A 57,671-nucleotide genomic window follows, 5' to 3' on the forward strand; every position below is an offset into this window, starting at 1 on the left:
TAAGCCACTTTCCATATTGGCGAAGGGAAAGCGATATGATGGAGAAAGCTTTGAACAGGAAAGGGTTCGCCTGGAGTCACTTTTGAAAAATAGTGGCTACTTCGATTTCTCACGCCAGTATATTAATTTCTTAATTAATGATACCCTTACCAATCCACTGACCGACAGTCTTTATCAGCTGGTAGATGTTCAGGTCCGGGTAGATCTGCCTGCCAAGTCTGCAAACATGCAACCCTACACCATTCGTTCGGTTCATTTTGAAGTCCTCCCTCCATCGGGAGTACCGGATTCTCTTTTTAAAAAAGATACCATCTTATATAATGGCGTTGAATATATATTTACAGACAAATATTTTTCTCCAAAAATCCTATCTAATAAAATTTTAGTAAGGCCAAACGAACCTTACAGCCAGTATAAAGAACGGGTATCGCAGCAACAGCTGTCGCTCACCGATCAGTTTCGCTTCGTTAATTACAGTTATCAATTCGATTCTACCGCTCACGGACTACATAGTTACTTCAAAGCTATTCCGCTTGAAAAATATCAGATTTCTACCGATGTCGGTCTCAATGTAATTCAGCTCCAGGGGGCACCGGGCCCCTTTGCCAACCTATCCTATAAAATCAGAAATGTATTTAACGGACTCGAAAATTTCGAATCCAATATTCGAGGAGGTATCGAACTCGTACCGGGCTTTCTGGGTAATAAACAAATCTATCGCAGTGAAGAAATTGGTGTGAACGCTGCCCTAAATTTCCCTCGAATATTATTTCCCATCTCCAAAATTCAAAAAAAACTAAGCCTATATAACCCCCGAACACAGGTAGGTATAGGGTTCAATTATGTTAATCGGCCGGAATATACCCGCTCCATTGTCAAATCGTCTATGACCTACTCTTGGCAACCCTCCCCCACCACTCTTTTCAATGTGACATTGCTGGACCTGAATATCTTAAACACCCAAAGATTACGCCCCGATTTCAAGAATTTGCTCCTGGAGTTACAAAATGAAGGGAACAACTTGGTCAACAGTTTTCAAAAATCCTTCGTCTCTGATCTGAGTTTTAACTTTGTTTATAATACTAACCCGTTCAATGGCCCTCCCAAAAATGCCCGTTATTTACGTCTAGCCCTCGAGTCGGGTGGCACATCGCTTAATATTTTCCCAAAACAAAAAGATTTGATTCAAAATGTTTTTGGGGAGTTACAATTTTATAAGTATCTGCGGGGAATTGTTGATTATAGGCGATATTGGCCTACAGGGAAAAAATCAGTTTTAGTAGCCAGGATTAATACCGGCGGAATATGGAGCTATGGTAGTGGCCAGGTGCCTCCCTATGAAAAGTACTTTTTCGCGGGCGGTTCCAACAGTGTACGAGCATGGCTTCCCCGTCGATTAGGGCCGGGTTCGGCTACCCCTAGGCTAACGGCCGATAACTTAACGATTGAGGCGCCAGGAGAGTTTTTATTGGAAGGAAACCTGGAATACAGGGGTTTTCTCACCAATTTTTTTGGGGATATCAATTACGCCCTGTTTCTGGATGCCGGGAATGTGTGGAATCTTAACCAAAACGCAGAAGCAGAACAGAAATTGGATTTCAAAAATTTCACCAGACAAATTGCCCTCGGAACCGGATTTGGTATTCGCTACGACCTGTCCTACTTTGTTTTACGCTTCGATTTTGGAATTAAAGTCTATGATCCGTCAGTTCAGCGTTTTGTGCTCGACGAGCTGGATATGGCCCGCCTCTTTAAACGAACCCAAAATAATTTTCTAAATATTAATCTTGGAGTAGGCTATCCATTCTAAGCCCTCATCCTTCTGCACAGCCTAACGAGGCAATAGAATTCCGTAACTTAAAAAACCTGCCAGATTGTCAGTTCTTAGCTTTTCTTTGTACTTTTGTAAATCTGCCAGAACCCCTGCGGGAGTTTAGCGCCTATACTGGAATACCATTCAAGACAACAAACGAAAATGACGCATATAATCACGGATACCCTAAAAATATTACAAGAAGCTGACAAGGAAGCCTGTGAAACTTCCCGGGTAAGTGAAAACGAACCCATTTCTTCTAAGAAGCGCCTTTTTATAGAAAGTTACGGTTGTCAGATGAATTTTTCGGATAGTGAAATTGTAGCCTCTGTTATGCGTGATGCCGGGTTTGCTACTACCTCAGATGCCAATGACGCCGATTTAATATTTTTGAATACCTGCGCCATCCGCGACAATGCAGAGCAAAAGGTGCGAATCCGTCTCCAACATTTAAATGCCATCAAACGTCGTAAACCTGGCCTGCTGATTGGCGTATTAGGCTGCATGGCCGAACGCCTCAAAACCAAGCTCCTGGAAGAAGAAAAAATGGTAGATATCGTTACGGGCCCGGATGCTTATCGCGATCTGCCCCGGCTCGTGGAAGAAGCTGAGACTGGCCAAAAGGCCGTTAATGTCTTTCTTTCCCGTGAAGAAACCTATGCCGACATCGCTCCTGTGAGACTCAACTCTAACGGAATCACTGCCATGATTTCCATTATGCGAGGCTGTGATAATATGTGCAGCTTCTGCGTAGTACCTTATACCCGGGGTAGGGAAAGAAGTCGAGATCCGAAAAGCATTCTTGCTGAGGCTCAGGATCTTTTTGAGAAAGGCTATAAAGAGGTCACCTTGTTAGGTCAAAACGTAGACAGTTATAAATGGAGCATCAACCAGGAAAATGGGGAAGGTAGTCAGGTAAATTTTGCTCAACTACTGGAAATGGTCGCATCGATTCATCCTGACCTGAGGGTTCGTTTTAGTACTTCCCATCCCAAAGATATTACGGACGAGGTGCTTTACACGATAAAAAAATACGAGAATATCTGTAATTATATTCACCTTCCTGCTCAAAGCGGTAACAGCCGGGTGCTGGAAATCATGAACAGAACCTACACCAGGGAGTGGTATATGAATCGAATCGATAGGATCAGAGATATTTTAGGAGAGGACTGTGGAATATCCAGTGACATGATAGCAGGATTTTGTTCCGAAACCGAGGAAGAACATAGAGACTCCCTAAGTCTTATGGAATATGCTCAGTTTGATTTTGGATATATGTTCATTTACTCTGAAAGGCCTGGGACTCCCGCAGCTAAAAAATATGCAGATGACATCAGCCCCGAAGTAAAGCAACGTCGTCTTACTGAAATAATAGCCGTTCAGAGACGTTTGTCTCTCGAAAGGAATCAGCGGGCAATTGGTAAGGTTCATAAAGTATTAATAGAAGGAACGTCCAAGAAGTCTGCGGAACACCTTTCAGGCCGCAATGACCAAAACAAGGTCATAGTCTTCCCTAGGGAACACTATAAACCTGGGACCTATGTTGATGTTCTAGTGACAGAATGCACCTCAGCTACTTTAAAAGGGCATGCTGTGTCTACGGTCACTGTTTAATCAGCAGGCAATTTATCATTATTCTCAAAAAGGACTGAGCTCCTCTGGAACTCAGTCTTAATAAATATAAATGTATCAGTCCATATGAACCCTTCGGAAATACAAGCTATAAAAAACCGGTTTGGGATTATCGGAGGATCACCAGTTCTCAACCATGCCATTCATGTTGCCGTTCAGGTAGCTGCTACCGATCTCACCGTACTTATTACCGGAGAGTCTGGAAGTGGTAAGGAGTCTTTTTCCAAAATCATTCATAACCTGAGTGCCCGTAAACATGGCGCCTTTATAGCAATCAACTGCGGAGCCATTCCGGAAGGGACGATAGACTCCGAATTGTTTGGTCATGAAAAAGGCGCCTTTACCGGTGCCCAGGACTCCCGAAAAGGCTATTTTGAAACTACCAATGGTGGAACCATTTTTTTAGATGAAGTAGGAGAAATGCCCCTTGGAACCCAAGCGAGGCTGCTACGGGTTCTCGAAAATGGTGAATATATTAAAGTTGGTTCTTCGAAGGTTTTAAAAACCAATGTTCGGGTTGTGGCAGCTACTAATGTCAATCTGCTAGATGCTGTTAATAAAGGTAAATTCAGAGAAGATCTGTATTACCGACTGAATACCGTACCGATCTATGTGCCAGCCCTCCGCGACCGGGGTGAAGATGTCCTTTTATTATTTCGTAAGTTTACCAACGATTTCTCAGAAAGATACCGTAGTAAACCGGTACGCTTGAGTCCAGATGCAGCTGATTTACTCCTGGAGTATCCCTTTCCCGGCAATATCAGGCAACTGAAAAACATAGCAGAGCAGATCACTATTCTGGAAACAGACAAGGAACACCCCATATCAGGGTCTACGCTGAATGGATACCTTAACCCGGTGCAACCTGCCGGACGCAGAGCACTGGTTCCTGTAAAGTCTGACGATGACGCAGGCACCTCATTTTCTGAGCGGGAGCTCCTCTACAAAGTTCTTTTTGATATGCGAAAAGATGTAACAGAGCTAAAAAAACTGGTAAGAGGTGTCCTGGAAAATGAAAAATACGGTAGAGAAATATTAGACGATCACGAAGAGCTGTTTCAATCGATTAATAATATGGAAGGGGCGGCTACTACAGAGCCAACCCGGCTGCTCACTCCGCCTGCACCTTCGCATCAGGTGGCGTTTGACCGTTACGATCGCTACAGCAATGAGGACGAAGACATCGAGGATGTCGTTCATGTCTCTGCCGAAGAGGAATCGCTTTCCTTAGAAGACAAGGAAAAGGAAATGATTATCAAGGCGCTTCGAAAAAATAATAATAAACGAAAATATGCCGCTCAGGCATTGGGAATATCGGAACGAACCTTATACAGAAAAATTAAACAATATGATATTGAAGAATAAGATATGAATCAGAAACAAAGGAAAAGTCTGCTCCCTTCCTTGAGAATTATTGGTTTGCTAATTTTGGCCTGGCTCCCCCTGTCCTGCGGAGTCTATTCCTTTACAGGCACTAGTCTTTCTCCAGATATCAAAACTTTTACGATCATTAATTTCACCATGGGTACGGCCGGAGGACCGGCCGATCTGCCTCTGCGTCTCACAGAACAGCTCAAAGAATATTACCAGAAAAATACAAGTCTTACTCAGCTCCCTACAGGTGGGGACTTGATTATAGAAGGTAGCATAATCAGCTACGACGTGGTGCCTGCCGCGCCTACGGCTAACGACCAGGCAGGATTGAACCGACTAAATGTAACCGCACAGGTTCGATTCACAAATGCTTTGGATGAAACAAAAAATTTCGACCAGTCATTTACCTATTATGCAGATTTCCCTCAGGATCAGACCCTTAACCAAAACGAAGCGAGGCTTCTACCAACTATTCTGGAAAACTTGGTTCAACAAATCTTCAATAAATCGGCAGCTGATTGGTAAGTAGAATATCGTAAAGTCAAACTTAGTATACATTCATCACCAAATGATAGATAGGCATATGTCCATCCTAGATAAAGAACTTTTTAGCGAACTGGTACGGGATCCTTCCAAACTTAACCCTGAAATAATACCACAATTGGAGGGAACCATCAGCAAATTTCCGTTCTGCCAGATTAGTTATGCCCTATTGGCTAAGGCATCTGCATTGCAAGGCCCCGAAGTCTTGGATATTTATCGCCCCAAAGCAGCAGCGTATGCCCTGAGCAGGACGGCTCTTCAACGATTCGTAGAAAGTCCGACCGAACGCCTACCCGAACCACCAGCACAACAGGCACTAGCTTTCGAGAAGACACCGACAGATTCCGCTTCTTTCTCAACTGACTATCCGCTTACCGAGACACTGGTGGAGGAAGAAAGCCCAGAATGGCAAAAATCGGAGGAGCAAAAAAAGCAGAAGTTAATAATAGAAGGGTTTATGAAAAAAAATCCTCGCATGCCCCGGCAGGAAAACGACGTAAAACCCCTCTCGATAGACCTTAAAGGACGATTGGCCACCTCGGGAGCTGGCGGGATTGACACTGAGGCCTATGCACAAATCCTGACCCGGCAGGGCAAAATAGACAAGGCAAAGGACGTTTATCAAAAATTGATCTTGAAAAATCCGGAAAAAAGAAATTACTTTGCGAAAAAATTAGGTGAATTAAATCGTCTGACTTAATGCGAATTCACTCATTCTATCATATATAATTCTTAACACATGTATTTGGGTCTGATTATTCTAGTTGCAATTATTGCAGTTCTACTGATTCTGGTAGTTTTGGTACAAAATTCTAAAGGAGGAGGGCTATCCAGTGAATTCAGTGGTTCGGGATCTGCTCAAATGTTTGGTGTGAAAAAGACCACCGATCTTCTGGAACAAATTACCTGGGGATTGGCTGGAGCCATTATCGTCATTTCATTGGTATCTTATATCATGGTTGGTAATAGCACCGATGGCGGAACTATTAATAGTGTCAACATTGAAAAAGCACAAAAAACGGCCGTGCCAGCGGGTCCGGTAGCACCGGCAGTAGCCCCTACTGAAGCACTTCCGGCCGCTGGAGATAGCGCTCAGTAATTTAAAAGAAATCAGAAAAAAGCCTGTTCCTCAATGGAACAGGCTTTTTTCATATCAGGACACGCTCAAATGACGAAGTAGCAAACGCTGCGCTACCGGCAAAAGCGTCTCTGCAATAGGGTAATCTACTGGTGACTCGATAATATAGGTAGCAGGATTCGGTAGGTGACTAAATCTTCGGGTCAGGGACACCTTAAGCTGATTTACCGTCTTGCCGATACTGACATTAGCCTGGTCCACATAATTCAATTTAACATAGCGTTCCTGCTCGGTATTAAATAAGGCCAGCTGGTACTGATATACATAAATAGACCTATTACGATTCCGTTGAAGGAAAAGATATCCTTCTTCGGTTCGCATGGGCTCTATCCCCACTGGAGAAAGCTTCATTCTTACTCCTACCTCCTCCAGTACAGCATTCCCTCTATGCAGCGAACCACTTAGCTGAGGAATGGCATAATCCAGCAATTCGGTGATGTCGACAATATCGGCGTGTTCTGCAACCAGATCTTCATACACAATTTCAACATTCCTCAAATCCAGCTTCTTAACTCGTTTCGGGAAATGCGACCGGATAGCCTCCTTATTTCCTTTTACGAGCTGGCAGGTTGCCAGGTGCGTCCGAAGATCGTGGAGATAAGGAAATAGGCGAACTTGCTGAAACTGTTGCTCAACGCCCTGTAGATAGGCTAGAAGCTTGTATTTTTTATACTCAAAGTCGATAAGGTCATCTGTCAACCAATTCTCATGTAATTTTTTCATAAGCAATATCAGGCTTGATCTCATTAAAATTTACACATTCCATCTTACAAATGCAATTTTGGCAAAGCGCTGTCAGTGTATACATCTGTAAATTGCAAGACATTCCCGACAGGATACCATTGTGTCAGAGTGCCTGTGAAAAAATGTCAGAGTCATCAGGCTGGCACGAATTGTTTATGGGAGGAAGCAGTCATCTTTAATAACTGACAAATCAAAATATAAACGTTAAATATCTTATGTCAACTTTAGCAGAAATACAAGTGAGCGTACAACCTCTGGCTGACCGTGTTCTTGTAGAACCAGCCCAAGCAGAAGAAAAAACAGCATTTGGTATCATAATTCCTGATACTGCAAAGGAGAAACCACAACGCGGTACCGTATTGGCAGTTGGTCCTGGCAAAAAAGATGAGCCCCTAACTGTAAAAGTAGGCGATACCGTATTGTACGGTAAGTACTCTGGAACTGAACTCTCGCACGATGGCAAAGATGTATTGATCATGCGTGAATCAGATATCTATGCAATCCTAGGATAATATCCATTGGAAACCCCTTACATTTTTTCTATTAAAGTCTAAATTAATTTAAATTCATATGTCTAAGAAAATATTTTTTGACACAGATGCACGCGACAGAATTAAGCGTGGAGTAGATATCCTTGCTGACGCCGTAAAGGTAACCTTAGGACCTCGTGGCCGTAACGTGGTAATCGACAAAAAGTTTGGTTCTCCAAGCATCACCAAAGATGGTGTAACTGTTGCCAAAGAAATTGATCTTAAAGATCCCATCGAAAACATGGGTGCTCAATTGGTAAAAGAAGTGGCTTCCAAAACGGCTGATTCAGCTGGAGATGGAACAACGACTGCTACCGTATTGGCACAGGCTATCTATTCGATCGGTGTAAAAAACGTAGCTGCTGGAGCTAACCCTATGGATTTGAAGCGTGGTATCGACAAGGCCGTTCAAGCCATCGTTGCCAATCTAGAGACCCAGAAAAAAGTAATCTCTACTTCTAAGGAAATAGCTCAGGTAGCGACCATCTCTGCCAACCATGATGAGGAAATCGGTAATATGATTGCTCAAGCGATGGAAAAAGTTGGTAAAGAAGGTGTTATCACCGTTGAAGAAGCCCGTGGTACTGAGACCGAAGTAAAAACGGTTGAAGGTATGCAGTTCGATCGCGGATACCTATCTCCATACTTTGTAACGAATACAGAGAAAATGGAAGTAGAAATGGAACGTCCTTATATTTTGATTTCTGAGAAGAAAGTTTCTTCTATGAAAGAACTTCTTCCAGTTTTGGAAGCAGTAGCTCAGACTGGACGTCCTTTGTTGATCCTAGCTGAAGATGTTGATGGAGAAGCGTTAGCGACCTTGGTAGTTAACAAGATTCGTGGCGCCTTGAAAGTAGCGGCAGTAAAAGCTCCTGGATTTGGTGATCGTCGTAAGGCCATGCTAGAAGACATCGCTATCATCACTGGAGGTACTGTTATCAGTGAAGAGCGTGGCTTCAAGTTGGAAAATGCCACTTTGGACTACCTTGGATCTTGCGAAAAAGCAATTATCGACAAAGACAACACTACCTTAGTTAACGGAGACGGTAAGTCTGAAGATATTCAGGGCCGCGTTAACCAGATTAAGGCTCAGATCGAGAACACAACTTCTGACTACGATCGTGAGAAACTACAAGAGCGTCTTGCGAAACTTTCAGGTGGCGTAGCGATCCTATATATCGGAGCAGCTACAGAGGTTGAAATGAAAGAGAAGAAAGACCGTGTTGATGATGCCCTTCACGCTACCCGTGCTGCCGTTGAAGAAGGCATTGTATCAGGTGGAGGTGTAGCCTTCATCCGTGCATCTTCGGTTCTGAACGACCTTAAAGGAAGCAACGAAGACGAAACAACGGGTATTAACATCATCCGTGTGGCTCTTGAAGCACCTCTTAGAACGATTGTATCTAACTCCGGACAAGAGCCTTCAGTGGTAATTCAGAAAGTGAAAGAAGGAGTTGGTTCTTACGGTTATAACGCCAAGGACAATATCTATACTGATCTTCTTGAGGCCGGTATTATCGATCCTAAGAAAGTATCTCGTTTGGCCCTTGAAAACGCCGCATCAATCGCTGGTCTACTATTGACTACCGAATGTGTGATCGCTGATGAGCCAGAAGAAAATGCAGCACCAGCAGGTGGCCATGGCCACCCAGGTGGAATGGGTGGAATGATGTAATATCCTCCCGCTTATAAATTACTAAGAAAGGCCCCCGCAGTTTCGCACTGCGGGGGCCTTTCTGCGCTAGCATCCAGCCCATTACAGGAGACCAATATAAATCTCCTGTAACAATTCATTATCATAGTAATACCTGCATGATGATAGCCCCTACTCTTACGGGAATCCACGCATTTCAGCAGAAAGACTGTATTTCCTACTAAAATAAGTCCACAAAAATAGCCGTCCGAAAAACTTCAGACGGCTATTCACTTTACTCAACGTTATGAAAAACTTCCCCCTTGATACGTAGATCAATGAGGTAAGTCACATCAAGCTAAAAAAAAATGTAAAAAAAATTATCTGGATCGCTTCAGCTTCTTTCGGATCAACTCATTCGTCCATCCTGCATCTCCAGACGCCTATCAGCCATTGTGGCAAGCTCTTCATTATGAGTAACTATAATAAAACTATGTCCAAATTCGTCGCGAAGTCGAAAGAACAACTTATGAAGTTCCAGAGCATTATGAGTGTCGAGATTACCACTCGGCTCATCGGCAAAAATGATGGCTGGCTTATTTAATAAGGCACGGGCGACGGCCACCCGCTGCTGTTCACCACCCGACAACTGAGATGGGAGATTGCCCATGCGCTGGGACAATCCTAATAAGGAGAGCAGCTCCTGGCCTCTTTCCCTAATTTCGGCTTCCGTTTTTTTCCCCTGAATAAATCCAGGCATACACACATTTTCCAGCGCAGTAAATTCCGCCATCAAATTGTGAAACTGGAAGATAAATCCTATCTGCTCATTACGAAAACGGGCCAAATCGTGGTCTTTCAGATCAAAGACAGAGGTTTCCTGTATTCTGACCAGTCCGTCATCGGGTCGATCCAATGTGCCCAATATCTGCAGAAGCGTACTTTTGCCAGCTCCCGACGGCCCTACGATTGCAACCACCTCAGCCATACCCACTTCCAGATCTATCCCCTTCAAAACCTCCAAGGTTCCATAGTTCCTTTTAATACCCCTTGCCTGTAGTAATTTCATAAATCGAAAAGATAATTGGGCTAAAACCTACCCCCGTTTTGATTAATTCCTTAATTTGCCGTGAAAATACCAATTTACTTTTATACTCATGAATATTCACGAATATCAAGGCAAAAGCGTTCTTAAGAAATATGGTGTACGGATACAGGAAGGGATGGTAGCCGATACCCCCGATAAAGCTGTAGAAGTAGCACGTGAACTAAGCCAACAAACTGGTACCAAATGGTATGTAGTTAAATCCCAGATTCACGCCGGTGGCCGTGGAAAGGGAAAAATTGTAGGCACAGAACAACGTGGCGTAGCCCTAGCCAAATCCGTTGAGGATGTACGCAGCATTTCTAAAAACATACTTGGCAAAGTGCTCGTTACCCATCAGACTGGAGATGCCGGAAAACGTGTCAACAAGGTGCTCATCGCTGAAGATGTATACTATCCCGGCCCCACCGAACCAAAAGAATATTATATCTCCATCCTTTTGGACCGTGCCATGAACCAAAACGTGATCATGGCCAGTACTGAAGGTGGTATGGATATAGAAGAAGTGGCCGAGCATACGCCGGAGAAAATCATGAAAGAGTGGATCGACAATCGTGTTGGTTTGCAACCTTTCCAGGCGCGTAAGATAGCTTTTGCCCTAGGACTTGAAGGCGATGCTTTCAAAGAAATGGTGAAATTCATCGGCTCTCTTTACAAAGCCTATATAGAGTCCGACTCGTCTATGTTCGAGATTAATCCCGTACTCAAGACATCTGATAATAAAATTCTAGCTGTTGATGCTAAAGTCGACCTAGACGACAACGCCCTTTATCGCCATCCTGAATTGGCTGATATGCGCGATACCAATGAGGAAGACCCTCTTGAGGTAGAAGCAGGAGCTAATAATCTGAACTATGTAAAACTGGACGGAAACGTTGGCTGTATGGTTAATGGGGCTGGACTAGCTATGGCTACGATGGACCTTATCAAACTTTCAGGGGGAGATCCTGCCAACTTCCTTGATGTTGGGGGTGGTGCTAACGCTCGTACTGTTGAAGCTGGGTTCCGTATTATATTAAAAGACCCGAACGTAAAGGCAATCTTGATTAATATATTTGGTGGAATCGTTCGCTGCGACCGTGTTGCTGCCGGTGTAGTGGAAGCCTATAAAGCTATCGGAGAAATCCCGGTGCCCATCATCGTACGTCTTCAAGGAACCAACGCAGAAGAAGGGGCTCGCATTATCAATGAATCTGGCCTGAAAGTGTCATCAGCCATCGAATTTAAAGAAGCGGCTGCCAAAGTATCTGAAGTGCTTGCTGAGCTAGGCGTATAAAGATCGTATTTTTTTGAAGAATGGAGTGATGGTCTTAATGGATTATCACTCCATTTTTTTTAGACCAAAATCAGATAAAGCAGGAAAGTAAAAAATAAGCTGACCAATCCCTGTATGCCGGTTAGTAAGGTATGTGTTCGGTAAGTGGAGTTAGGTGTAATTCCAGTAAATTGCGAAAATACCCAAAACCAAGCATCATTGCTGTGCGAAACCGTCATGGCTCCGCTCCCTACAGCCATTACCAGCAGGGCGATCTGTATTGGGGAAACAAAACCCATAGAAATTAATAAAGGGGCAAGAATACTAGTGGTCAGAACCATGGAGGTTGTCGTAGATCCTTGTGCAGTTTTGAAGAAAGCAGCTATCAAAAAAGCAATGAGTAACATCGCTACCCCAGACATTTCATTGAGGGCCAACCAGTTGCTAACCAAATCTTTTAGTTCGGTTTCTTTAAGTACAGCCCCAAACGATCCGCCTGCCCCCACCAGTACTAATGTGGTACCACAATGACTAATTCCCTCTTTGAAGCACAAGATCATTCGTTGGGCTGCGTCCAAGGGAAATAAGCTATAGCTAAAGAATATGGCTATTAAAAAAGATACCAAAGGACTCCCAAAAAAATTTAGCCATTTCGTCGTCTCTAAAGGCAGTTCCATAAGGTTTCCAATAGAAGCCAAGGTGATGAGTATAATGGGCAATAGAATAGGCATAAAGGCTTTCCATGCAGGTAACAGGTTCGTTTGCTTCGGCTCTTCGGCCTGTAGTTCTCCTTCTTCCTGAATCTCTACCACCCGTCCACCAAATTTTTCGGCAAACCAGGCAGAAACAAATAAATTTGGAATTGAAATAATGAGTCCGAGTAAGATAACCATGCCTATGGAGTGAGGTATACCCAAATTCCCGGCTGCAGAAATAGGTCCTGGGGTGGGCGGCACCAGCGTATGCGTGGCAAATAACCCACCTGACAAAGCAAGTGCAACGGTTCCTAAGGACTTGCCTGTACGGAGTGCTACAATTCGATTGAGCTTATGTAATATAATGAACCCTGAGTCACAGAATACTGGAATACCTACGAATGCGCCTATTATGGCCATGGCTAAAGTAGGACTTCGTTTGCCAAAACGTTGTAAAATCACATCCGCTACCTTGACGGCTGCTCCCGACCTATCGAGAATAGCCCCTATTACGCAACCTAATATGACCATCATCCCTATCTTGGACATTAGGTCACCAAAACCTTTCCCTATGGTTTCGGCAATTTTGTCCACTGGCAAACCTGCTGCTATCCCCACCCCTAATGCAGCCAGTAATAACCCTGCCAAGGGATGAAGCTTGAGAACTGTGGAGCTCAAAACAATAAACAGGATGGCCGCAAATACAATGAGTATGATCATAGCAAGCTGATATTCAAATCACTTATAAAACCTCTAGCACGGCATCGTCTCCTTGTCGCGCGTTCCCGGGTTGAGGAAATTGGTCGTTATAGACACTTAATTCTTTGGGAGATAAAACAGGGATATTGCTTTCATCTATTTTTCCTTTACTATTCAGTATAGCTTTCAGATCTAGGCGCAATTCTTTAGCCATAAAGCGGTACATGGCCTCCCGCTTATTGGGGCCATAGTCATGCTTCTCGTCAGGTAAATGCACGTTACTTACCTGCCCTGGCTGGTTATAGAGAGAATAGATTTGTCGGATATAAGGATACTCTAAACGAGCTGTATGCCTGGTCCAATCGCCTCCATCGGATATTAGTAACATTGGCCTGGGAGCCGCCAGGGCGGCTATCTGTACATTATTGGTTTGATATTCCCCTTTTTTATGAATAGGCATACCACTTTCACAAGCACATCCTCCAAAAAAATAGGAAGAAACCATCACACAGGGAACCGAAACCCTAATACGTGGATCGATGGCGGTCAATATAAATGTTTGGGTGCCACCACCCGACTCTCCGGTAATAGCTAACCGGGTGCGATCTACATATGGTAATGAGGACAAAAAGTCCAAGGCTCTGATACTGTTAATGGTTTGCAGTTTGGCCACTTTAGCTATTTTGTGGTCACATTGCTGAGAATCCCCATGGCCAACCATATCCCAAGCAAATACGATAGCACCCATCCGAGCTAAGGCAGCACAGCGTTTTTGAGTCTGCTCCATAAATCGGCCCGTAGGATTTTGCCCGTGTCCATGTGGAGCCAATACAGCTGCATAGCTCTTACTCTGTTTTAATGGCCTATACAAATTCCCCGTCATATAAATGCCCGGAAGGGTTTGAATAAAAACCTTTTCTATAGAATAACCCTCCATGACACGTTTGCCATGAATAACAGGAGGAGAAAGAGGAGCCGGAGGTAAATCCTTCAACTCCAGACCCTCTAATATTCTTTCTTTAATAAGTGACGCTCGCATTTCCCATTCACCTCGTGTGGAATAGCTATAAGATTTTAGAAAGTCTTCTCCTTCCTGTTCGGTAAAGTAAGCCCCTTGGCATAACTCGTTAACCTGAGCTAAAGAAGGTAAAGGCAGTATACAAATCGTACAAAAAACTAAAGTCAGAATTGTTCTCATCAGTCAGTTTGGGTAAGGGTAGTTAGATAATAGAAATAAAAGCGTAGATTACCTTACTCCTTACTGATGCTATCCGGATTATTTAAAATCTCAAGAAACAGAGGCTGGAACTGCCATTTTCACAAACTTCTCCAGTATTTCTACTCTTACCTGGTTAATTTTACCCTTATACTCCCCATCAATCTGAAAATGTGCACCGTCCGAAGGGCATTCTATCAGGGCAGTTTTGGTAGAAATAATTTGCAAAATATCGGGATTATAATCCGTGTTCCCCGTCAAAATTTTTGCTGACTCAATAAAATCTAATTTTCTGGCAATGATCAATTCGAAATAACCATCTGAAATACTTCCCTTGGGATTAATATTGACCCCTGTACCATACTTGGCCCCGTTCGCAATGATTACAATTAGTGCCTCAGTGGTGATTTCGCCCTCTGGATAGGATATTTTCACTTCAAAATTATTATGTTCACTCAGGGTTTTGATCATTTCCCTTGCATAGCCAATCTTCCCCCTGCTATCATTTAATTCATAATTTTTAATCAAAAGCGCATTCAGTCCTACATCACTGAGGTGTAGACATATTTCATCATTTATGGAAATAGCATCCATCCGCACGAAATGATTCCCCAGGGCTACGTCAAAGGCTTCTTCCAGGGATGAAGATAGTCCAAAATCGACCGATAGACCATTGGCCGATCCGGCGGGAATGATGCCCAATAACACATCTACCTGCTGTACAGCCCTGGCAACCAACCCTATAGTCCCATCTCCACCCGCTACCAGTATACGCTCCGGTTTAATCTCCTTTACCATCGCTTCGATCTGCCCCAAATCGTCTTTTCCCGTTGTTTGATAGATCCTTAGGTCAAATGGCTCGATTTTAGACCGCTGTATAGCAATATCAAATATTTCATCCTTGGCTCTTCCCCCAGATACCGGGTTGACAACCAATAAAACCTTTCGTTCCGTGCGCATATTTTATAAATTGAAACAATTCGTGTACTTTTTAGATTATAATCAATAAAATGGATATAAAATTATACCGGGGCTATGGCAATAATGCAGATTTGGTGGTATTCGGACATGTAGTCAATAAATATCCTCATGGAGATAATCAATATACGAATAAAGGTTTCAGATATGCCCGAACAATATTAAAACTTTTTTCAATAAAAACGATTCCATTCGTTACCGTCTGTCTGAAGGTAGAAAATCAAGAATATACAACCCAGACGCAAGCCGATGGATACTTCAGATTCCATGTAAAGTTGCCTAAGCCCCTACCCCATGGATGGAATCGATATGAAATTTTATTAAAAGATCCTGCTCAGCCCGAACTGCCTCCTGTTCGTCGACAGGAAGAATTCTTTATACCTTACCCCAGCTCCTATGGAATTATTTCGGACATTGACGATACTTTCCTGATTTCCCATAGCAGAAAGTCTTTTAAAAAACTATTTCTACTCCTTTCCAAAAACGTGCAAGCCCGGAAGCCATTTAAGGATGTTGTGCAACACTATCAGTTGCTTTCTTTCGCTAGTAGGCAGCATCCTCATCTGGATAATAACATTTTCTTCTATGTCTCTAGTAGTGAATGGAATCTATACGATATGATCGTGCGCTTTGCAGATTTAAATGGACTCCCAAAAGCCGTTTTAAAACTAAAACAAATTAAGACAGGCATCGATGATTTCATTAATACTGGGGGGGGGAACCATAGTCATAAAACAGAAAAAATTTATAATATCATTCAATTCTACCCTGATTTACAATTTATTCTCCTAGGCGACGACTCTCAAAAAGATCCGGAAATTTATGAGGAAATATGTTTGAAATTCCCAAAAAATATCAAGGTGATATACATCCGGCAAACCAGAAGATACCGTAAAAAAATTGTCATAGACCGCCTGAAGAAAATTCAGTCTATGGGTATTCAGACTTGTTATTTTGACCAAAGTAGTAAGGCAATTATTCATTCGTTGGAAGAGGGATTGGTTTTCCGCTCTCCTGCGGATACAACTTAACTATTCCAAATTATCAACCTCCTTCTCGATTAGATTCCAAATAAGATAGAACTAGTCACAAGACCAGCTTGATAACAGAAATTATAACTAGTGACATATAACAGAAACGTATACAGCAATTAGTTCGTATTGAAGATACTAGAAAGTTAATTTAATGGGATTGAATATTGAATTATCAGTCTGTTCAATAAAATGCAAATCTTTATTCTCGCGCTGTCTCTCAAATGAAATTTGATATAGAACTAAATAAATTTCGATTTATAAATGGCATTTATTAGAATATAAATAAAGTTATTAAGCATATATTTTTAAAGAGAAAATTTGATGATACTACGCCTACATCTACAAAAATAGAAGTCCAATTTAACCCACACACACAATAAGTTTGAAGAGAGGCTATATTTTTTGACAAATTTTTGTAAGTTTGAATATTTTGAAGGTGCCGCAAACCTATTCTCGTAGTATTATTTGAGCAACTAATAGTATTAATTGACCGTCTATTCGGCCAGCTAACACTTTAATGGTCTCATATAAAGGAAGTTTTTAGTTATTTATTATAAGTAAGGTGTGATACACCAAAATCGGAGAGTCATTACGATTTAAGCATGAAAACCGAAAGCAAACCCTTTACCGATGGACATCAGCGGCTATTTCATATAGTAGGTGCGGTGCTGGCTATATCTGGCTTTTTTATCCTTTTGTCAATATTAGCGGCTTTTTTTACGGATTCTTCAATCCCCGTTATCCAGATGATCTGCCAGCCCTCCCATGCGGTCAGCCTTGTTCTACTTGGAATGACCCTTTATCCGGGTATTTTAGGACCATTGGCAAGTAAATTACAAACCAGGCAGATTCCCCTCATTTTTGTCGGTGTAGCCACTTTAAACTTAGGACTGGACCTATGGACGGATCACCAGGGGACTGTGACCTTAGCGGCCTCCCATGATCATTTCCCCCTGCGAGCGGGAGATATGGAGAATATTAATTTCTTGCTGATCGCTCTGGCCCTTCATACCATACTATTCCGTCCGAAAGGTCTGGGCATACGCCTATTATATGTGGTAACCTTATTTAGTTTTACAATGACCATCAACTACATCTATAAGGTACCCTATTTCTATCTTGCCCCCTTCTTGCACACCGATTATCCGCTAATTACCTTTGTTCAATTAACCGTTTCCATCATTGCTTCCTTATATCACCCTAATGTTGGCCTGGCTGGGCTGTTTACAGGGGATAAGATTGGCAATATCATGCTACGGAGAATCTTCCCTTGGACAATACTTATAATTTGTATTCAAGGAGCCGTACGGATATTTTTTTTCAAGAGAGGGACTTTTACGTTTGAATTTGGGGTAGCCCTAGCCGCCATTACATTTTTAACTGTAGCCCTGATAATACTCACCAATACTGCCAAATATCTTAATCAATTAAATTACAGGAGAGAATCCGCAGAAAGCGCGCTTCGTAATCTTAATAAATCTCTGGAGGCTAAGGTCAAGCAAAGAACTCTGGCATTAAAGCTTAGTGAAGAAAAATTTCATAAGGTTTTTAAAATGAGCCCAGTGGGAATGGCGATATCTGAAGTCCCATCAGGGAAACTCCTGGAAATCAACGACCGGTTTATACAGCAAACCGGATATACCCGGTCTCAGGTGATAGGGAAATCTTCTAGCGAAATAGGCTTATTATCGGCCAAGGATGTAGAAAAAGCGAGGACCGTACTAAGGCATCAGGGGAGCATATCCAATTATGAAACACCCTATTATACGCAAAATGGAGAAACCAAAATGGGACTCTTGTCAACTGAAATCATCATTATTGAAGATATTAAATATGCCATTACTACCGTATTCGACGTAACTGAAAGAATCGCTTTTGAAAAGAAAATTCAAGAGGTTTCCCGTGCGAAAGAGCAATTTCTCGCTAATATGAGCCACGAAATTCGTACGCCGATGAATGCGATTATTGGCTTCACCAATTTAATGGACCATATCAATATGGATGAGGAAGGCCGTCGCTACTTGTCCTATATCAAATCCAGTGGGGAAAATCTGCTGGTTCTGATCAATGATATCCTGGATTTTTCTAAAATTGAAGCGGGCATGATGGTACTGGAAAAAATCCCTTTTAATATGAGCGATTTGATCCAATCTCTCCATATGATGTTTGCTGCTAAAGCTCAGGGGAAAGGATTAACATTGAAAATGGAGGTTGACCCCGACATTCCTGAAGTCTTATTAGGAGATCCAACTCGTCTCACCCAGATTCTAACAAACCTAATCAGCAATGCCATCAAGTTTACTGAGGCAGGTATGGTCATGGTTAGCTTAAAATGTATAAAAGAAAATTCCGATAAGACCCATATACAATTCCAGGTGCAGGACACGGGTATAGGAATTGCTCCAGAAAAGCAAAACGAAATTTATGATCGATTTGTACAAGCCAGCGCAGAAACAACCCGCGATTTTGGGGGCTCTGGCTTAGGACTTACCATAGTAAAACGCTTGGTGGAGCTACAGAATGGATCCCTGAAACTTGAAAGTGCCTTGGGGCAAGGGTCCACTTTCAGCATAATGATTCCATACCAGATAGGTCAAGATATTAACGCCGCACAGGCAGCGAAGGATAGTGCTAAAAACCTGCTTCCTCCTTTTCAAGACGGAGCTAAAGTTTTACTGGTAGAAGATCATAAAATAAATCAGATTCTGGCTGAAGATGTATTGAAAAAGTTCGGCTGCGAGGTTACCATTGCCATACACGGAGCAGAGAGTCTGGAGTTTTTACAAGAAAACAGCTATGATATTGTATTAATGGATATTCAAATGCCGATTATGGATGGATATACTGCAGCCAGACTCATACGAAATAAGCTTAATCTAGACGTTCCAATCGTTGCCATGACTGCACATGTCATGGCAGGGGAAAAGGAAAAGTGTATTAGTTTTGGCATGAACGATTACCTATCCAAGCCTTTCAAAAATGAGGATCTATATGCAGTCCTCCAAAAGTATATCGCCCAGGACAGGCCTTACATTCGCGATATTACCTGATTATGACTTGGGGAAATGTCATATAGTCAAAGTAAATGCATTATTTTGTATTATGAAACATGGCAAACATCTGGAAAAAACGAAAACGCTGGTCCCTATCAAAGATAAGCTTCACCCTAGAAGTCTGCATAGGGGGCGCTATGATTTCAAGCAACTTACCCAACATTCCGTAGAGCTTGCCCCCTTTGTCCGACCAAATCCCTATGGAGAATTGGGGATTGATTTTGCTGACCCAGTAGCCGTTAGGATATTTAACAAGGCCCTGCTTTCCTTTTATTACCAAATTAAGGACTGGGATATACCCGCACCTTTCCTAGTACCTCCTGTGCCGGGGAGAACCGATTATATACATTATATAGCCGATCTATTAGCAGAGAATCATCAGGGAGCGATCCCTTCTGGTCCGCAGATAAAAGGATTAGATATTGGTGTGGGAGCCAATGGCATCTATCCCCTGGTAGGGCATCGACTTTATGGCTGGTCCTTTATCGGTAGTGATATTAGTGACAAGGCATTGCTGCATTTGCAAAAGATTATTCAAGCGAATGACCTGCAACAAGCAATTGTGCTCCGAAAACAGTTTTCAACTCAGCAGATATTTAATGGCGTTTATCAGTCGCCAGAGCGTTTTCATTTCACCATGTGCAACCCCCCTTTTCATAGCTCGCCCGAAGCGGCTCAAGCTGGAAGTCTAAGAAAAGTCCGCAATCTTAATAAAAATAAGACGGAAAAAGTTATCCTGAACTTTGGAGGAGAAAATCAGGAACTCTGGTGCCCCGGAGGCGAAAGGCACTTTATAACGCAAATGATCAAGGAAAGTTCGGCTATGCCATTCTCCTGCCTATGGTACACAACTCTGGTAAGTAAAAAAGAGAATGTCGGACCGCTTCAACAGGAGTTAAGGAAGATGGAAGTACAGGTAACAAAGGTTATCTCCATGGGACAAGGGCAGAAAAACAGCAGAATATTGGCTTGGAGCTTTATGAATGATAAACAAAGGCAAGACTTTATGCAGAACGAAGGATAAAATATTTATTCCTTTTATTAAACTGAGGTTTTGGCAGAAATTTGTCTGATAATACCATCCAGCTCCTGGGCACTTTCTAAAAGATAATCCATTAGTTCATCATTCTCTGTCTGCGAATTCTGATAATTCTTCATTAGATCGACTATACCCATTAAACGAGCCAAAGGAGCTCTGATCACATGAGACTGAAGGTAGGCGATGCTACGTAGGGAATCTTCAGCTATTTTTCGTTCTGTGATATCAACCCCAATGCATTGGACTTCCTCTGGCATTCCTTCATCGCTTAAAATCGCTTTGAATTGCCAATATGTCGAGTGTTCACGCCCGTTATTAGACCGGGCTTCGAATTCTGCCGAAACGACCGAATAAGGGGTTTTCATACATTGGTTAACCGATTCCTTTATGATTTGCAGATATCCCGGCTGAACAATCTCCAGAGGATTCTGGCCAATTATTTCAGAACCGTCAAAAACCCATCCATAGTCTTCAAAATATTTATTATTATAATAGGTACAGCATCCATTCAGGTCCATGCGGATTACATAATTGGTTTGTGAATCGACCAAATTCCTAAGACGTGCTTCACTAGCCTGCAATTGCTTTTGAGTTAGTTTATTATCCGTTATATCCAAACAAGCACCAAATAAACCAATTGCCTGTCCATATGTATTAAGCCGGACTCTACACCAGGACTTCAGGAAGCGGACTTCTCCATCAGGTCTGACAATTCGTTCCTCAAAAATACCATCGCGCTTCCAATGAAGCACATATTGAATATGTTCCATGACCCTGTCGCGGTCCTCGGGATGTAGCAATGCCTGATAGCCCTCAAAGGTGGATTTAAATTCCCCTTTACTCAGTCCATAGATCCGATAAAGCTCATCAGACCAATTCACCACATTATTAACCATATCCCATTGCCAATTCCCAAACTGAGCCATTTCCTGAACCTGGCGCATCAGAGAATCAGAATCTTGAAGAAGCTTGGTTTTATTCTGATTCTCGAGTATAATACGGAATAATTCCGTACAACGATCTATTACCATTAACTCCTCCTCCGATGGAAGTTTCACTTCTTTGTAGTAAATACCAAAGACAGCAATAACGTCTCCCTGATTGTTCAGTACCGGATTAGACCAACAGGCCCGCAAATTATATTTTAATGCCAAATCTTTAAATTGCTCCCATCGCGGATCGCTGGCAATATCTTTAACTATGATCCGTCTTTTCTCATACACAGCAGTGCCGCAGGAGCCCATTAATGGACCTGTCGTGAGTCCATTTATAGCATGCATATACTCCTTAGAGAGAGAGGGTGCTGATCCATTAGAAAGCCTATTGTCAGTTACATAATGCAAGGAGCAGTGCATATTCGCATAGATATGCTCTACACCAAGCATATAATTATTGATAAGCTCCCATATTTGATCTCCGCCTTTGGAATTAACTCCCAGAATCTTTCTTTCCAGACGATTCAATTCTTCAAGGCGCTTGGAACTGCTTATATCAATCATTACTCCTTGAATACGGGAGGGCATCCCGGGTTTTCTGATAACCGTTACTACGTCACGTATCCATACCAACCGACCATCCGCCGCACGAATTCTGTAATTTATCGAGAAATTTTGATCCCCTTCTAATGCCTTAATCACCGTGTCGACTACCAGAGGGCGATCAGCGGGATATAAGTGTTGAATCCAGAAATCAGATTCAGAGGTCCAGTCATCCTGGGTATAACCCAAAATATCATATACATGCTCACTTATGTAGTAGGTTTTAAAGCTAACCGGGTCCGCCTCCCAGACGATACCTTTCACAGAGGCTAACAGGGACTCCAGGATATACTGAGGGTTGTCAAAGATATGACTCTCGGTATTGGCATTGGCACGCAGATCGTATGAACCACCATCCTCGCTCGATTCACCTCCCTGGCGATATGGCTGAAAACTACAAATGTAATATTTCCCGATATCTGAAGAATCTAGAATACTGTTTACCTGGGCAACAAATGGAAATTTGTTAAAATCCTTATCCTCCAGATAAATGATCTTTTGAACCCCTTCATTAAAATCTACATCAGAGACTAATATCGACTCCCAGTCCCGGAGTGTTCCCATCCAAATATCATGATAAGGCTTCCCAATAACCGACTGTGCGGAATAGCGGCAAAAAGGAAGGAAAGCATTGCTGCAAGCCAGGATTTCCATCTTCGAAGAGGCCGAGAATACCAATATCGGAATGGGTAGAACCTCTATGGCACCGAAATGCGCGTTAGAATCCTTCATTTTACTTAGCTGATTAAATTTCTCCACATACACAATCACGGTTTCAAAACCAGAACTAGCCTCTATATTAAAGTAATATTATAACAAAATTATAAATAGCAACTAAAAAATATATCACTGCAAGGTACCCTGCATCCTAAAGGGGAGTAATTTAAAAATAAAATATAATTAAAATTCAGGACCTTAGAAGAATATTGACCAAAGAATCAAAATAAATCTAGTACATATCATTTTCCTTTCGGTTCTGGGCAAGAACGATTCTGTAAAAACGATTCAGTAGAAAAATCCGGTAGCGGCTCTGAGACTTTTACATCTTTATAAGTTCGGGAATGTACAGGATCATTTGGAATAATAGCGCAAAAAGTATATGTTCGCATATGGACAGGCACAATCGATCATCGGTACCCACTTTCACTGGAAACATCCAGCCGGAACTACTGTGCCCTAAGCCCACAACCAAGTCTACCATATCCTGTTTCCATAAGAAGTCATATTATATTTCCAATTTCAAGGACTTCAATATCTACACCCCGGAGCATCTTATCAGATAGAACCTCGGGGGATATCCGGTCTTCACCGGAAAGCATGCTAATCTAAATAATATCTTTTCACAGTCCAGCTAAGGCAAAGTCAGACCCACCCAAAGTTAATTTCACTTAGCAAGGGCTCAGTCAGAAACTTTTCAATTTAAACTTTTATTAGAATGAATAATGACCTAAACAAGGTCATCCTCAGCGAGGATGATTACCGCCAATTAAAGCAGTTCGCAACAAAAGGATCTGCGAACAATGAGATGTCCCTAGCCCATGAGATTTCTCGGGCTAAAATAGTCAAACGCGAAGAACTCCCAGCTGACGTAATCAGCTTAAACTCCCTTGTTCGAATAAAGGAACTGACCACGAATCGTGAAATGGAATTCACAATCGTCATGCCCGCTCAGGCCGATATCAAAACCCAAAAGATATCTGTGCTTACTCCCATGGGATCGGCCCTTATCGGACTTCAAAAAGGAGTTCAGGTAGACTGGAAGATGCCCGCAGGTATGCGTCGTCTTGAGATACTTGATGTCCAACATTCAGCCTAACCACAAAAAAACAGCTTCCCGGGAGCTGTTTTTTTGTGGGTTTATTAAAAAAGTCTGGCCTGCTTCGTATTACTTCCCCAACTGCGCGAGTCTGTAACTAAAGATATTGTCTTCCCCGCTCTTCCACTGATTATTTCGCATTATTACCAGACATAAAAAAAGCTACCAGAATGTCTGATAGCTTTTAGTCATATTAATTTTTCCTTATTCTCCTCCGAACATATTAAAAGCCGTGAGGTGTTTCTGGAATATGGCTTCATATTTTTTAGTCTCCGCATCCTGCTTATACTTGCGATTTTCGTCGACTACAATTTTCAGCATATATAGAGACACATTGGTATTTCTGCTGATATCTCCATCGTGCTCACGGGCCCAGGTTAGCATTTCATCGGCTCGTGTCGCTATTACTTCTGAAATCTCCTTGGCCTTGGCAGTACTACCGACTTCATAAAGCGGCCCAATAAAGCTAGCCGAAATCTGATCGTAAGGAATACTCTTATCAGGCATAACTGCTAAGCCTTTTTCCAAGACTTTTTGGGCCTCGCTTTTCTTCCCTTCTGAGAGTAATTCTCCAGCCAGGCGCAAGAATGCAATCCGCGCTGTAAACACGGGAGAGCCTAAAAAGGTATTATCATAATATACATTCTCGTTATCGAGCCCCCTCCAAAACATCTTGTTCATCATATTGCTATACATCACCTTCGAATTGACATAGCCTTCTGTCGCACCCGGAACTTTCACAGGAAGCAGACGATAGGCATACCCTTCTAGTTGCATATTCTCCTTTAGATTGAGATAAGAAGAACCACCTAATGTTGAAGAGAAGTAGATCGGCCGTTTCCAGTCATTGGTGGCGATAATATCCAACATGATAAGGTCTGACTTATACAGATCGCCCTTACCAATGGTCCAGCTCAGACTATCTGAAAGATAAGGCAACAACTCCGGCTGAATTATATTCATCTGTTTAACTGCCTCTACATCTACGGGTAAGAAAAGTACAGAAGAAGGCAGGATAGAAGCCATATCCCCTGAGGTAAGAGGAACCTGAATCGCTTTATTTTCCTGCTTAACCAGTCCTAGATACTCCTTCAAATCAATACCATCCTTTACACTGGGAATTTCGTAAAACGGCACGATATCATTTTTCCCAAAAGCATAATTTTCCTTTTCTAAAGAAATGGGTAATGCTTCCGACTCATAAGTTCTTCGTTTCATCTGATCGATATACCAGTCGGTTCCTAGGAGGCTCAGGTTACACACCCTTACATCGGTACGGAAGCCCTCAACTTCCTGCACATACCACAGTGGGAACGTATCGTTATCTCCTCCGGTGAACAAGATAGCGTTGGGTGCACAAGAATTGAGCAAGTTCTTAGCAAAATCGACAGAATGGTAGCGATTATCGCGGTCATGATTATCCCAGCCTTTTACCCCCATCATGACAGGCACGACCAAACCAAGCGCGGAAGCGGTAATCACCCGGGTAGTTCCTGTTTTCATCAGACCTTTCAGGGCATCGGCAATGGCGACTACTCCCATACCAATCCAGATACAGAATATGTAGAAAGAGCCCACATAAATATAATCCCTTTCCCGAGGCTCTGTGGGAGGTGAATTCAGGTAAATCACCAGGGCTACACCAGTCAATATAAATAGTAACCCCAGTACAATAAGATCCTTTTTATTTTTATAAAAAAGCACTACCAGTCCAAGTAATCCCAGGATAAAGGGCAGCATAAAGAAGTTGTCATGCGCTTTATTATCCGCTATGGCCGACGGATATTTTTCGAAGGCGTCCCAAGGCAACAAGTTGCCAGCACCTTCTTCGTTGCTTTCCCTACCAACAAAATTCCATAAGAAATACCGCCAGTACATATGCCCGATCTGATACGAAAACATATAGGACAAATTGTGGCCCATGGTTGGTTTCTGACCTTCCACCAATCCGGTCATTTGGCGGTAAAGTTGCGGGTGTCCCCCTTGGGTGCTATACATACGAGGCAGAAGCATGCTACTTCCCGGTTCGTATTCGTATTCTGGACGGTAGTCGTATATTACATATTTGCCGTTCTGCTTACGATACATTGGGGCCCCTCTTTTTTGAGCGACCGGACGGGAGATAAAAGTCGGACCATATAATAGGGGGCGGCTTCCATATTGTTCCCGCTTCAGATAGGAAACGAAGCTAAGTACGTCGTCAGGATTATTTTCGTTGATGGGTGGGTTATATTCTGCACGAACCAGTACCAAAAGATAACTCGCATAGCCTACCAAAATAAATGCCAGTGATAAAAGGGCCGTATTAAGCAGCACCTTTTGTTTTTTCTGGGCATATCGAATACCCCATACCAGTGCCCCTATAAAAAGAACGATGAATACGATTACACCAGACTTGTAGGGCATTCCCAGAGTATTCACAAAGAATATTTCGAATTTACCGGCCATTGTCGGCAAACCAGGTATGATACCCGAATTGATAATGCCCAGGATTACCAAACCGCTACCAAAAGCTGCCAAGCCACCCCATACATTATGATTCTTATATCGTTTGAAGTAATAAATCAGTGCCAATGCGGGAATGGTTACCAGATTGAGCAGATGGACACCTATAGAAAGACCTACCAAATAGGCGATAAATATCAACCAGCGGTTTGCTGCTGCTTCATCTTTGATGTTCTCCCATTTAAAAACAGCCCAAATTACGATCGCAGTAAAAAATGAGGACATTCCGTATACCTCTGCCTCTACCGCAGAAAACCAAAAGGAGTCGGACCAGGTATAAGCCAAGGAACCTACTACCCCTGAACCGATTAGTAACAATATATCGCTTGTAGACAACTCTTCCTCAGACTTCCCTATAAACTTACGAACCAGAAGGGTGATAGTCCAGAAGAGAAAAAGAATGGTAAAAGCGCTACTAAGCACCGACACCATGTTAATCCAATAGGCCACATTGGTCAGATCGCCAAAGGCGAATAATGAAAAAAGTCGGCCTATCAACAGGAAGAATGGGGCCCCGGGAGGGTGCGGAACCTGTAGCTTAAAAGCACAGGCGATAAACTCACCACAATCCCAAAAGCTGGCGGTACGCTCTACGGTTAGGGCGTAGGTTACAAATGAAATTGCGAAGACTATCCAACCCGCAAGGTTGTTGGTGCGGTTAAAACGGGTCATTTTCAGTGGTATAAGTTGTAAATTTGATTGCAAACATATTACAGAAAAGGTTCGGACTGGGAAGCCTATATTCTGGAACGCCTCAAAATTAGCAAAATAAGAGTAACACCACGGTTATTCCGCTCTTAAAAAGTGTTAATCACTGAAGGTATCTTCATTTTGTCAGCAAGCCGCCCTCACTTAAATATTAAAAATCCGGAAAGTGCCCCACCAGTTTATTTATAAAATATCCACTTTGCTAACTCTTTGTAGGATACTTTTTTTCCATACATCAGTATACCTACCCTATAGATGCGGGAAGCGACCCATATGGTTCCGGCGAAGCCAATTATGAGCAGCCCCATGGAAAGCAATAGCTCCCAAACTGGTACCCCAAACGGAATCCGAACCATCATGATGATGGGAGAGGTGAACGGAATCATAGAAGTCCAAAATGCCAGCGGTCCATCTGGATCCCGAATGACGAACTGGGCAAATACGAATGAAAAGATAATGGGCATGGTAATGGGAACCATAAACTGTTGTGTGTCCGCGTCGTTGTCCACCGCAGCACCCACCGCGCCAAACAATGCACTATATAATAAATATCCGCCGATAAAAAAGAAAAGAAAACAGCCCACAATAAGTGGCAGATTGAGGCTATTAAATGCCCCTAACATATCCGTGACAGCATTGGCCTGAGTAGCTTGTACGGCCTCTTCCTCGGATATTCCAGCTACCTTGCTGATTCCTGCAATTCTGCTTGTCATGATTCCAGAAGCCAGATTGGTAATTATGGTTGACAAAATGATCCATAAAGAAAACTGGGTCAATCCGACCAAGGCTACCCCTATAATCTTTCCCATCATCAGTTGGTAGGGCCTTACCGATGAAATGATAACTTCTACAATGCGACTGGTCTTTTCTTCGGTAATTCCACGCATTACCTGCGTACCATAAATCAGTACGGAAAGATAAATCAGGAATCCACAAAACATACCTATGGCCGTAGCAGCCGTGGAACTACTTGTTTTTTCACCCTCTTCACTCAGGCTTATGGTTTCGGAGTTAACATTGACCCGGGAGTCTTCCAAAACCTTATGGGTAATACCTGCCTGCTCCAGCTTAATATTTTCAATCTGTTTCTCAATCGTCTTCTCTATCCCCGACTTTAGATCCATACTTACATTCTTAGCTGCATAAATGCGTACCCCTTTCGGTTGCTTAATTACATCTTTAGGTATATAGACCAGCGCATTGGCCTTACTCTGAGGAAATAAAATCTTTGCCGAATCGATTCCGATGGGCAAATGCTCAAATTCAAGACTTTCGGTATTTTTAAACTCGTTACTGAATAGGTTACTTTCATCTACTACCTGTACGGTTTTGGAATCTACCGACCCCACAGCAATCCATATCACGGCCGCATAAAAACCTGCAAAAAGCAAGGGAGCCAATAGGGTCATAACCAAGAAAGATTTCTTTTTTACGCGTACTAGGTATTCTCTTCTCAGAACTAGAAATATATTTCGCATAGTATTGTTAATGGTAATGTTGTATTCAGCCATCAGCCGTAACTAGGCTTCCGGAACTTCGTTAACAGCCCGCATGAAGATCTCACTCATGGTAGGAATATTCTCACCAAACGAGCGAATTTCTACTTGTGTAATTAATTCGCGGATCAGATCATTGGATGTCTGGCCCGTTTTTAAATGGATGTCTGTACGCCAGAACCCATCGGCTAAGGCTGTCTCTTTTTTAACCTCAATGCTGGGTACTATTTCACCCAAGCGTTCACGGTGTTCAACATAATAGGTGTTGGTTTTAAACTGTTCCTTAATCAAGGCTTGGGGGCCATCCAATACTTTTCTAGATTTATGGATCAGAGCAATATTGTCACAAAGCTCTTCTACGGTTTCCATACGGTGCGTAGAAAAAATGATGGTACTCCCTTTCTGACGCAACTCCAGAATTTCATCGCGGATCAGATTGGCATTAATGGGGTCAAAACCCGAAAAAGGTTCATCCAATATAATCAGGTCGGGCTCATGAAGCACAGTCGAAACAAACTGTACTTTCTGTTGCATTCCTTTGGACAGGTCAGAGACGGCCTTGTCCCACCAGTTCTTGATGTCAAACTTTTCAAACCATATTTTCAGTTTTTCCATAGCCTGGCGCTGAGACAAGCCCTTTAGCTGTGCCAGATAAAGCAATTGCTCCCCTACCTTCATCTTGCGATATAGGCCCCGCTCTTCTGGCAGGTATCCTATACGAGCAATATGACTATTGTTCAGGAGGGCTCCATCGAAACGTATCTGTCCAGAATCCGGACCGGTGATCTGATTAACAATTCGAATTAATGAGGTCTTTCCTGCCCCATTGGGCCCTAAAAGGCCGAAAATACATCCTTTTGGAATGGCTATACTCACATCGTCCAACGCACGGTGCTGTGCGTACTCCTTACTGACGTTCTCTATATCGACAATATTCATATTATATTTTCATTTCACGCTTAAGTCCTGCAGGAATCACACTATGGTTCTTGCAGGATTCAAAATTGCAAACAATCGCCACTATTCCAAATTAATCTGTGGATGATAGGTATAATCCGGGACTTCAACGGTAAAGCACAAAAAAAGGGTGACAGTCTTTAATGCCACCCTTCTGCTGCTTTCTAAATGCTTAAACGCCTAAGCATATTTTTCCCGAATTTGAAATAACACCCAGAATCCGATTAAGCCCCCGACGATAAAGCCAAAGACATTAAACTGCAGTAAGCTGGCAACCAAACCTATCAGCAGTGCATAGTAGAGTAGATTCCACCCAGCACGCTTTCGTGCTTTCAAGGGACTAAACGCCATAAGGTACATCACAGAGGTTATTATTCCACTGATAATAGCTACATAGAATATAAAACCTGTTCCATAAGGCGTGCCAACCATTCCTAGAGCCATACCTCCTATTCCAAAGGCTGTAAGTAGCCCCAAAAGGCCTAAAATGGCAAAGAATAACATCACATAAGGACCGTATTTGACGAGTCCTTCCTTTACATTATCGGGGAAGGCCGGAAACTTCTGCAAAAAAATATCCTGTAATTCTTTTTCAAATGGCAATTTGGATTCCATAATCTGAAGGGGCTAAGGTTATAAACTGGCTAAATGTACCGAATAACCTGATCATTTTCAACAGATAATGAGCCAATTGACATTTTACCCGATTCAGTAGCATCTGAGCGTCACAGACTGCTTATGTATACTCAATCCTCCGGATAGGGCACATAGACAAACCCTGAAAACTCCCCAATCATGGCAAAGAGGCAACAATACTCATCGGCATCCTTATAATTTTCCTTAAACAACAGAATTGACTCTTCTCCAATCAATTTACGATCTACAAATTCCTGCATCATAGACGCCTTATAGGTATAACGGTTAGCCATTTCTCCACTACCGATCAGGAGGGCGCCTAGCTCAACCTCTTGCATAGAAACAACAAAGACGGGGTTATCTGAGAAACCTCTTTTACGGATTTGATATGAAGCCTCCTTCAGGGTGTCTGAAACTTTCACAAAATCTTCAGATATCAGCCCCATGATTTTTATATTCAACTCAGGAGAGTTGGCATCATCCATGAGGGCATTTTCGTTGCTATTATTGATCATAGTATTTTTTCAAATGGTCAAGACCATTTCTTAAATATTAAAAAAAGGAAACATTAGACTACATACGTGCAGCCATCAACAGGGTAAGATCCTTATATCGCATGTTAAAACCACGGGCAATATTAGAATTGGTAAGTGTACCCTTATGGGCATAAACACCTTTCATAAACCAACGGTTCGCATATATCATTTCTTCTATCCCACCTATGGTACCAGTTCGTAGCAAGAACGGCAGGAAAACGTTACTAAGCGCCGTACTTGCCGTGTAAGCTACCCGGGACGGAATATTTGGTACACAGTAATGAATCACCTCGTTATATTTGAAAATCGGCTTATCATGCGTGGTCATACGTGAAGTTTCGAAGGACCCTCCCTGATCGATACTCACGTCGATCACTACCGATCCCGGACGCATTTTATCAATCATTTCCCGACTCACAACCATGGGACTAAAGGAATTTTCGGCTTTCATGGTTCCAATGAGAACATCCGCTTTGCTGATGGCCTCCGAAAGTGTATCGGTATCTATAATGGATGTATAAAGATTCTGGCCTACTGCATACTTTAATCTTTGTAACCGATAAATATGCTTATCAAAGACCTTGACATCGGCCCCTACCCCAAGTGCTGCCCGGGTAGCAAATTCGGCCACCGTACCTGCACCCAGGATAACAATACTCGTAGGAGGGACACCGGTGATACCTCCTAATATCACCCCTCGGCCTCCGTTAGAATTCGAAAGATATTCCGCAGCTATCAACAAAACGGCACTTCCCGCTATTTCTCCCATGGCCCGAATGATCGGCTTTCCACCTACCTTATCTTCTATCATCTCGTAGCCAATCCCGGTAATCTTCGCCTGGTTAAGTTTTTCGAAATAAGATTTACTCAGGGAAGGTAGATTCAAGGCTGATATTAGGGTTGAACCTGGCTTGATATATTCAAATTCCTTATCCAGAAGCGGTTCGACCTTCAATATCACATTCGCCTGATATACTTCTTTTGGACTATGAACAATCTGCGCTCCTGCCTCACTATATTCATGATCGGACAAATTCGCACCCTTCCCAGCCCCACTTTCGACCCAGACCTCATGCCCTGCTCTCACTAGCAAGCCTACGGCATCTGGTGTGAGCGCAATCCGGTTTTCCTGCAAAGAAACCTCACAAGGCAGTCCGATATGTAGGGAATGATGTTGTTTCTTTACTTCCAAAAGCGACTCCTTTGGGTATAATGCAGACTGTTTAGCCAATTGTTCGAAGCCGGTTATTTGTGGTTGTGCCATGTAGTTGGTTGAAAAATTAATTTGAATAGTGTTGAATCCTTAATCAGATTCAGGCATTCATCTCCCGGATAGTCAGAATTCGTTCCTGTTCAAGGGTTAAGTCCAAACTTAACAAAAGGTATGTTTGCGGCCATAAGGACTCAATTTTGCCAGGCCATTCTACGAAACAATAATTACCAGAGTCGAAATACTCTTCCACACCCATATCCAGGGCCTCGGTTTCATGATTTATTCTATAGAAATCAAAGTGATAGACCAGCTTCCGATCCGCAGTTTCATATTCGTTTACCAGAGCAAAGGTAGGGCTCGTCACTTTCTCTTGAACCCCTAGCTTCTCGCATAATGCCTTAATTAAGGTTGTTTTACCTACGCCCATAGGCCCATCAAACAACCATACGGGCACATTCCTACCCAATTCTAGCAAGGCTGATGACAATTCTTCCAACTGTCCTAACCCCCGGATACGCAAAACTGTTACATCTTCACTCATGACACAAAAATACCATATTTTGAATAGACTAGGTATTTTTTATCGCCATGTTTTCAATTCGCCAATCTTTAGGAGGAATGGGTTGAAAGCCCAAGTTGAAAGGTCTTGCCTCGAAATATCTTTTTGTCTTTCGGTCATAGCTCAAATCATGATGTACTAAAACAGAGCTGAGTTGTATAATGACAGAAAAGTTAGCTTTCCTAATGAAATGGAATATCCATTATCAATACTCCAATAGAATTAACAAATTTCGTGAATAGGCTACCCGGAAACCTTGATTTACATACTCAGATTAAGTCTATGTTAAAAATTGCAGCTATTTTTAACACATTTACGTAGCCTTCCAATTTAAACATGATACCAAGACTCCTTATTGCCTTAATTGGCTTATCCAGTCTATCTATTTTTTCAATAAATTCGGATCCTTTATTTTTTCATCACCTATTAGGTCGATGTTCAGGAAATAACTCTTACTGTTCGGCATGCAGTAACTGTTCCGCCTGCAAAAATTGCTTTCAGAATGGAGGCAGTTGTGCAGTCTGCTATATTCCTCGCAAACGCTCAGCTATTTCTGCTCCAACAGATTTGGGAAATCATCCATATAAGAGTAGCTCTTACAAGACAAAGAGCAAGGCTAATAACACCCCAAGGGCCGTTGCCAAACCCAAGTCCATGCCGAACGGTATCGTCCCCATAGGTACAGTCGCTGGCAATAGCTACAAAATGCAAGGCAGATCGAACAGTAACGAGATGAGCACTATAGATTCAAATGCTGAAAACGCATTGCCAGCGCTCGTAGAAAACCCTGAACCTTACACGATCGAAATACCTGAAAACGCCACGTTTCTCCGTGTAAATGTCTCTGCTGCCAATTTAAGGCAGGGAATTGGAACGAATACCAGTATTTTACAAAGGCTGAATTATGGAGAACTGCTTATCTTACTCGATAGCTTCCCTGACTGGGTATTGGTTCAAACCCTGGATTCGGGCATAAAAGGTTACGTTGCCAAACGACTCTTGCACTAATTCACCTAATCTTTTCCTTTTTGCTTTCTTTTCTACCCTCCGATGATTTTCCGGTTACCTTCTTAACAATTTAAACGAAAATTCCATTAAATGTCGTTCTAGGTAAATAGTTCTGGCTAGAATAAATGATACATTTAATAACGGAAATATATATATTGTTCGCCAGTTAAGACCCTAATACTAAATAAATTCATGAAGCGATATTTCTATTTTTCCTTAATACTGCTTACAGCCTGTTTGGGAAAGAAAACAGCTGTAAACGAAGTCACCGAGCCCACTAAACCTTCGGAAGAGATTAGTAAGCAAGAGCCACCAGCCACTAACAGACTTGGCAAGATCAACTTCTTCCTGGAAACATCGGCCAGTATGGCAGGATATTTTAAGGGATCGAGCGATTTCGTAAGGACAATCCCAAATGTATTGGTAGATATAGAAGGCAAGATTTTAAATGATGGACAACCATTGCAAATAAACTTTATCGCCGATAGCATTGTCCCGTTCAGGGGCAACACCCAGAGTTTTATTCGTGCTATTTCAACGACGAAGGTAGCCAGTAGTAAAAGTTCGGAAATGCACAGAATTTTCGAAATGGTCGCCAATTCCACCAAATCAAACGAAATATCCTTGCTTGTTTCAGACTGCATCCTTTCCTACCCTGATGAAGATATCAAGAGAAACTCCCAAATCAATAGGGAAAAGGCAGCTGGAGGCTTAAAGGCCGATATTAAAGCTACATTTAATAAACTTAAAAAGAGGAATATTGGCGCGAGCATGTTTGCCTTTAACTCGAGTTTTACCGGTACTTATTATACCTATGAAAACAATAAACTCATTCTAAAAGATGAGACGAGACCCTATTATTTATGGGTTATTGGCGATAAAGACCTGGTTGCCAATTTTAAATCCCGATTAGTTCGCCTTCCGAGCCTGTCCTATTTCCAGACGATTGACTTCGGCCTTCACAAGCCTACAATTGCGGAAAATGCTCATGAAATCTTTTTCTCTTACCAACGTATTGGAAACTGGAGAGTAAATGGGAAAGGGGTGGCCATGGAGGGCGAAACAAAACCGGCAACGATAGCCGTAGGACTTAACCTTCGAGGACTTCCCGATTACGTTCAAAAGGTAGAGTATCTAAACAAAAATTTAAAAGGATTGTCCAGCAATGGGAAATTTAAAATTAAATCTGTTCGATCTGCCAAGGACATTGATAAAAGTAAACTAAAGCCCAATGAAATGAAGGTGGCCCTTAATAGCACGCATGTGGTGGTCGTAGAGGCAATCAGTGTATATAGCGACAACGCCTTCCTTAAACTTTATCTTCCAGCAGAGGTTGCCGAAGATTACCGGAGTCTCTCCATCATGGACGATCGATCTCCGGAGTTGCTTAATGGCAAGACATTTGCCTTGGAGCACTTGATTGATGGAGTCAGAGAGGCCTATAACGACCCCAATACCAGTTACATAAATATCACCATACCCTTTAAAAAATAAATTCATGTTCACATTTCTTTATGAAACACTGATTGGCCCTAATAACAACCCCGAATACAGAGATGTAATTTTCCCTTTTGTGGGCCTGTTTACGCTGTTATTTGCAATCGCCACAGCCCTTGTTTTCTATATAATTTTGGGCAGAAAATGGCTGATTTGGTACACTACCACCCATTGGACCATTACCCTTATTGGACTTTTAATTCTTGGCTTCTCTTTTGCCCTGACCAATGCGGAGAATGCAATTGGAATGTCGGATAGCTATAATACACGGCTAGGACTGGCCAATATGCTCTATATCTTTATTTACTTCATTCTATTTTCTTTCATATTTAAGCGTTTCTCCATTTTCGCCAAACGCACTCCATTTTAATCCTTTGACATTATACTATGCCGACAAGAAATACATTTGTTTTCGGAATTGGGGGTACAGGCGCCAGAGTCATCCGGTCGCTAACAATGCTGTTGGCTGCTGGTACTAGGCTTACTGATACCAATAAGATTATTCCCATTATCATAGATGTAGATGCCGACAATGCTGATACCAGCAGAGCATTGAAATCCTTACAAGCCTATAAGTTTATCAGGGATCGCGCCTACAGTGACTCCTCAAGTCACGGTGCGGGATTTTTCAATAGCAACCTTAATACGCTTAGTTCTATTGCTCCCGAAACGGATAATATAGAAGGAATAGAAGATTCTTTTCAGCTTCAATTCGAAAATCTGGAAAAACCTTTTCTTGAGTATCTGGACCCCAACCAAGAATTAGTCCATGACATCAATATGGATCTTCTTGAGGCATTATACGACAACTCTCCCCATAACGATCCTAATACAGAGCTTAACCTCAGGCTCAATCAAGGGTTTAAGGGTAATCCTAATATTGGCTCAGTAGTTTTTAATAATCTGGCCAATACCAAAGAGTTTAGGTTTGTCCTTAGAAGTATCGGAGAAGGTGACCGCATATTTATTGTCAGTTCTATTTTTGGCGGAACCGGTTCTTCGGGATTCCCTCAGCTAATCAAGCTATTACAGCAGGAAGACAGGCTTAAGGATACCAAATTTGGAGCATTGACAGTTATGCCCTATTTCAATGTTACAGATGACCAAAACAGTGCGATTAATTCCGACTTGTTTAACTCGAAAACGGAAGCTGCCCTAACCTATTATAGACAATATCTAAAGGGAAGGGTCCAATCATTTTACCAGTTATGGGACCGACCCCTCAAACAATATGAAAATAAACAAGGGGGCGTAGAGCAAAAGAATAGTGCGCATTTAATAGAAATGATTGGCGCCTCAGCCATTATTGATTTTGTTAATAAGGCTGACGGCAGTTTTCCCAGATTTGGAGATACGCATTACTATGATTTTGGCATAAAAAAGGAAGATCAGGTGATCGACATACGGCATTTTTTCCCTGCCACAGCCAAAACAATTATGGAGCCTCTAACGCTATTCACCTATGCCATGAAGATCTATCTGGAAACGATTCCAGAGTTGAAGAACGAGGCCTTTTTCAAGGAATTGAACTTGAGTGATCGGTATATAAATAGTGCCTTCTACCAAAATTTAACCTCATTCTTTTCTACTCATTATAAAAATTGGTTGCTGGAAATGGCCGATAACGAGAGGAAGTTCCAGCCCTTCAATGTGAATGACCCCGATCTTAACAGCTTGGTCCGAGGCAAACCTATCGAGGTGAAAAAATTTATTGGGATGGTATTGAACGGTGGCATTTCCGAAACTTTTCTCAAAACCGAGTTGGGGAAAATTGAAGATGAGCTAAAGAAAAGTATTCAAGATAATGATAAGCGATTTCTGGAGCTCCTTAATCGTATTTCTTTAGAATGTTTTAAGAAATTGGAAGCACTTCCATCCATGAGCTAATTGTATAACCTATGTCTTCATACATTTTTAGAAAATATCCGGGGTACAACCCCAACCAAATAGAAGGATGGACCGAGAGTACGGGGATCGATCCTACCAACTTTAATCCTGAAAACATCGCCTTTGGCAGGGGCTCTTCAAAGGCGGGAACCTCCATACCCTCCCCCCTCGCCCGTTTAGAACTGTTTGATACCGCTTTCCAGATTCTGGGATCGGATCGAGGTAACCTTGATGGAAATACCATTTACCACCAATTGGTTTCAGACAGTTTAGATGTATTTCAGCTGTTATTTAATTCCAAACAGGCCGACATTGGCTCCCAAAGCAAGATCTGGTTTAAAGAATGGCGCGCCCAGGAAAATATCGAACGGCTCAATCAAAAAGGACGCAATCACCCACATAATTTGCTGGCTCGCTCTCTGGAACAAGTATTTCAGGAGCCAGGTGGAGGCCGGTTCACGGATACGGATAGCCTGTTCCTTATTTTCTATGAAAACAGATTACTTGGCGGCACCTCGCCTCTGACCTTCTTTTTCACCACACCCAACTGGTCGCGTCATATCAAAAATAATGAGATCAGGAATATTCCTCAAAGTACCGACGGACGCTTATTCTTTAGCCAAGAGTATCGGCCCCTTCACCAAAGAGATACTGAGTTTGTTGCGTATCTATATAAATTATCCCTGCATTTTAAAGACGCATTTTCGAAAGCAGAAGGCTTTAGAAAATACCTGCACAAAACGGTAGCACAGCATTTTCCAGACTTTAAACATCAATTTGCCAAATACCATGCCGGAGAACACTCCATTGATGATGACTACACTAAGCTGATTACCAATGTAGAAAGGAAATTACTGACCGTCAACGGCCTGTTTTTTTACCAACAAAAAGAAGAAAAAGAAAAGGAAAAGATCCGCTCAGTGAGCGATTTTATAATCCGCGCTACCCAGACAAAATACCAGACCCAGTATAACCAGCAAAGGGAACCTCAGGAGGTAGAAGCTCCCTTGGTACTGGTTGAGGGAATGAACATACCAGGTGATTATATGGAAAAAAATATTGCCTGGAATTCTTCTACTAAAATTAAGAATTTCTTTTACCAAGGAATTCCACTGTTCGAAAGAAAGCTCCCCATAGGCAATTCCTTAACGACCGTCACTTATCCCTTTATAACCACTTCTGACTTCCTCGAAGATAATCTGGCCGAAATGCCCTTTTATCTGAATAAGGCCAAGTTTTTCACCGGATTCAAAGGCGACTTCAAATATCTTTTGCCCATAAAAAAGGAGTATTTCAATTTCTTTAGCCTTTCCGATCTGAAGAGAAATCTGGAGATAGAATTGCAGGATGGGCAGGTAACGGTAAGGCTCAAAGTTCCCATTATTAATAAAAAGGGAGTATCTGAAATTGTTTTTACTAAAAAGTATGAAAAGGGAAAATCCATAGTAGAGTACCGCACCGGACTCGGCATTTTCCCCTTCTACCAGATCAACGATAGTCAATCAGATTTAAGCGAACTGAATGATTACACCATTCTTTTAGCAGAACGGAATGATATGATGAAGTTTAAATCATTAGATTTCTATTCTTTCAAAAAACCAACAGCACTCCCTTCCAGCTTCGAAGTGCGGACCAAAGCGGGAAGTACAGATACGATTAACCTAAATGTCACCTCGCGATTTTTCAAGGTTGAAGAAGCCTTCGACTTTATGGAGCTATCCTATAAGGATCCTGCGGAGCTAGATACCTCCGGATTAATCATTCCGAATTTCGAAACGCTGTCTTTCAATAAGGATAATCTCTCTAAAGCCTTCACGTTCGCATTGGATTTTGGCACTTCCAATACACATATTGCATGGATGCAGAATAATGAGGCCGTGCCAAAACCTTTCAGTATCGATGAGGCAGACCAGCAAATGGTACTACTCAATGCACCGGTTCAAACAGAAAATGGTAGAAATCAATATGACAGCTATGGAGCCGCTGCATGGATGGATATTATTTTGCGAAGGGAATTTGTACCCGCAATGATCGGCCCAGGGCAACCGATAAGTTTTCCCTTCAAAACCGCGACCTGTGAGACAATTGCCTTTAACACGCCGAAAGAAAAACAATTGTTCAACCAAATCAACATAGGCTATTATATAGACCAGGAAGAGAACCAGGCCCATACTATAAAATATACGACCAATCTTAAGTGGTTACTAGAAAATAGTAATGACCATGCAAATATGTCTCGGGTTCAGCTTTTCCTTACCCAGCTTATGCATCAGATTAAGACTAAAACAATTCTTAATTATGGCAACCCCGATGAGCTGACCATAGTCTGGTCTATTCCTCTCAGCATGTCCCGAGGCATGAAAACGCAACTAAAAGGGATTTTAGGAAAAGCATTTGCCTCCGTTTTCAAAAATACAAAAGCGAAGCTTTCTGATCCTATCCCAGAGTCGGTAGCCCCTTATTTCTCTCTTACAAAGTCAGATACTGACATTCAGAATACCGCCAATGTCATCAACGTCGATATAGGAGGGGGTACCACCGATATCATGATGTTTATGGAATCTACCGGAAGCAGGGAGGATAAGTACCTCACTACCTCTTTCCGATTCGCAGGCACCGACCTTTGGGGGAATGGTCATGAAAACAGAATGAAGGATAATGGTTTTATACTCAACTACCAGCAGTATAAAAAGGCCAATAACCTTGACCCCATAGAGACCAGATATTACAATAAGGTAAAGGAAGATTCTAATCTGAGTGCGGACGATTTGATTAGTTTATTATTCCGTTATGAAGGCTTCAAGTTTCAGGACTCCATTACTGTAGGAAATCCGGAATTGTTGATCCTGCCCTACCTTCACTATAGTGCTATTATTTACCATCTGGTGCAATTAATAGAAATTAAAGATTACCCCCTTCCCCGATACCTTTCCTTTACAGGCAAGGGAAGCCAATATATTAAATTGTTGGGGGGCGGCGACGAGCAAGAGGTTCAAGATTTCACGAAGCTACTTATTAAAGCCTATACCAAAAAGTCTTTACTTCCAGGCTTTAAAATTCACCTGGATGAAAATCCTAAGGAAATCACTGCCAATGGCTCCATCCTTTATGCCAAGGCCAGAGATGATGAAAAGGCAAGATATAGTGGCCAAATGGCCTTTATTCACCCGGGGTTTGACCCAGAAAAGTATCCTGAACTTAAGAGCCAGTTATTGGATGATTCACATCAGTTTCATATCTCCGAAACCAAGCAGATAGACAGTCCACTTAATATTGCGGTGCTGGAGAATCTAAACGATTTTTTAGATAAAACCTTAGGTAACAAAGAAATCACGAAGTACCTCCAGGAGTTTAAGATCAATGGATCGAAGCAGGCATTGGATCTAATGAAATGGCAGCTCAACATTCATGAAGATGAAGGATTTATTTATGATAGTTACAAAAAGGTATTGGAAGACTTACACAGACAGGACGAAGAAAATGAAATCCCGGAGTCCTTATTCTTTTTCGCCCTGAAAGATGCCCTGTATCGGCTTTCCAAGCATATCGTCCTATCCAAATCATTTCAATAATATGAAAAAAATATTTTTTGTATCCTTACTGTTTTTGTCAAAGGTATCTACAATGGCCCAGACAGCGGGGGAAGAGCGTATCAAAAAAATCCGCTTTGAAATGGTGAAATCCAGCGTTGAATTCTTAGCCACCGATCGGACCACTTTTAAGGAAGTGAAAAAAGAAAAATGCTTAAACTGTACCAATAACACGCAGTTGGAAGCATTTATCGATGAAAATAAAATCATTGGTGCAAAGGAAAAGCTGGATGAATGGGAAGCATTATTACCAATTACTTCTAAAGATTCTTTGATGGAGTCCTCTTTGAAAGAGTTCAAAAAGAGGATTTTAGCATCGATCACCGGAGGGGCTCGCAGCTATCGGACCAAAGGAGAAGCCTATGAAACCTATACGGAGACCTTGGATTCCTTAATAGCCAGCCATCGAGGAGAGGAAGCTTCTATTGTGCCCGTGACGGGTTCTGCACAGGAAACGGCTACTGCACAAACCGAGCAGGCATACACCTCTGGGGTAACATCTAACACCTTGTCGAATCAAATGAATGCATCCTCAATATTTGCCTTCTTACCCGATATCACGACGGATACCGCCTATATTTTAATGTTCATATTACTCCTGGGCATTCTATTCTTATGGTGGCGGCTCCTCGTTAAAAGTAAGGAGCTAAAGCACTTGCACGATGAGCAGAACAGATTGCAGGTTAAAGAGCAGAAAGAAAGGTTTAATGTCGAAAAAAGCCAGAAAGATCTTCAGCAGGCTAATGAAAAACTCGCTGTTTCAGAAAAAGAAAGGGCTATACTCGAGGAAGACCTGAGAGCAGAAAGAGACCGAAACAGAAGGCTGGAGGAGCAGTCTTTGCCCATGGCAACAGCGGCAACCCCTCCTATCCCGAAGGCAATTAACACCGTCAGATATGCCCGCTATGCCGATTTGGGTGATGGCTTTTCAGCTCAGGAGCTTCTGGAAAAGGAAGATAGCGAAACAATATTTGTGCTAAACCTGATTGACGAAACGACTGCTATATTTAAGATATCTGAAAATGCTGAGGCGCAACAATATGCCCTTACCAACACTTCATATTTCCTGGGCAAAACGAGCCACTACGATCATTTCCCCTCGGGCCATAGTTCCATCCATACTGTGGAACCTGGAGAGTTAAAATTAAAGGATTCCAAATGGTTAATTATAAAGCCCGTCAAAATTAGCTTTAGTTAACTTTTGGAACTAATAGTAATATGAACGAAATGGACAGACTGAAGGCCAAATTGGCGGATTTAATGGTTATGAATCATGGCGACATCAATGTCATGGAACATCCTCAAATATTGGCTACTGCCCAAGATTTAGGGCTGGATCTGGGTAGGCTTAATCAGCTTATCCAGCAAATTTATGCCCAAATCGACTGGAAACCCTATCAGATAATCGATACTAAACTGGCTCTCATACTAAGGAAAGGAATCATTACGGAAGAACAGCTTAATGACATAATTGTAGCCGTGGATGGTCAGCTATCGCCCCGGGTTACGGAAGACTATGTTCTTTCAGAAATACAAAAAAACGGTTTTACACCCAGAGAAATTAACGATCCAAATCCACTGTCCATAAAAAACATGTGGATGACCGACGCAGTATGGCCCCGCTATCAGGAGAGTTTGGTGGAAGTAGAATGGTTAGGAGAAAAAGCGAGTAACCTGGGTCAGTTAGGAGCCATTTCATACCGAAAAAAAGAAGATGCCAAGTATTTTTTACGGAATGGCAACTATCTGCCAAGCCTGATCACCGCCTTGACCAAAAGTGCCTCCCAGGCCGATGCATATGCCCGAATCATAGAAGAAGAATTAGATTCGGAAAAAAGATATCTTCGAATCGTATATAAGCTCAATCCTGACCTACCCTTTCTATTTCAGGATAATGAATATCATGATGTGGGCCATCTTTTTGTTGCGGCCTCCAGTACGCCCTCTGGCTTTTATGCACTATGGGAGAGCTATAAGGAAGGGATGCTGCAGGTCTGGATTGAAGAAACCGATTCAGAAGTGGCGAAGCGGATTACGGAGCAAAGAAATTTAAACAGTTTCCTCCGACTCTTATATCAGACCGATCCGAATTTACCCTTTAGCCTGGGAGGCATATGCTTTTCTTCTCCCGCTGCGCTTTGTCAATATGCGAAGGAGAATTTTAACATTTGGCCCACTATAGCAGGAGCCATTCGAAAGAAAAATATTCAGGAGTGGTTTGAGGCATTAGGAAAGCAGGAATGGAACAATCATCTGGAATATAGTGAACAATTTATAACTGAATCGGGCTATTATTCTGAACAGCAAATCCCGCTGGGCCTGGTTCAAGCCTTATTCTACATAATTGACCCACAGTCAGAAAGACCAAAACTCACTGCCGAACCTGAAAAAGTAGCGCTTCATTCCATTAAAGGAGGGGTCTCCGTAGAGCAGACGATTCAGCTAAAACTACTGGACTCTGGATATATTCAGGCAAAAGCGATGTTACGACAAGCACCTGCCGGAATTCAGATTAGCCCGAGTAATCTGGAATTCAATAGTCTGGAAGATAAAACTCAGGAGTCGATTTCATTGGTAATTGACAGCACAGTTTTGCAAAAGGAACAGCTATACTCCATGGAAATCGTCGTCTCGACGGTCTATCAAGACCTTCTAATTCCTGTCGAAGTAAAGGTCGTATTTCCCAAAGAGGCTTACATTCAAAAGCTCGCTCTATATAGCATCTTAACAGCTGGCTATTTCGGGATATTTCGCTTCCTGTTGAGTGTGATTACAGGTACAAAGGACTGGTTGATTACGGGCCGTCCTTCAGGTATGGCCATCAGCGAGTCTCCACTTCTGTCCTTTTTTTTAATGGCTCTCTTTTTATTTGGGGGAATAATAGCCTATCAGCTTATCAAAAAATTTGAGAAAATTTGAATATGAAAGATGCAAAGTCTATATCGATACTTCTAGGTCTATTTGTGTTTATCGCATTTGTATTGAGCAACCTAGTTGGACGTGTAAGTGCCTACTTTTTTACCTCTATCGATTCATTTTTACTGATCTCAAACAGTATTCCTCCCATTATTATGTGGATGGTATTAGGGTTGTTACTGGGGCTGATCTTCGGCTCATTAGTGGCGATAAAAAAGTACAGGCTAGACTACAAATTACTGATATACCCTATAGCGGTCGTACTATTGCTGTTGGCCGTTATTTATGGCCTGTCCCGATTTACGAAAAAGCGAGGGGATAACTCAGACCTAAGTTCTAACTCGGCGAAAGCTGCTTCTTCGAAGAGAAAAAGTAAAATTAAAGGATTCGATGAAAACTTAACAAAAGGGATTGAAGCCGTAGAAAAGGAGGAATATAAGGATGCTGAGGACTTTTTCAAGCTGGCCAATGCCCTCGATTCAAAGGATAGTCGTTTGGATAGCCTGGCCAAGGTATACTTGCAGATTGGAGAGGAAAAATGCAAGCTTTACCGACACAGAAAAAACCTGAGGTATTTACCAGATTATTACTTCCGTTACGCTGCAGCCCTTCAAAACACCTCCCCTAAAATATGCAAATAAAATTATACCTCCTCCTTTTTATTTCTCTATCTACCGCCCAGGTCTGGGCTCAAGAAATGTTTCCAAAAAAGGAACTGTACCATGTATGGATTCTGGCAGGCGAAGACTTGGACAAGGGAAATTTTGATGAAGCCGCCATGCTGTATAGCACCCATTCAGAAATTCCCAGTTTTAAAATCAAATTACAACAGATAGCCTACCTAAAGAAGCTCCGGTCGGAAGCAGAAAGGTTACAGAAAAAAGGAAATTATGCCGAGGCTGTCGATAAGTACAAGGAATATCGGAAGCTCAAAGACATAGGTTCTATTGGAATTTTTGAAAAAAAGATTTCTGATTGCCTTACCCTAATCAACCAAAGAAAGCTTGGTGAACTTACGAGCCAACAACGTGTCATCACCGGCTTTGAATGGGCCCATCGCGGGCGTCAGAAGTTGAGCCAGATGGATACCATAGCCGCCAGAAAAGATTTTAATAATGCCCGTATACTTGGTGGTAGTAGAAATAACATCCTAAAAGAGCAATATCAGGAAGGCCTTAGGCAAGTAGAAGCCCTCACAAAATGGGGGAAGCTGAAAGCCGTCAGCGATATAGCCTCTGCGCCTTTAGAGGAGCAGCTGTCATTTTTGAGATCTTATCGCGAAATCCGGAATATTGATCTACCGTCGGTAGAATTAAAAATTAAGCAGTTGGAAGCCGAGTTAGAGGGAAATAATTCAATCAAAAAAATTGCTAAGCTATGCGACACCGATCTACTTTTGACTCATGTGCAAAATCATGCGGGAAGAATAGAAAATGCTCAAGAGCTAAGCAAAAAACTACAGCAATATAAAAGTACGGTTCAGAAAATAAATCAGTTGAAACTAAACACGGTTCATGCAGCTACCGTCGAAAGTGCCTATAGTAGTCTGTTAACCTGGATCGCAGATTTCCCTGAAGATATCCGTGATGATCTTACGGCCTGTATCTTGAAGGATCGGTTTCAAACCTTTGAAAACTATTCAGAGATGGCCCAGATCAATTCGGACAAGAAATCGGCTGAGAAATTTAAAAAATTAGCGCAACAATCAATTCCGAGCAATAGATTGGGCGAATCGGAGCGAGTTTGTGAGGGCCTGGCCGATTTCCATGCGGCCCTGCTGCTCATCAGAAGGGATTTACAGGATTGTCAGGCGGCCAACGCCCTATTAAAATGGTCTAAGGGAGAAGAATACCTGGAAAATTGTCCTCAAAAAGACGAAATCCTAGAAAAAAATAGAAGTTTAAAGGATTCGATTGATAGCCGGGTCGCAGATGAAAAGTTAATCAATGAATATTTTCAGGAAGCTTCCACCTTAATCGCCAGAGGAGCCTGTGCGAGTGCCATTGACATCTATATTAAAATGAAAGGCCTTCAGGCATGTAATCAGGATAAGATAGACGAAAAAATTACACAGGGCATGTTACAAGCCAATGGATGTAAGAAAAACGCATGGTGGAAAATAGAAATTACGGGCGGATTAGCTGGCAGCATGCCGAAATACAAATTAGACGGAAAAACGTTACAAATGGGAAATGGCCAAGAAACTAGCTTTGGTGCCCAAGTATCCTACATCGACCATCAAAACCCCGTGGACTTTACTCTGGGCTTAGCCTATTTTCACTGCCAATATTATGCTATGGGCAGTTTGGGGTCTGTTCTCGAAGATTATAGACTAAGCGGCCTAAACACAATTTTTGCTATTAAATTACACCTCCCAAATACCAACCCGAACAAGCTGCGCCCCTATGTTAAGTTGGGTACCGAGTTTATTATACCCACTGACTATGGATACGAGAGCTTTTCGACTTTCAAGAAAGTAGAGGGAACCAGTCAGATACAAAAAACAATATTATCTGTTACCGGAGCAGTGGGTATAGAAATCCAGAAAAAGAACTTCGGAGCATCCCTGGAAGGGTTCACGAATTTTATGATGGCCAATAGCATTTATAATTCGTCGATCGACCACATCATTACCGCTCCTCATCAGCCACTTGAAGCCACTGTGACCAAGCTGGGTGTTAGAGCGAGCCTAAGATTCTGGTAGGTAGAATGTAAGGCAGAAGTCCCTTCTCGAAAATCATTACGGAAGCGGACTTCTGACTATCCTTACTTTATACCTTCCACTCTTTCTTCATTTTACGTCCGAGAAGCTGGCTGGCTTCTTTGTCGTTGGCTATGGTCTCTTTAGAAGGATCCCATTTTAGCGAGCGTTGTAATTTGTATGCGATATTTCCTAAGTTACAGATACTGGCGGTTCGGTGGCCAGTTTCTACATCGCAAATAGGTGGCTTACGACTCTCCATAGCACTTAGGAAGTCCAGATAATGATTGGTACTTTCATAAACGCCGAAGGCACCAGATTCAATTACCTTGTCCTGCATGGTTTCGGGGGTAACTTTTAGTTTTCCCCGAGATACCCATACCGTACCATCTGAGCCAATAAATTGGCAGAAATTACCTCCTGCAGCAGGTTGGTGCACCATTTCGATTCCATTGGCATACTTATAAACTAAACCTTGCCCAGGCTGGCTATAAACGAGCTCTATAGGGCCACTGTTATCCATATCTAGTCCCCACTGGGCGATATCAAACATATGTGCGCCCCAATCGGTCATTCCTCCCCCACCAAATTCTTCATAATCCCTCCATTTGGGCCAGAATGCGGCATCCATAGGAGGTGCAACCTGGTGATTAAATGGTCTGTTCTCTATATTTGGCCCCATCCACAAATCCCAGTTTAGCGATTCGGGCTTAGACTCCGCAGCAAGATCCCATACTTTCGGAGGGCCACCCACGCTGACAACCACCTTCTGAACTTTTCCGATAACACCGCTACGAACCAGCTGGACTGCTTGGCGAAACTCCTTCGCTGATCGCTGCATGCTACCAGTCTGGAACACTCGCTTATATTTCCTGGTGGCATCTACCATCGCCCGCCCTTCGGCAACAGTAAGAGACAAGGGCTTTTCGCAATAGATATCTTTCCCTGCCTTAGCGGCCATAACCGCCATTGAGGCATGCCAATGATCGGGAGAGGCAATAACTACGGCATCAATATCCTTGCGGGCTAAAAGGTCTCTGAAATCATTATGACCGGTAGCAGTCTTATAATCACTTTTCTTGCCTTTTTGCTGATACCATTCGTGGGTAGCATCCAGAAAATGTTTCTGTTTTACACCATAAGGATCGGAGGCACCGACAATCTGGACTTTGCCAGTATCGAGAAACCGGGTTCTAAGCCCATTGCTCTGGCGACCACAGCCTATAAATCCTAAGGTATGCATATCGCTCGGAGCAGTAAAGCCCTTTCCTCCCAAGACATGTCGAGGTACAATACTAATGGCCGCTAAGGCAGCCCCATATTTAAGAAAATCTCTTCGCTTAAGGGTATCTTGTTCTTTCATAAGTCAATTAGATGGATATTCTGTATAAAAAAGCTGGAAGTATAATTTTCTACTGGTAGCATTTTATCAATAACCAGCATTATTCTAACCAGTATTTTCCGCAGACGGATACCTTATTGTGATTTACAACCGCCTTAAATTTTGTAAATGAGAATCCCGTTTGATTTAAAATTAAACCAGCATATATGAACTCAAAAACGAGCAGAAGGACCTTTGTTAAAAATATGGCCCTTACCGGAAGTATGCTTCCTTTCCTTTCAAAAGACCTTATGGCCCAGAACGGTCCGACGCTGGCCCCTATGCCGAGGATCAATATCTTTTCGAAACATCTTCAGTTTCTCAACTATCAGGATATGGCCCAGGTGGCCCGAGAGCTGGGCTTCGATGGGGTGGATCTGACCATTCGGCCTAAGGGCCATGTGGAGCCGGAACGTGTAGAAGATGACCTCCCTAAAGCAGTAGAAGCTATGAAAATGGCCGGAATGAAGCCGTCTATGTTCTGTACTGCGGTCGAAGATGCACGTAATCCGGTTGACAAAAAGCTATTAGAGACTGCGGCCAAATTAGGTTTTGAGTACTATAGAATGAATTGGTACCGGTACCAAGGTGAAAACAAGTCCATTCCACAATTCTTGGACGAATACCGGGATAAAATAGCCGGTTTAAGTCAACTGAATAAAAAACATAATCTCGTGGGCTGCTATCAGAATCATGCCGGACGCTGGTGTGGTGCAACCATGTTTGAGATTTGGGAGGTTCTTAAAAAAGCTGATCCCAAACATATGGGTGTGCAGTATGATCTGCGGCACGCTACGGTAGAAGGCGGCCTTTCATGGCAAACCGGGTTGGAGTTGATTAAGCCCCAGATCAAAACCATCGTGGTAAAAGATACCATCTGGGAAAAGAAAAATGGCAAAATGGTAGCTAATAACGTACCTCTGGGACAAGGTATGGCAGATTTTGACACTTATTTTAAAATCCTTAAAAAGGCCAACATTCAGGTGCCCATTAGCCTTCACCTGGAATATGACCTAGGCGGGGCCAACCACGGAGCCACTACCCTGAGTGTTGATAAACAGATTGTCTATGACGCGATGAAACGAGACCTTCTTAAAACGAAGGAACTTTGGGAGCGAGCCTAATGCTTGACAAAAGCATCTCTGATTGCCCAGAAAACATCGTCACGAAAGATCATATCGAAACAGAATCTGCAGGATTTTCCTCATAAGTCCCTTCCAGAGGAAAGTCCTGCAATGGTTTCCGAGGCATGCAGTCAAAATGACTTAGCCCGAGAAAAAACGTAATCATTTATAATACAATTGCCCCCTGCCCTTTCCGTCAGGATAGCGAGAATCTCATTGCAAGCCGTAGTTTCAGCCACCGCTCCTTATTCGAAGGGCTTAAAAAAAACGATGACCTCAGAATTTAATATTTAACTCGTATCCTTTGCATACTCAACTCCATCCCTCCCAATTCTGAAAAATTGGCGGGCCCGGGATAGGGGCATCTCAAAAAAATCTCCATATCTTTTAGAATGTAATGGTCCTACCTCATCATTTATCAGGATGAATATTTTGGTGCGACTATTTTTAGATACTGTTCACTAGCCTCCTTATGATGATTCTGATCGCTTTATTTATGAAGCTTGGTGCTGGCATAGGTCTTTTCCTGTTCGCCATGTACCTGCTGGAAGAATCCCTGACAAACTTATCAGGCCGTAAGTTCAAACTGTTCATTCAACGGACCACCAATAACAGATTGGCAGCGGTAGGTGCTGGAGCATTGGTAACAGCTATTCTACAAAGCAGTTCTATGGTGTCGCTGATCGTGTTAGCACTAGTGGGAGCAGGTGTATTTAGCATGCGAAATGCTTTGGCCATCATCCTGGGAGCCAATTTAGGTACAACGGTGAGCAGTTGGCTGGTAGCCACCTTAGGCTTTAAGGTCGATATTGAGGTCGCCTCCTACCCTATGGTATTTCTGGGGGGACTGCTATTGATAGTCTTTAAAAGTCGGGAAAATGTCAAAAACTTTGCCCTTTTTCTTCTCGGCTTCGGCCTGCTATTTATCGGACTATCGTTGATGAAGACTGCGATCGAAGACCAGGTAAACAATTTTGATTTCAATCAATATGCATCCATGTCTTCGGGCCTTTTTCTACTTATTGGTTTTGTCATTACGTCTTTGGTTCAATCCAGTTCGGTGACCATGGCACTCACCCTCAGTGCCCTTTATGCAGGCGCAATTCCTTTTCCTGCTGCGGCAGCATTGGTATTAGGCTCAGAAACGGGAACTACCATCAAAATTATTGCAGGGGCACTCGGAGGGAGTGCGTCAAAGAAACGAGTGGCGGTAGGTAATTTTCTTTTTAATGTAATCATTACCCTTTTGGCCTTTCTGTTTTTGCAACCTATTGTTACTCTTATTACCGAGATATTGAAAATTGAAGATCCGCTGATCGGGCTGGTCATCTTTTCTACGCTCCTTAATCTTGCCGGCATCATACTTTTTCTCCCATTTCTGGATCCCTATGCCAAATTTCTCGAACGCCTTTTCAAAAACTCCAACGGCGCCATTACAGCCTTTATAGGCAATGCAAATTTGAATGAACCAGAAACGGCACTATATCTACTTAAAAAAGATACGGCCTATTTCATTCATAATGCCATGCTTTTCAACCTCGAACTCTTTGATATCGACACCAAAAAACTTCAGCGTCAAGAGGAGTATTTCTCCCTCAATCAAAAGCGTAAATTTCTTTCTATGCCCCCAAAAGAAAAGTACATTTTCCTTAAGCAATTCCAGGGCGAGTTACAAACATTTTTCATTGCCTTACGATCCAAGGTAAATTCGGAACAAAACGCACAACTCACACAGGTAATCTCCTCCCTGAGAAGTAGCATGCACTCCATAAAAAGCATGAAAGATGTTTCCGATAATATTATTAATTTAAGTCAGTCTTCCAATAGCATTAAGTATAACTTTTTCAGCCATCATCAATCAGAAACCGTTGATTTGTATCGTAAGTTATCCGAAGTCATTACGGAAGCCCAGCCCGACGCACTGGCCATTCAAGGAATTTTGGCACAGATACAGGAAAATTATAGTCAGGCACTGAATAATTTTTACCAAGAAGCCCAAAATATTAAAATTGATGAACTCGACATTACCAGTGCCCTCAATTTTAACAGGGAACTATTTACCTCTAATAAGGCCATGCTGATGGCCGTTAAAGATTTTGTCTTGAGCGAACAGGAAGCTAGTGGACTCAATGAAATTATTTACAAAACCTAAGCACAATAACTAGAAAGGGCTAGATATTCCTCAGCGGCTTCTGTCCTAATCTACATGTTTAGAATTGATGAAACCCTTGGGATACGAATTCCAAGACTGTTGGCAACGCCGAACGCCAGTAGGTCCAGGTATGGCCTCCATCTCTTATCCGAAACTCATGAGGTATACCCTTCTTGCGCATGGCTATATGAACCAGGCTATTTCCTTCATATAAGAAATCATCGTCTCCGCAATCGATATACCAACGAACGGCCTTCTTCTGCTCTTCGGGTAGTGCTTCTATGAGCGGAAGTGCACTGTGGGTTCTGTAGTATTCGGCCACCTGCTCATCCGAAATAGTGGTATTTGGCCCCTGGAGTCTCTTCTTGGCATCTTCAACCGTAATAGGCCCTATGTAAGCACTTAAGGGACAGGCCGATGAAAACAAATCGGGGCGGTGAAGTGCATACATAAAGCTTCCTCCTCCACCCATGGATAGACCGGCAACCGCCCGAAATCTCTTTTCGGATTTTATTCTATATTTTTTCTCTACATGCGGCATCAACTCATTGAAGAAAAAGTCTTCGTAAGGAAAATCACCTTTCACATCGTTAAAATAGCCCCGTCTGCCGGTATCAGCATCGGGCATCACAATAATCATAGGCGTGGCCATACCTTCAGCAATGGCCTTATCGGTAATATGCAGTACCTCCCCAAACTGCACCCACCCCGTCTGGTCGTCTCCTGAGCCATGTAGTAGGTAAAGTACGGGGTAGTACCGTTCCGAGGTCTCATAGCCTGGTGGCAAATAAACAGCATATTTCCGATCGCCTTTTAATAGTTTACTGGGAAGCGATAGGTTATCGTATACCTTGCCATATTGCGCCATCGCAGGCATGCTTAGCAAAAACACCATCAGTACAAAAGGCATATTTCTCATAAAATTTTTTTAATTAATAAAATAAAGGACAACCGCGGCCTACTTGGCACCGACGCGTTTTAATGATAAGAATGACCTGATTAGAATATACCCTATTGCCATGCTCTTGTCTCAAAAAAAGTCAGCCGCTAGAAAATTTCCCACCGGCTGACCCTAGCACTTCTCTGTTATTTTATTGAAATGCTATCATTCCAGAACAGATTTACCTAGGTCCAAAAGCTCCCCGGAATTAAGATATCCGGTAGATTTTTTAATCAAATTCCCCTCACCGTCAATGAATAATAGCGTTGGATATGCATTGATCTGATAAAAATCGGATACTACAGCCCCTTCGTTCACTTCGGCATCTAGGGAAACATTTATAAAATTCTTATTAAAATAAGCACCCGTTTCGGCATCCGCAAATGTATACTTCTTAAGCTTTTTGCAGGGACCACACCAAGTAGCATACACATCCAGAAAGATTAATTTCTTTTCTTGCTTGGCAGTCTGCAAGGCAGTTACCCATTTATCCTTGCGAAACTGGATGCCATGTTCGGAGTTGGCACTAAAATCTACCTTTGGATTGTTATAATAGTACACTGCCAGCAATAGTGCACCAGCACCTAGATAAGACAAGATATTCTTCATTATTTTTTCCTATTAAGCTCCATATTAATATCTATCGTAACCTCGTCGCCCACCACAGCCGTAGCAGCCCAGCTTCCTACGCCAACACCATAATCAGTTCTATTGATCTTAGTATCCAGGGAAATACCCATTAACATGGTATTTTTCATCATCGGATGTTCCATCTGCCCTAATACCTTAAACGGCAGAGCCACATTTTTGGTAACATCACGTATGGTAAGTTGACCATGAACAATATAATCATTCCCCGACTTCTTTTCGAACTTGGATGACTTGAAAGTTATGATGGGGAATTTTTTGACATTAAAAAAATCGTCAGACTGCAAATGCTTATCCCGCTTGGCATCACTGGTATTAATGCTGGATACCGGTATCGTAAAGCTTACACTGCTAATACCCAAATTCTCCGGATCGAAGCTTATTTGCCCTTCAAAATTATCGAACTTACCCGTTACGGCAGAAAAGAAGTGGTTTACCGAGAAATTAACAGAGGTATGTGCCTTGTCGACGTTCCATGTCGTAGCCGACTGTGCCTGTAGCATAGGTGCTGAACCGACTACTGCCAATACCATTATGAGTTTTTTGAATGTTCTGATCATGATCATTTTGTTTGGTTTTAAATTCGATTTATACTTAATACCATAACCAAGGCTTTTATCACCCAAGGCAAGAAAATAATTATTTTTTTTCTGCCTCTTCCTTTATGCGTTTAATTTGATTCATGCATTTATACTTCTGATTTTGAGCAGTATGCTTGGTAGAGTAACCATAGTCCACCTGGATTTGTTCAATGGATTTGCTTTTGAAAAACATATCGTGCATCAATTTATTGCAATGGTCGGTGATCTTGGTCATGTAAAACTGAAGCCGATCCATATAGGTCTTTTCGTTTTCTATAGAACGATCCAGGTCGTCGCTTAAGACTTGGGTCATTCGATCTTCCAAAGGGACCATATGGCCGGCCGTTCTCAGCCGTTTTAGCCATAGGTGTTTTGCAATGGCCATTACATACGTCTTTAAAGAGGCTGTTAATTCAAACTGGTCGTTTCTTAGTTTTTCTACCAATACCAGCATAGTATCCTGAAAAAGGTCTTCAGCATCCGACCTATCACCATTGTTATTACTGACAAAATGGTACACCATCCCGAAATAATCCCGGTACATATCTCCGAAAGCATGGTTGAGATTGCCACTCAAATCGTCTAAAAGCTTCTGATTGGCCATCGTAAGGGATTGTTTTAAGATCGTTAAAGTAGCGCGTTCCCTTAATAAACCCTCGCTTTGCTAGGCTAAGTTCATTAGCCCTAAAAGAAATAAAATTATTTAGACAGTACATTGTCATGGCAAAGACCATAAACATCAGTCAATTCTAGTAGAGGCATGAATATGTCAAAACGAATTTAATATCCTAAAACAGGATTCCAGTGTCACCTTTCGAGGTTATGCTTTACTTTTGTTAAAATATTTCTTAAACCAAAACTGATACTCCTAATTAATGATGGCAGATAAAGTAATCAATGTAGGCCTTGTTGCCTTTGGGCTTTCTGGGCGTTATTTTCATGCGCCTTTTCTGAGCACCAACCCTTGTTTTAAATTAAAAACGGTGGTGGAAAGATCCAGAAACGAAGCCCAGGAATTCGATGAGACCATCGAGAATGCGCGCTCCCTAGAGGAGCTATTAGCGGACGACAGCATCGACTTAGTGTTCATCTGCACGCCCAATGACACCCATTTTCAGTATGCGATGGACTGCCTTGAAAATGGCAAGCATGTAGTAATTGAGAAGCCATTTGCGGCGACAGAAGCTGAAGCCAGACAACTGATAGCACTGGCAGAGGAAAAGGGGCTTGTGCTTACAGCATATCAAAATCGTCGATGGGACTCGGATTTCCTGACGATTCAAAAATTGATTCAGGAAGACAAGCTGGGAGACATCATCGAGTTTGAATGCCGTTATGACCGCTATAGAACCGTGGTACCGACCGAATCGTGGAAAGAGAAAAAAGTGCCCGTAGGAGGAAATCTTTATAATCTGGGGCCACACCTGCTAGATCAGGCACTGGTACTCTTTGGTGAACCAGAGACTGTTTCCGCAGAAATACGGGAAGTTAGGCCCAATAGCGAGATCGACGATTATTTCGACATTCGCCTGGGCTATAGTGACAAGGTAGTTATCATCAAATCGAGTCTGATGGTTTATGACAACTTCTTGAGATATAGCATTCACGGCACCAAAGGCTCCTTCATTAAGGGAGGACTAGACCCGCAGGAGGAGACACTCAGAAAAAATATCCTACCTACTGAAACGCCATGGGGGGTAGAACCCGAAGATCGCTGGGGCAAACTTTCCAGTGATGAGTATACTGGTACCATAGAAAGTGAAGCCGGAAATTACGCCCTCTTTTACCAAAATGTATATGACGCCATCGTACATGGTACCGAACTGGCAGTTAAGCCTTCGGAGATACTGCGTACAACGCGGATAATAGACTTGGCTATCAAAAGCAGTGAAACTAAACAAACCTTGCCCTATTCATCGAAATAAACTTAGGTAAGATTCCCAAACGGCCAATTCAATTGTTTTGAGTTGGCCGTTTTTATATGCTTCCTAATCTGGTCGCTGGTACCAATTTTAATAACTTTTGGCATGCATAGGGTCGTCAACTTGGGATGATATACTGCTGTTGCCATTCCAGAGGCCAACTTCAAAGACCAAATGATACCAATAAAGGGTCACTGAAGTAGAGCTTTTAGGTTCCCTCCTACTTCCAAACTGATCAAGGTCATATATCCAGGCCTTTTAAGTCATCATTTAGCCTCCCATATAGCTGCAACTTTGTAGGGAAAGATAGGCAATATGGTTGTGCTGCGGCCTCTCATGCCTTGCAATTACCCCTGGAAATATGGAAATAGAAACCCCGATTGACCACCCTAAAGAGTCGGCTACGAGCACTTGTTATCACTGTGGAGAACCGATCACCAACGAGCTAATCACTTTCGATACGCATTCATTCTGCTGCCAGGGCTGTTCCATGGTTTACGAGATACTTCAGGAAAATGACCTTTGCCGCTACTATAGCATCGAGGGTGCCCAGGGCGTGTCTCCTGACGCCAATTTTTACAAGGAAAAATTCGACTACCTGGACTTACCGGAAGTTTCAACCAAAGTATTGGAATTTACCGATGGTCAGCAAGGAATTGTAAATTGGTATATTCCAAAAATGCATTGCAGCTCATGTATATGGCTACTGGAACAATTGCACAGACTCAATCCGGCAGTACGTAACTCGGTAGTTAACTTCCCTGAGAAAAAAGCACGTATTACATTTGATCTTGACAAAATCACGCTCAGTGAACTGGCCAGGCTATTGACCAGCATAGGATATGAGCCCTATCTGAGCCTGGACGATCTGAACGGAACCAAACCCTCACGTTGGAACCGCAGTAGGCTATACAAGATAGGCATTTCGGGTTTCGCCTTTGGGAACATCATGATGATGAGCTTTCCGGAATATTTTCATCTGGGTAGCGATGGGGGCGATCAGGATCTAAAGTTTATGTTTAATATCATCAATGTGATCCTGAGCATACCTGTTTTCTTTTATTGTGCTTCCGATTTTTTCGTCTCAGCATATGGTGCACTTAAAGCCCGATACTTAAATATAGACGCACCCATCGCCCTGGCTTTAATCAGTGTATATGCCAACAGTCTTTATCAGGTAGGAACAGCAACCGGCCCTGGCTATTTCGACTCTTTGGCAGGAGCAATCTTCTTTATGCTCCTGGGTCGACATTTTCAGGATAAAACATATGCTGGTATATCTTTTGACAGAGATTTCAAATCCTATTTCCCAATCGCCATTACCCTCATACGAGATGGACAGGAAGTTAAAGTCCCCATCGCCACTCTGAAGGAGGGCGACGTAATGCGCATCCGCAACGAAGAACTTATACCCGCTGACGCCATACTTGTAAGTGCTTCTGCCCGCATCAACTATAGCTTTGTATCGGGAGAGGCCAAACCCGTCAGCCGTCGAAAGGGCGAAACCATTTATGCCGGTGGAAAACAAATGGGCACCGCTATTGAACTTGAAGTATTGCGCCCCGTTTCACAAGGTTACCTGACTCAATTATGGAATAACGATAGCTTCAGTCGAACCAAAGAAGATCAACAGCAAACCCTGTCGGCAAGAATTAATAAATATTTCTCAACCATTGTTCTTGCACTAGCAGCAGTGACATTCCTGATATGGTTTTTCATAGGCAAAGACTCTGTTACGGCATTCAATGCATTCACGACCCTCCTTTTAGTTGCCTGTCCCTGCGCTCTGTTATTATCATCCACATTTACAAACGGAAACTTATTAGCCCTCTTTGGGAAGCATAAGTTTTACCCAAAAAATGCACACGCCCTGGAGAGGCTGGCCAGTATCGATAGTATCGTATTTGACAAAACCGGAACCATCACTTTACCTAATGAGACTGATGTTGCATATGAGGGAATACCTTTAAAGGCCGGGGAATTGATCGCCATCAAGTCGGTTGCTATGCAATCGGCTCATCCTTTAAGTAGAATCCTGGTCAAACACCTTAGTAGCACTCCTGCCAGCAAAAGGGAACTTAAGGACTTTGAGGAATTGAGCGGAGCTGGTATTCGTGCACATTTCGGCAATGATCAGGTTAAAATAGGTTCGGCCCATTGGCTAAACCTACCCTCGGAGCCAAACGTACACAATCGATCGGTGGTCTATATTGGGATAAAAGGAGCCTTATTGGGTCGCTTTATTTTCCGAAGCAAATACAGGCCTGAACTGGCTGCTACCCTAAGCAAATTAAAAAATAAGGGATTCGAAACCTTCCTGGTTTCGGGAGACAAGTCCAGCGACAAAGAATTTCTGACGAATATTTTCGGACAGGAAAAACATCTGGCATTTGAGCAAAAGCCAGACGACAAATTGCGATATATTGCCAATCTGCAAGCCCGCAACAAGAAGGTCATGATGATCGGTGACGGACTCAACGACGCCGGTGCACTAAGTCAGAGTGATGTGGGTTTGGCGGTCTCCGACGACATCAATAATTTCTCACCTTCCTGTGATGCCATTATCGAAGGCTCCATGCTGGAGCAGCTTCCAGGGTTTATAGGCTTGGCTCAATCGGGTCAGAAAATTATCAAGATCAGTTTCGCCATTTCGCTCATCTACAATGCCATAGGTATATCATTCGCCATTACCGGACAGCTCACTCCCGTATTGGCCGCCATCTTAATGCCTATTAGCTCTATCACTGTGGTAACATTTACCACAATCGCCACCAGCTATGCCGCCAGGCGCTGGATAAATACTGACAAGCGTCAGTTTTTATCCAGCGAGGGGTCATACTAACCCTACTCTCCCAGCAGTAATTTTGATGCATTGAACA

44 protein-coding genes (1 of these 44 cut by a window edge) are annotated in these 57,671 nt (G+C 42.5%); 26 read left to right on the plus strand and 18 right to left on the minus strand.

Features of this window, described 5'->3' with window-relative positions:
* The 6 genes from tamL to secG all read left to right on the plus strand — a co-directional run.
* Positions 1–1,810, plus strand: the 3' portion of a protein-coding gene (gene tamL / locus X939_RS0113835; protein WP_025763877.1) for a translocation and assembly module lipoprotein TamL. Its footprint begins 614 nt before the window's first position; only the last 1,810 of its 2,424 coding nucleotides appear in the window; its start codon lies off the left edge, out of view; its stop codon occupies positions 1,808–1,810.
* Between the two features lie 165 nt (positions 1,811–1,975).
* A complete protein-coding gene (gene miaB, locus X939_RS0113840; protein WP_025763878.1) occupies positions 1,976–3,427 on the plus strand; it encodes a tRNA (N6-isopentenyl adenosine(37)-C2)-methylthiotransferase MiaB in 1,452 nt (483 codons plus the stop codon).
* Between the two features lie 84 nt (positions 3,428–3,511).
* Positions 3,512–4,810 carry a sigma-54 interaction domain-containing protein gene (locus X939_RS0113845; RefSeq protein WP_025763879.1) on the plus strand — a complete coding sequence of 433 codons (1,299 nt, stop codon included), beginning with the start codon at positions 3,512–3,514 and terminating at the stop codon, positions 4,808–4,810.
* A 3-nt stretch (positions 4,811–4,813) separates the two neighbouring features.
* Positions 4,814–5,344 (plus strand): LPS assembly lipoprotein LptE, encoded by a 531-nt coding sequence (gene lptE, locus X939_RS0113850; protein WP_025763880.1) that lies wholly within the window; start codon positions 4,814–4,816, stop codon positions 5,342–5,344.
* Between the two features lie 58 nt (positions 5,345–5,402).
* Positions 5,403–6,062, plus strand: a complete 660-nt coding sequence (locus X939_RS0113855; RefSeq protein ID WP_025763881.1) for a DUF8458 domain-containing protein — start codon at positions 5,403–5,405, stop codon at positions 6,060–6,062.
* A 39-nt stretch (positions 6,063–6,101) separates the two neighbouring features.
* Positions 6,102–6,461 carry a preprotein translocase subunit SecG gene (secG, locus tag X939_RS0113860; protein WP_025763882.1) on the plus strand — a complete coding sequence of 120 codons (360 nt, stop codon included), beginning with the start codon at positions 6,102–6,104 and terminating at the stop codon, positions 6,459–6,461.
* A gap of 54 nt (positions 6,462–6,515) precedes the next feature.
* On the opposite strand, the gene X939_RS0113865 is transcribed toward secG, so the two are convergent.
* Positions 6,516–7,223, minus strand: coding sequence for a hypothetical protein (locus tag X939_RS0113865; protein WP_025763883.1), 708 nt, complete (start codon positions 7,221–7,223; stop codon positions 6,516–6,518).
* 236 nt (positions 7,224–7,459) lie between these two features.
* Between X939_RS0113865 and X939_RS0113870 the strand changes: the two genes are divergently transcribed.
* Both X939_RS0113870 and groL read left to right on the plus strand, forming a co-directional pair.
* Positions 7,460–7,756, plus strand: a complete 297-nt coding sequence (locus X939_RS0113870; RefSeq protein ID WP_025763884.1) for a co-chaperone GroES — start codon at positions 7,460–7,462, stop codon at positions 7,754–7,756.
* 58 nt (positions 7,757–7,814) lie between these two features.
* Positions 7,815–9,449, plus strand: a complete 1,635-nt coding sequence (gene groL, locus X939_RS0113875; protein ID WP_025763885.1) for a chaperonin GroEL — start codon at positions 7,815–7,817, stop codon at positions 9,447–9,449.
* Between the two features lie 367 nt (positions 9,450–9,816).
* Here the strand turns inward: groL and X939_RS0113880 are convergent, their stop codons facing one another.
* On the minus strand, positions 9,817–10,476 hold the full coding sequence (locus X939_RS0113880) for an ABC transporter ATP-binding protein (protein ID WP_025763886.1): 660 nt from the start codon (positions 10,474–10,476) through the stop codon (positions 9,817–9,819).
* Positions 10,477–10,564: 88 nt separating this feature from the next.
* Between X939_RS0113880 and sucC the strand changes: the two genes are divergently transcribed.
* On the plus strand, positions 10,565–11,788 hold the full coding sequence (gene sucC, locus X939_RS0113885; RefSeq protein ID WP_025763887.1) for an ADP-forming succinate--CoA ligase subunit beta: 1,224 nt from the start codon (positions 10,565–10,567) through the stop codon (positions 11,786–11,788).
* Between the two features lie 59 nt (positions 11,789–11,847).
* Here the strand turns inward: sucC and X939_RS0113890 are convergent, their stop codons facing one another.
* The 3 genes from X939_RS0113890 to X939_RS0113900 form a co-directional block, all read right to left on the minus strand.
* The gene (locus X939_RS0113890; protein ID WP_025763888.1) at positions 11,848–13,182 is read right to left on the minus strand and encodes a GntP family permease; all 1,335 of its coding nucleotides are present in this window, start codon (positions 13,180–13,182) and stop codon (positions 11,848–11,850) included.
* A 22-nt stretch (positions 13,183–13,204) separates the two neighbouring features.
* A complete protein-coding gene (locus X939_RS0113895; protein ID WP_025763889.1) occupies positions 13,205–14,359 on the minus strand; it encodes an alpha/beta hydrolase family protein in 1,155 nt (384 codons plus the stop codon).
* Between the two features lie 90 nt (positions 14,360–14,449).
* A complete protein-coding gene (locus tag X939_RS0113900; protein ID WP_025763890.1) occupies positions 14,450–15,337 on the minus strand; it encodes a diacylglycerol/lipid kinase family protein in 888 nt (295 codons plus the stop codon).
* Positions 15,338–15,387: 50 nt separating this feature from the next.
* Between X939_RS0113900 and X939_RS0113905 the strand changes: the two genes are divergently transcribed.
* The 3 genes from X939_RS0113905 (at position 15,388) to rlmF (ending at position 20,466) form a co-directional block, all read left to right on the plus strand.
* Complete coding sequence (locus tag X939_RS0113905; protein ID WP_025763891.1) at positions 15,388–16,386, plus strand: App1 family protein phosphatidate phosphatase; 999 nt, start codon at positions 15,388–15,390, stop codon at positions 16,384–16,386.
* A 605-nt stretch (positions 16,387–16,991) separates the two neighbouring features.
* Positions 16,992–19,439: a PAS domain-containing hybrid sensor histidine kinase/response regulator gene (locus X939_RS23105; protein WP_025763892.1), complete on the plus strand. Its 2,448-nt coding sequence runs from the start codon at positions 16,992–16,994 to the stop codon at positions 19,437–19,439.
* 52 nt (positions 19,440–19,491) lie between these two features.
* Entirely contained in the window at positions 19,492–20,466 is a 975-nt protein-coding gene (gene rlmF / locus X939_RS0113915; protein ID WP_025763893.1) for a 23S rRNA (adenine(1618)-N(6))-methyltransferase RlmF, read from the plus strand.
* A gap of 17 nt (positions 20,467–20,483) precedes the next feature.
* Here rlmF and X939_RS0113920 read toward each other — a convergent pair whose 3' ends face one another.
* Positions 20,484–22,751: a PAS domain-containing protein gene (locus X939_RS0113920; protein ID WP_025763894.1), complete on the minus strand. Its 2,268-nt coding sequence runs from the start codon at positions 22,749–22,751 to the stop codon at positions 20,484–20,486.
* A 703-nt stretch (positions 22,752–23,454) separates the two neighbouring features.
* Between X939_RS0113920 and rnk the strand changes: the two genes are divergently transcribed.
* The gene (gene rnk, locus X939_RS0113925; RefSeq protein WP_025763895.1) at positions 23,455–23,835 is read left to right on the plus strand and encodes a nucleoside diphosphate kinase regulator; all 381 of its coding nucleotides are present in this window, start codon (positions 23,455–23,457) and stop codon (positions 23,833–23,835) included.
* A 204-nt stretch (positions 23,836–24,039) separates the two neighbouring features.
* Here rnk and X939_RS0113930 read toward each other — a convergent pair whose 3' ends face one another.
* From X939_RS0113930 to tsaE, 7 genes are all read right to left on the minus strand, one after another.
* Positions 24,040–27,012, minus strand: a complete 2,973-nt coding sequence (locus tag X939_RS0113930) for a glycosyltransferase family 117 protein (protein WP_025763896.1) — start codon at positions 27,010–27,012, stop codon at positions 24,040–24,042.
* 215 nt (positions 27,013–27,227) lie between these two features.
* Positions 27,228–28,526, minus strand: a complete 1,299-nt coding sequence (locus X939_RS0113935) for an ABC transporter permease (RefSeq protein ID WP_025763897.1) — start codon at positions 28,524–28,526, stop codon at positions 27,228–27,230.
* A gap of 42 nt (positions 28,527–28,568) precedes the next feature.
* Positions 28,569–29,483 (minus strand): ABC transporter ATP-binding protein, encoded by a 915-nt coding sequence (locus X939_RS0113940; protein ID WP_025763898.1) that lies wholly within the window; start codon positions 29,481–29,483, stop codon positions 28,569–28,571.
* Between the two features lie 198 nt (positions 29,484–29,681).
* Positions 29,682–30,116, minus strand: coding sequence for a hypothetical protein (locus X939_RS0113945; RefSeq protein ID WP_025763899.1), 435 nt, complete (start codon positions 30,114–30,116; stop codon positions 29,682–29,684).
* A gap of 131 nt (positions 30,117–30,247) precedes the next feature.
* Positions 30,248–30,652 carry a hypothetical protein gene (locus X939_RS0113950; RefSeq protein ID WP_025763900.1) on the minus strand — a complete coding sequence of 135 codons (405 nt, stop codon included), beginning with the start codon at positions 30,650–30,652 and terminating at the stop codon, positions 30,248–30,250.
* Between the two features lie 58 nt (positions 30,653–30,710).
* On the minus strand, positions 30,711–31,937 hold the full coding sequence (locus X939_RS0113955) for an alanine dehydrogenase (RefSeq protein WP_084299479.1): 1,227 nt from the start codon (positions 31,935–31,937) through the stop codon (positions 30,711–30,713).
* A 49-nt stretch (positions 31,938–31,986) separates the two neighbouring features.
* Entirely contained in the window at positions 31,987–32,427 is a 441-nt protein-coding gene (gene tsaE, locus X939_RS0113960) for a tRNA (adenosine(37)-N6)-threonylcarbamoyltransferase complex ATPase subunit type 1 TsaE (protein WP_025763902.1), read from the minus strand.
* A 750-nt stretch (positions 32,428–33,177) separates the two neighbouring features.
* Between tsaE and X939_RS23795 the strand changes: the two genes are divergently transcribed.
* From X939_RS23795 to X939_RS0114005, 9 genes are all read left to right on the plus strand, one after another.
* Positions 33,178–33,453 (plus strand): SH3 domain-containing protein, encoded by a 276-nt coding sequence (locus X939_RS23795; protein WP_198034416.1) that lies wholly within the window; start codon positions 33,178–33,180, stop codon positions 33,451–33,453.
* A gap of 192 nt (positions 33,454–33,645) precedes the next feature.
* Positions 33,646–34,947 (plus strand): hypothetical protein, encoded by a 1,302-nt coding sequence (locus tag X939_RS0113970; RefSeq protein WP_025763904.1) that lies wholly within the window; start codon positions 33,646–33,648, stop codon positions 34,945–34,947.
* A gap of 4 nt (positions 34,948–34,951) precedes the next feature.
* Positions 34,952–35,320, plus strand: a complete 369-nt coding sequence (locus X939_RS0113975; protein ID WP_025763905.1) for a hypothetical protein — start codon at positions 34,952–34,954, stop codon at positions 35,318–35,320.
* A 17-nt stretch (positions 35,321–35,337) separates the two neighbouring features.
* Entirely contained in the window at positions 35,338–36,837 is a 1,500-nt protein-coding gene (locus X939_RS0113980) for a hypothetical protein (RefSeq protein ID WP_025763906.1), read from the plus strand.
* 11 nt (positions 36,838–36,848) lie between these two features.
* On the plus strand, positions 36,849–40,409 hold the full coding sequence (locus X939_RS0113985) for an acetate and sugar kinases/Hsc70/actin family protein (protein WP_025763907.1): 3,561 nt from the start codon (positions 36,849–36,851) through the stop codon (positions 40,407–40,409).
* Between the two features lies 1 nt (position 40,410).
* Positions 40,411–41,625, plus strand: coding sequence for a hypothetical protein (locus X939_RS0113990; protein WP_025763908.1), 1,215 nt, complete (start codon positions 40,411–40,413; stop codon positions 41,623–41,625).
* Between the two features lie 20 nt (positions 41,626–41,645).
* Positions 41,646–43,346 carry a hypothetical protein gene (locus X939_RS0113995; protein WP_025763909.1) on the plus strand — a complete coding sequence of 567 codons (1,701 nt, stop codon included), beginning with the start codon at positions 41,646–41,648 and terminating at the stop codon, positions 43,344–43,346.
* A 2-nt stretch (positions 43,347–43,348) separates the two neighbouring features.
* Positions 43,349–43,984, plus strand: coding sequence for a hypothetical protein (locus tag X939_RS0114000; RefSeq protein WP_025763910.1), 636 nt, complete (start codon positions 43,349–43,351; stop codon positions 43,982–43,984).
* Complete coding sequence (locus tag X939_RS0114005) at positions 43,975–46,047, plus strand: hypothetical protein (RefSeq protein ID WP_025763911.1); 2,073 nt, start codon at positions 43,975–43,977, stop codon at positions 46,045–46,047. The genes X939_RS0114000 and X939_RS0114005 overlap by 10 nt, the downstream gene beginning before the upstream one ends.
* A gap of 67 nt (positions 46,048–46,114) precedes the next feature.
* On the opposite strand, the gene X939_RS0114010 is transcribed toward X939_RS0114005, so the two are convergent.
* Complete coding sequence (locus X939_RS0114010; protein ID WP_025763912.1) at positions 46,115–47,407, minus strand: Gfo/Idh/MocA family protein; 1,293 nt, start codon at positions 47,405–47,407, stop codon at positions 46,115–46,117.
* Between the two features lie 185 nt (positions 47,408–47,592).
* Between X939_RS0114010 and X939_RS0114015 the strand changes: the two genes are divergently transcribed.
* Positions 47,593–48,549 (plus strand): sugar phosphate isomerase/epimerase family protein, encoded by a 957-nt coding sequence (locus X939_RS0114015; RefSeq protein ID WP_025763914.1) that lies wholly within the window; start codon positions 47,593–47,595, stop codon positions 48,547–48,549.
* Between the two features lie 472 nt (positions 48,550–49,021).
* On the plus strand, positions 49,022–50,701 hold the full coding sequence (locus X939_RS22440; protein ID WP_025763915.1) for a Na/Pi cotransporter family protein: 1,680 nt from the start codon (positions 49,022–49,024) through the stop codon (positions 50,699–50,701).
* A 58-nt stretch (positions 50,702–50,759) separates the two neighbouring features.
* Here X939_RS22440 and X939_RS0114025 read toward each other — a convergent pair whose 3' ends face one another.
* The 4 genes from X939_RS0114025 to X939_RS0114040 form a co-directional block, all read right to left on the minus strand.
* Positions 50,760–51,620 (minus strand): alpha/beta hydrolase, encoded by an 861-nt coding sequence (locus X939_RS0114025; RefSeq protein ID WP_025763916.1) that lies wholly within the window; start codon positions 51,618–51,620, stop codon positions 50,760–50,762.
* Positions 51,621–51,806: 186 nt separating this feature from the next.
* A complete protein-coding gene (locus tag X939_RS0114030) occupies positions 51,807–52,250 on the minus strand; it encodes a thioredoxin family protein (protein WP_025763917.1) in 444 nt (147 codons plus the stop codon).
* Positions 52,250–52,849 (minus strand): YceI family protein, encoded by a 600-nt coding sequence (locus X939_RS0114035; RefSeq protein WP_084299485.1) that lies wholly within the window; start codon positions 52,847–52,849, stop codon positions 52,250–52,252. Before X939_RS0114035 ends, X939_RS0114030 begins: the two co-directional genes overlap by 1 nt.
* Before the next feature lie 79 nt (positions 52,850–52,928).
* Positions 52,929–53,474: an RNA polymerase sigma factor gene (locus X939_RS0114040; protein WP_025763919.1), complete on the minus strand. Its 546-nt coding sequence runs from the start codon at positions 53,472–53,474 to the stop codon at positions 52,929–52,931.
* 271 nt (positions 53,475–53,745) lie between these two features.
* Here X939_RS0114040 and X939_RS0114045 point away from each other — a divergent pair, with 271 nt between their 5' ends.
* The gene (locus tag X939_RS0114045) at positions 53,746–54,795 is read left to right on the plus strand and encodes a Gfo/Idh/MocA family oxidoreductase (RefSeq protein ID WP_229236060.1); all 1,050 of its coding nucleotides are present in this window, start codon (positions 53,746–53,748) and stop codon (positions 54,793–54,795) included.
* Positions 54,796–55,153: 358 nt separating this feature from the next.
* The gene (locus X939_RS0114050) at positions 55,154–57,634 is read left to right on the plus strand and encodes a heavy metal translocating P-type ATPase (RefSeq protein ID WP_025763921.1); all 2,481 of its coding nucleotides are present in this window, start codon (positions 55,154–55,156) and stop codon (positions 57,632–57,634) included.
* Positions 57,635–57,671: the final 37 nt, after the last annotated feature.

This window comes from Dyadobacter tibetensis Y620-1, assembly GCF_000566685.1.
GTDB classification, from domain to species: Bacteria; Bacteroidota; Bacteroidia; order Cytophagales; family Spirosomataceae; genus Dyadobacter; species Dyadobacter tibetensis.

Bases quoted from the DNA above. Each gene is read 5' to 3' on its own strand.
- X939_RS0113980 (WP_025763906.1), top strand. From the start codon at position 35,338: ATGCCGACAAGAAATACATTTGTTTTCGGAATTGGGGGTACAGGCGCC.
- X939_RS0113880 (WP_025763886.1), bottom strand. From the start codon at position 10,476: ATGAAATTACTACAGGCAAGGGGTATTAAAAGGAACTATGGAACCTTG.
- X939_RS0114005 (WP_025763911.1), top strand. From the start codon at position 43,975: ATGCAAATAAAATTATACCTCCTCCTTTTTATTTCTCTATCTACCGCC.
- X939_RS0113995 (WP_025763909.1), top strand. From the start codon at position 41,646: ATGAACGAAATGGACAGACTGAAGGCCAAATTGGCGGATTTAATGGTT.
- lptE (WP_025763880.1), top strand. From the start codon at position 4,814: ATGAATCAGAAACAAAGGAAAAGTCTGCTCCCTTCCTTGAGAATTATT.
- X939_RS0113950 (WP_025763900.1), bottom strand. From the start codon at position 30,652: ATGATCAATAATAGCAACGAAAATGCCCTCATGGATGATGCCAACTCT.
- X939_RS23105 (WP_025763892.1), top strand. From the start codon at position 16,992: ATGAAAACCGAAAGCAAACCCTTTACCGATGGACATCAGCGGCTATTT.
- X939_RS0113940 (WP_025763898.1), bottom strand. From the start codon at position 29,483: ATGAATATTGTCGATATAGAGAACGTCAGTAAGGAGTACGCACAGCAC.
- rlmF (WP_025763893.1), top strand. From the start codon at position 19,492: ATGAAACATGGCAAACATCTGGAAAAAACGAAAACGCTGGTCCCTATC.
- groL (WP_025763885.1), top strand. From the start codon at position 7,815: ATGTCTAAGAAAATATTTTTTGACACAGATGCACGCGACAGAATTAAG.
- secG (WP_025763882.1), top strand. From the start codon at position 6,102: ATGTATTTGGGTCTGATTATTCTAGTTGCAATTATTGCAGTTCTACTG.
- rnk (WP_025763895.1), top strand. From the start codon at position 23,455: ATGAATAATGACCTAAACAAGGTCATCCTCAGCGAGGATGATTACCGC.
- X939_RS0114040 (WP_025763919.1), bottom strand. From the start codon at position 53,474: ATGGCCAATCAGAAGCTTTTAGACGATTTGAGTGGCAATCTCAACCAT.
- X939_RS0114050 (WP_025763921.1), top strand. From the start codon at position 55,154: ATGGAAATAGAAACCCCGATTGACCACCCTAAAGAGTCGGCTACGAGC.
- miaB (WP_025763878.1), top strand. From the start codon at position 1,976: ATGACGCATATAATCACGGATACCCTAAAAATATTACAAGAAGCTGAC.
- X939_RS0114010 (WP_025763912.1), bottom strand. From the start codon at position 47,407: ATGAAAGAACAAGATACCCTTAAGCGAAGAGATTTTCTTAAATATGGG.
- X939_RS0113920 (WP_025763894.1), bottom strand. From the start codon at position 22,751: ATGAAGGATTCTAACGCGCATTTCGGTGCCATAGAGGTTCTACCCATT.
- X939_RS0113905 (WP_025763891.1), top strand. From the start codon at position 15,388: ATGGATATAAAATTATACCGGGGCTATGGCAATAATGCAGATTTGGTG.
- X939_RS0114030 (WP_025763917.1), bottom strand. From the start codon at position 52,250: ATGAAGAATATCTTGTCTTATCTAGGTGCTGGTGCACTATTGCTGGCA.
- X939_RS0113855 (WP_025763881.1), top strand. From the start codon at position 5,403: ATGTCCATCCTAGATAAAGAACTTTTTAGCGAACTGGTACGGGATCCT.
- X939_RS0113935 (WP_025763897.1), bottom strand. From the start codon at position 28,526: ATGCGAAATATATTTCTAGTTCTGAGAAGAGAATACCTAGTACGCGTA.
- X939_RS0114045 (WP_229236060.1), top strand. From the start codon at position 53,746: ATGATGGCAGATAAAGTAATCAATGTAGGCCTTGTTGCCTTTGGGCTT.
- X939_RS0114015 (WP_025763914.1), top strand. From the start codon at position 47,593: ATGAACTCAAAAACGAGCAGAAGGACCTTTGTTAAAAATATGGCCCTT.
- X939_RS0114000 (WP_025763910.1), top strand. From the start codon at position 43,349: ATGAAAGATGCAAAGTCTATATCGATACTTCTAGGTCTATTTGTGTTT.
- sucC (WP_025763887.1), top strand. From the start codon at position 10,565: ATGAATATTCACGAATATCAAGGCAAAAGCGTTCTTAAGAAATATGGT.
- X939_RS22440 (WP_025763915.1), top strand. From the start codon at position 49,022: ATGATGATTCTGATCGCTTTATTTATGAAGCTTGGTGCTGGCATAGGT.
- X939_RS0113890 (WP_025763888.1), bottom strand. From the start codon at position 13,182: ATGATCATACTCATTGTATTTGCGGCCATCCTGTTTATTGTTTTGAGC.
- X939_RS0113970 (WP_025763904.1), top strand. From the start codon at position 33,646: ATGAAGCGATATTTCTATTTTTCCTTAATACTGCTTACAGCCTGTTTG.
- X939_RS0113865 (WP_025763883.1), bottom strand. From the start codon at position 7,223: ATGAAAAAATTACATGAGAATTGGTTGACAGATGACCTTATCGACTTT.
- X939_RS23795 (WP_198034416.1), top strand. From the start codon at position 33,178: ATGAGCACTATAGATTCAAATGCTGAAAACGCATTGCCAGCGCTCGTA.
- X939_RS0113845 (WP_025763879.1), top strand. From the start codon at position 3,512: ATGAACCCTTCGGAAATACAAGCTATAAAAAACCGGTTTGGGATTATC.
- X939_RS0113900 (WP_025763890.1), bottom strand. From the start codon at position 15,337: ATGCGCACGGAACGAAAGGTTTTATTGGTTGTCAACCCGGTATCTGGG.
- X939_RS0114025 (WP_025763916.1), bottom strand. From the start codon at position 51,620: ATGAGAAATATGCCTTTTGTACTGATGGTGTTTTTGCTAAGCATGCCT.
- X939_RS0113930 (WP_025763896.1), bottom strand. From the start codon at position 27,012: ATGACCCGTTTTAACCGCACCAACAACCTTGCGGGTTGGATAGTCTTC.
- X939_RS0113985 (WP_025763907.1), top strand. From the start codon at position 36,849: ATGTCTTCATACATTTTTAGAAAATATCCGGGGTACAACCCCAACCAA.
- X939_RS0113955 (WP_084299479.1), bottom strand. From the start codon at position 31,937: ATGGCACAACCACAAATAACCGGCTTCGAACAATTGGCTAAACAGTCT.
- X939_RS0113990 (WP_025763908.1), top strand. From the start codon at position 40,411: ATGAAAAAAATATTTTTTGTATCCTTACTGTTTTTGTCAAAGGTATCT.
- X939_RS0113895 (WP_025763889.1), bottom strand. From the start codon at position 14,359: ATGAGAACAATTCTGACTTTAGTTTTTTGTACGATTTGTATACTGCCT.
- X939_RS0114035 (WP_084299485.1), bottom strand. From the start codon at position 52,849: ATGATCAGAACATTCAAAAAACTCATAATGGTATTGGCAGTAGTCGGT.
- tsaE (WP_025763902.1), bottom strand. From the start codon at position 32,427: ATGAGTGAAGATGTAACAGTTTTGCGTATCCGGGGGTTAGGACAGTTG.
- X939_RS0113945 (WP_025763899.1), bottom strand. From the start codon at position 30,116: ATGGAATCCAAATTGCCATTTGAAAAAGAATTACAGGATATTTTTTTG.
- X939_RS0113870 (WP_025763884.1), top strand. From the start codon at position 7,460: ATGTCAACTTTAGCAGAAATACAAGTGAGCGTACAACCTCTGGCTGAC.
- X939_RS0113975 (WP_025763905.1), top strand. From the start codon at position 34,952: ATGTTCACATTTCTTTATGAAACACTGATTGGCCCTAATAACAACCCC.